At 66.0% G+C, this 57,671-nt stretch carries 31 protein-coding genes, 1 tRNA gene and 1 pseudogene; 14 read left to right on the top strand and 19 right to left on the bottom strand.

All coding sequences use genetic code 11. The features are described 5' to 3' along the window. Positions 1-282: 282 nt before the first annotated feature. Positions 283-1,866: a C69 family dipeptidase gene (locus F7D09_RS04555; protein ID WP_152234228.1), complete on the bottom strand. Its 1,584-nt coding sequence runs from the start codon at positions 1,864-1,866 to the stop codon at positions 283-285. A gap of 475 nt (positions 1,867-2,341) precedes the next feature. Here F7D09_RS04555 and F7D09_RS04550 point away from each other — a divergent pair, with 475 nt between their 5' ends. The 4 genes from F7D09_RS04550 to F7D09_RS04535 all read left to right on the top strand — a co-directional run bounded on the left by F7D09_RS04550 (position 2,342) and on the right by F7D09_RS04535 (position 7,083). Continuing rightward, positions 2,342-2,980: an MptD family putative ECF transporter S component gene (locus F7D09_RS04550; protein ID WP_152234227.1), complete on the top strand. Its 639-nt coding sequence runs from the start codon at positions 2,342-2,344 to the stop codon at positions 2,978-2,980. After that, complete coding sequence (locus F7D09_RS04545; protein ID WP_226835954.1) at positions 2,980-3,981, top strand: energy-coupling factor transporter transmembrane component T; 1,002 nt, start codon at positions 2,980-2,982, stop codon at positions 3,979-3,981. The genes F7D09_RS04550 and F7D09_RS04545 overlap by 1 nt, the downstream gene beginning before the upstream one ends. Beyond that, complete coding sequence (locus F7D09_RS11375; protein WP_226835952.1) at positions 3,978-6,065, top strand: energy-coupling factor ABC transporter ATP-binding protein; 2,088 nt, start codon at positions 3,978-3,980, stop codon at positions 6,063-6,065. The genes F7D09_RS04545 and F7D09_RS11375 overlap by 4 nt, the downstream gene beginning before the upstream one ends. 223 nt (positions 6,066-6,288) lie before the next feature. Further along, complete coding sequence (locus F7D09_RS04535) at positions 6,289-7,083, top strand: hypothetical protein (RefSeq protein ID WP_152234226.1); 795 nt, start codon at positions 6,289-6,291, stop codon at positions 7,081-7,083. Positions 7,084-7,792: 709 nt separating this feature from the next. Here the strand turns inward: F7D09_RS04535 and F7D09_RS04530 are convergent. The 4 genes from F7D09_RS04530 to F7D09_RS04515 all read right to left on the bottom strand — a co-directional run bounded on the left by F7D09_RS04530 (position 7,793) and on the right by F7D09_RS04515 (position 10,435). Continuing rightward, positions 7,793-7,865, bottom strand: a tRNA-Lys gene (locus F7D09_RS04530). Positions 7,866-7,962: 97 nt separating this feature from the next. Beyond that, a complete protein-coding gene (locus tag F7D09_RS04525) occupies positions 7,963-8,808 on the bottom strand; it encodes a peptidylprolyl isomerase (protein WP_152234225.1) in 846 nt (281 codons plus the stop codon). 166 nt (positions 8,809-8,974) lie between these two features. Beyond that, a complete protein-coding gene (locus tag F7D09_RS04520; RefSeq protein ID WP_152234224.1) occupies positions 8,975-9,814 on the bottom strand; it encodes an HAD family hydrolase in 840 nt (279 codons plus the stop codon). A 138-nt stretch (positions 9,815-9,952) separates the two neighbouring features. Continuing rightward, positions 9,953-10,435 (bottom strand): hypothetical protein, encoded by a 483-nt coding sequence (locus F7D09_RS04515; protein WP_152234223.1) that lies wholly within the window; start codon positions 10,433-10,435, stop codon positions 9,953-9,955. A gap of 807 nt (positions 10,436-11,242) precedes the next feature. On the opposite strand from F7D09_RS04515, the gene F7D09_RS04510 reads away from it, so the two are divergent. The 3 genes from F7D09_RS04510 to F7D09_RS04500 are packed head-to-tail and all read left to right on the top strand — an operon-like array spanning position 11,243 to position 16,676. After that, positions 11,243-13,831 (top strand): YhgE/Pip domain-containing protein, encoded by a 2,589-nt coding sequence (locus F7D09_RS04510; protein ID WP_152234222.1) that lies wholly within the window; start codon positions 11,243-11,245, stop codon positions 13,829-13,831. After that, positions 13,828-16,029: a YhgE/Pip domain-containing protein gene (locus F7D09_RS04505; protein WP_152234221.1), complete on the top strand. Its 2,202-nt coding sequence runs from the start codon at positions 13,828-13,830 to the stop codon at positions 16,027-16,029. The genes F7D09_RS04510 and F7D09_RS04505 overlap by 4 nt, the downstream gene beginning before the upstream one ends. 32 nt (positions 16,030-16,061) lie before the next feature. Beyond that, the gene (locus F7D09_RS04500; RefSeq protein ID WP_226835950.1) at positions 16,062-16,676 is read left to right on the top strand and encodes a TetR/AcrR family transcriptional regulator; all 615 of its coding nucleotides are present in this window, start codon (positions 16,062-16,064) and stop codon (positions 16,674-16,676) included. Between the two features lie 813 nt (positions 16,677-17,489). On the opposite strand, the gene F7D09_RS04495 is transcribed toward F7D09_RS04500, so the two are convergent. The 8 genes from F7D09_RS04495 to F7D09_RS04460 all read right to left on the bottom strand — a co-directional run bounded on the left by F7D09_RS04495 (position 17,490) and on the right by F7D09_RS04460 (position 28,070). Beyond that, on the bottom strand, positions 17,490-18,023 hold the full coding sequence (locus F7D09_RS04495) for an FMN-binding protein (protein WP_193312328.1): 534 nt from the start codon (positions 18,021-18,023) through the stop codon (positions 17,490-17,492). Between the two features lie 164 nt (positions 18,024-18,187). Beyond that, positions 18,188-18,985, bottom strand: a complete 798-nt coding sequence (locus tag F7D09_RS04490; protein ID WP_152234219.1) for an ABC transporter ATP-binding protein — start codon at positions 18,983-18,985, stop codon at positions 18,188-18,190. 24 nt (positions 18,986-19,009) lie between these two features. Further along, positions 19,010-20,569 (bottom strand): FtsX-like permease family protein, encoded by a 1,560-nt coding sequence (locus F7D09_RS04485; RefSeq protein WP_226835948.1) that lies wholly within the window; start codon positions 20,567-20,569, stop codon positions 19,010-19,012. Between the two features lie 42 nt (positions 20,570-20,611). After that, complete coding sequence (locus F7D09_RS04480; protein ID WP_152234218.1) at positions 20,612-21,919, bottom strand: ABC transporter permease; 1,308 nt, start codon at positions 21,917-21,919, stop codon at positions 20,612-20,614. Between the two features lie 22 nt (positions 21,920-21,941). Then, complete coding sequence (locus F7D09_RS04475; protein ID WP_152234217.1) at positions 21,942-23,264, bottom strand: DUF2318 domain-containing protein; 1,323 nt, start codon at positions 23,262-23,264, stop codon at positions 21,942-21,944. A 423-nt stretch (positions 23,265-23,687) separates the two neighbouring features. Beyond that, positions 23,688-24,380, bottom strand: coding sequence for an iron transporter (locus F7D09_RS04470; RefSeq protein ID WP_152234216.1), 693 nt, complete (start codon positions 24,378-24,380; stop codon positions 23,688-23,690). Between the two features lie 72 nt (positions 24,381-24,452). Then, positions 24,453-26,234, bottom strand: a complete 1,782-nt coding sequence (locus tag F7D09_RS04465) for an FTR1 family iron permease (RefSeq protein ID WP_376862982.1) — start codon at positions 26,232-26,234, stop codon at positions 24,453-24,455. Between the two features lie 366 nt (positions 26,235-26,600). Then, on the bottom strand, positions 26,601-28,070 hold the full coding sequence (locus F7D09_RS04460; protein WP_376862984.1) for an MFS transporter: 1,470 nt from the start codon (positions 28,068-28,070) through the stop codon (positions 26,601-26,603). A gap of 927 nt (positions 28,071-28,997) precedes the next feature. On the opposite strand from F7D09_RS04460, the gene F7D09_RS11105 reads away from it, so the two are divergent. From F7D09_RS11105 to F7D09_RS11370, 3 genes are all read left to right on the top strand, one after another. Continuing rightward, on the top strand, positions 28,998-30,113 hold the full coding sequence (locus F7D09_RS11105; RefSeq protein WP_193312327.1) for a hypothetical protein: 1,116 nt from the start codon (positions 28,998-29,000) through the stop codon (positions 30,111-30,113). Beyond that, on the top strand, positions 30,110-33,547 hold the full coding sequence (locus tag F7D09_RS04450) for an RCC1 domain-containing protein (RefSeq protein WP_152234214.1): 3,438 nt from the start codon (positions 30,110-30,112) through the stop codon (positions 33,545-33,547). Before F7D09_RS11105 ends, F7D09_RS04450 begins: the two co-directional genes overlap by 4 nt. Before the next feature lie 334 nt (positions 33,548-33,881). Further along, positions 33,882-35,294: an FAD:protein FMN transferase gene (locus F7D09_RS11370; RefSeq protein ID WP_226835946.1), complete on the top strand. Its 1,413-nt coding sequence runs from the start codon at positions 33,882-33,884 to the stop codon at positions 35,292-35,294. 895 nt (positions 35,295-36,189) lie between these two features. Here the strand turns inward: F7D09_RS11370 and F7D09_RS04435 are convergent. After that, the gene (locus F7D09_RS04435) at positions 36,190-40,428 is read right to left on the bottom strand and encodes a bacterial Ig-like domain-containing protein (protein WP_226835944.1); all 4,239 of its coding nucleotides are present in this window, start codon (positions 40,426-40,428) and stop codon (positions 36,190-36,192) included. A gap of 357 nt (positions 40,429-40,785) precedes the next feature. Here F7D09_RS04435 and F7D09_RS04430 point away from each other — a divergent pair, with 357 nt between their 5' ends. Together F7D09_RS04430 and F7D09_RS11365 are read left to right on the top strand one after the other, a co-directional pair. After that, positions 40,786-42,930, top strand: a complete 2,145-nt coding sequence (locus F7D09_RS04430; protein WP_152234212.1) for a hypothetical protein — start codon at positions 40,786-40,788, stop codon at positions 42,928-42,930. 130 nt (positions 42,931-43,060) lie between these two features. Further along, positions 43,061-43,285, top strand: a complete 225-nt coding sequence (locus F7D09_RS11365; protein WP_152234211.1) for a hypothetical protein — start codon at positions 43,061-43,063, stop codon at positions 43,283-43,285. A 339-nt stretch (positions 43,286-43,624) separates the two neighbouring features. Here F7D09_RS11365 and F7D09_RS04415 read toward each other — a convergent pair whose 3' ends face one another. The 3 genes from F7D09_RS04415 to ptsP all read right to left on the bottom strand — a co-directional run bounded on the left by F7D09_RS04415 (position 43,625) and on the right by ptsP (position 52,869). Further along, positions 43,625-48,811, bottom strand: a complete 5,187-nt coding sequence (locus tag F7D09_RS04415; protein ID WP_193312326.1) for an immunoglobulin-like domain-containing protein — start codon at positions 48,809-48,811, stop codon at positions 43,625-43,627. A gap of 396 nt (positions 48,812-49,207) precedes the next feature. Then, positions 49,208-49,609, bottom strand: coding sequence for a hypothetical protein (locus tag F7D09_RS04410; protein ID WP_152234210.1), 402 nt, complete (start codon positions 49,607-49,609; stop codon positions 49,208-49,210). Positions 49,610-51,210: 1,601 nt separating this feature from the next. Further along, positions 51,211-52,869 (bottom strand): phosphoenolpyruvate--protein phosphotransferase, encoded by a 1,659-nt coding sequence (gene ptsP / locus F7D09_RS04405; protein WP_152234209.1) that lies wholly within the window; start codon positions 52,867-52,869, stop codon positions 51,211-51,213. Between the two features lie 274 nt (positions 52,870-53,143). On the opposite strand from ptsP, the gene F7D09_RS04400 reads away from it, so the two are divergent. Beyond that, a complete protein-coding gene (locus tag F7D09_RS04400) occupies positions 53,144-53,404 on the top strand; it encodes an HPr family phosphocarrier protein (RefSeq protein ID WP_152234208.1) in 261 nt (86 codons plus the stop codon). Positions 53,405-53,746: 342 nt separating this feature from the next. After that, positions 53,747-54,949, top strand: a complete 1,203-nt coding sequence (locus F7D09_RS04395) for a LacI family DNA-binding transcriptional regulator (RefSeq protein ID WP_152234207.1) — start codon at positions 53,747-53,749, stop codon at positions 54,947-54,949. Positions 54,950-55,457: 508 nt separating this feature from the next. Here the strand turns inward: F7D09_RS04395 and F7D09_RS04390 are convergent. Both F7D09_RS04390 and tmk read right to left on the bottom strand, forming a co-directional pair. Then, positions 55,458-56,633: a DNA polymerase III subunit delta' gene (locus F7D09_RS04390; protein ID WP_152234206.1), complete on the bottom strand. Its 1,176-nt coding sequence runs from the start codon at positions 56,631-56,633 to the stop codon at positions 55,458-55,460. A 182-nt stretch (positions 56,634-56,815) separates the two neighbouring features. Then, a pseudogene (gene tmk / locus F7D09_RS04385) lies at positions 56,816-57,442 on the bottom strand (dTMP kinase); the annotation flags it as partial. Between the last annotated feature and the right edge of the window lie 229 nt (positions 57,443-57,671).

Raw genomic sequence — 57,671 nt, 5'->3', positions numbered from 1 at the left:
CGCAATATAACGGTGTGATGTTCCGCATTCGGCGACGTGACCACGTCGTGAGACGGATTGTGGAATGAGGATGGAGGCGGGGTGGCGAGAGGACCGGCGGACCGCCGTCTGACCGTCCCCCTGTCACAGCGGGTAGGCACCCGCTGTGACGCAACAGTGAAATCCCAGTAATCGCAACAGTTCCGTGGCTCACGTCACAGCGGGTAGGTACCCGCTGTGACAACAGAAGAAGACAATGCGCACGGAGAGCGCGCTGCCGCGTCAGGAGAGCATGCTGCCGCGTCAGGCGACCCAGCGGTCGGACATCGCGAAGGCGTTGTTCATGTGGTTGCTGCCGTCGTAGACCACGCGGTCGAGCAGCTTCGACGTACGCTCGCGCAGGAAGTCGGCCATCCGCTCGTTCGCCTCGGCGAGCAACGCCGTCGCCGGACGGCCGTCCGTTGCGGCTGCGTCACCGGCGGCTACGTCACCGGCGGCTGCCACCGCGGTGTCCGTCTGCTCGACCAGCCGGTGACCATACGCACGCACCTGCTCGACGTACGCGCCGATCGCGTTCGCCGTCTCATACCAGTGCGCGTCGGCGATGACCGCGATCAGCCGGTTCGTCCAGTACAGGTTGTCGGTCGAGACGGTCGGCGTGGTGTCGCGCAGGTAGGCGGGCGTGTCGTCGACGTTCGCGTAGAACGGCGCGGCCGTGGTGAACACGCCGGAACCGTACGAGATCCACATGACCGCGCGGGCGGCATCGGGAACGTCCGGGCGCAGCTCGATCGCAACCATGTGGCCGGTGCGGTTCACGCCGATCGGGCGGTAGCGGTGGCGCGACTCGGGCGTGCCGAGCGTGCCGTACGGGTCGTACGGCGTGTCCTCGAAGTGCGAGCCGAGCAGGAAATCCACGTCCTCGATGGTCACCTTGTTCTCCGGCACACGGCACCACGGGATGTCGTCGGAGGACGGCGTGTAGCGGGCGGCCGGCGAATCCCAGTCCTCGCTGGGGTTAAGATGGCGCTGCATGTACCAGGCGCGCGGCGTGTTGTAGATGTGGTCGCGCGGCGAAGTGGAGCCGAACACCGTGCGCGGGTTGAAGTGGTCCGGCAGCTGCCAGGGCGCGATCCGGCCCTCGGCGGCAGAGGCCTGGCCCATGCCGCGGTCGAGGTGATGGCCGTCGATGAACTCGCGCAGGTCGGCGCTGCACATGAAGTAGCGTTGCGCGCCGAACGCGTCCGACATGTCGAAGTCGTCGATGCCCAGCTGGTTGGGGATGGTCGCGTAGCAGTCGTCGGGCACGCGGCGGGCGATCCAATGGTGGCCGCCGATCGTCTCGACATACCAGATCTCGTCCACGTCGGAGATGATCACGCCGTTCGACTCGTACGTGCCGTACCGCTCAAGCAGCCCGCCAAGCCGGGCGACGCCTTCACGGGCCGTATGCACGTACGGCAGGACGAGCGTGATGATGTCCTCCTCGCCGATGCCGCCAGGGACCTCGGGCTTGTAGTCGTCATCGCCCGGCTGGCCGTGGGCGGGCACGAGCTCGACGAGCGGGTCGGCGGCGAGCACGCGCTCGTTGACGGCGATGGTCTCGGTGGCGCTCATCGCCACGTTGCGCTCGCTGGCGCCGGCCTCCGCGAGGATGCCGCGGTTGTTGAGGACGTTCGGCACGATGCTGTAGCGGCACGGGTCGTCCGGAAGGTCGATGGCAACGTGGCTGAGCACGCTCACATAGTGGCGCGGCTGGTCTTCGGGGCGGACGGCGACGAACCGCTTCGGGTCGTAGCGGCCGGAGCCGGAATCGTCGTCGCGGGCGATGATGGTCGCGCCGGTGTTGCTGGCTTCTTTTCCGATGAGAATAGTGGTGCAAGACATGGTTTCCACTGTAGGAGCACCACGGAAGAAGACGGGCGGGGATGTTCGGTGGCGAAATTTTTTGCTTAACGAAGTTAATATTCTCATGATTTTTTCAGGTAATTGCCATGTCTTCCCATGAAACGTCCTGTTAAATCGTTCTTACGACCGCAAGGCCGCACATAATTGAACCCCTTCTTCTCTTCTCTCTCAAAGAAAAGCCCGGCCCAACCGCCGGGCTTTTCTCGTATCTGGCAATCCCCGGAAAACCGGGCTTTTACCGGACTGCACACTCTACGCGCGCCTCGGAGCCGCCACACCGGGAACCTAAGAATACGGAGTATCGCCGCAAACTATTGCCTTTTGCCGTCGAGGCCGATACATTGAAACGAGCACCGAGCTGCAAGGCGCGTTCGCACTGTGTCCATACTGCGGCTGCGCTGTGTCTGCCCAGACTACATCCATAACGACCCCCACGAAACGGAGCCGTCCCCCAATGACCAGCAACACCCAGCCAAGCCCCGCCACGTCCACCGCGCGCCCCCGCCACGGCCTGACCATCCCCAACCTCATCACCATCGGCGTGTTCTCTGCGCTGTATTTTGCGCTCGTCGCCGTCGCCACGCTGGTCAGCACACTGACGCTCGCCGGATTCGGCTCGATCCTGCTGCCGGCCGTCGCGGCGCTGATCAGCGGCAGCGTGTTCATGCTCATGGCGGCGCGCGTGGGCAAATTCGGCGGCATCACCATCATGGGCATGGTCGTGGGACTGTTCCTGTTCGTCTCCGGGCATTTCGTGCTGTCGTTCATCGCGAGCATCGTGTTCCCGCTGGCCGCCGACCTCATCGCGCGCGCCGGCCGATACCGCAGCCGCGCGCTGCTGCTCGTCAGCTATGTGGTGTTCTCGTACGGGCTCACCGGCCCGATCCTGCCGCTGTGGTTCATGAAGGACGCCTACGTGGCGAGCCTCAAGGCGCACGGCAAGGATGCGGCGTACATCGACGGCGTGTTCGCGCAGATCAACACCGGCACGTTCTTTCTGTCGATGGCGGCGATCCTGGTGTTCGCGCTCATCGGCGGCTGGTTCGGCCAGCGGCTGTGCGCGAAGCACTTCGCCAAGGCCGGCATCGCCTGATGAGCTCTGACGGCAACACGTTGGCCAAGGGGCGGCGCGAGCCGGCCTCGCCGGGCGCACGCGACGGATTGCCAGGACAGTCCGGCCGGCAGGAGAAGACGCCTGGCATGACGGGCGTGGGAAACGCGGCGCCTGCAGCCAACGCAACGACTGCGGCAGGCGATGTGATGCCGCCGGCAGCCCACACAGCATCGCCTGTCGTCGCATCGTCGTTCCACCCCAACCGCACGCTCGCGCTCGATCCGCGGGCCAAACTGTACCTGCTGCTGGCGGCGAACCTGCTGCTGTTCTTCCACGTGAGCACGCGCGCCGAGGCGCTGCTCGTGGCGCTGTGCCTCGTGCCGCTGGCCGTCGCCGGCCGATGGCGGGCGGCGCTGCGTCTGGGCGCGCTGTACATCGTGCTGCTGGCGCTGGGACTGTGGTCGGGGGCCGCGTCGCTCTCCGGCTCCGGCTCGACGGGCGGCGCGAGCGCAACCGCAACCGCCAACGCCGGCGCCGCCGCGGCGACCACGGCCGACGCCCTGCCCGTCTGGCTGCACGTCGTCGGCCTGTTCTCGGTCGGCCTGCGCATGATGATGCCCTGCCTGATCACCGGCGCATACGCGTTCACGACCACGCGGGTGAGCGAGTTCGTCTGCGCGATGCGACGGATGCGGGTGCCGGAATCGGTGACGATCCCCTGCATGGTGGTGATCCGCTTCTTCCCGACAATCGCGCGCGACTACCGTTCCATCCGCGACGCGATGGCGTTGCGCGGCATCGCATCCGGCCGGCTGGGCGTGCTGCGCCATCCCGTGCAGACCCTGGAATTCGTCATCGTGCCGCTGCTGATGAACGCGACGATCGTCTCGCGCGACCTGTCGGCGGCCGCGCTGACCAAAGGCCTCGGACTGCCCGGCCGGCACACCAGCATGATCGAGATTCGGATGCGATGGTTCGACTGGGCGGCGATGGCGGTGTGCACGCTGCCGCTCGCACTGGGAATCGGAGGTGTGCTGTGAGCGACATCATCGAATTGCGCGACTGCTCGTTCGAATATCAGGCGACGGAAAACTCCGCAGGCACTGCGCACGATACGACCGCAACGGCACTGAATCACGTCACCCTCACCGTGCGCGCGGGCGAAGTGGTCATGCTATGCGGGCAAAGCGGCTGCGGCAAGACGACGGTGACGCGACTGCTCAACGGCCTGATCCCCGAGTTCTACGAAGGTCCGCTCACCGGATTGCGCGAGGTCGGCGGACTGCGCGGCGACCAGGTGACGGTCGACGCGCTCGTGCCGCTCGCCGGCAGCGTGTTCCAGAATCCGAAAACCCAGTATTTCAACGCGGACACGACCTCAGAGATGGCGTTCGCCTGCGAGAACCTCGGCTGGCAACCGCAGCGGATCCGCACGCGGCTTGCCGAGGTCGCGCGGCGGTTCGAGCTCGGGCCGCTGCTGGACCGGCCTGTGTTCACGCTGTCCGGCGGCCAGCAGCAGCGGCTCGCCGTGGCCGCCGCGACGATGCCCGTGCCGCGGATCATGGTCATGGACGAGCCGACAAGCAACCTCGACGCGGAGGCGATGCGCGGCCTGCATGATATGGTCGCCCGGCTCAAGGCGGACGGCGTGACCGTGATGATCGCCGAGCATCGGCTTGCCTGGTGCGCCGACCTGGTGGACCGGTATGTGGTGTTCGAGGCGGGGCGTGTCGCCGCCGAGTACACGGCCGCGCAATTCCACGCACTGAGCGGCGGGCAGCTGGCCGAAATGGGGCTGCGTGCGCTCGATATGGAGCCGTATCGCCGCCGGGTCGCCGAATTGAGCGTCGGCGAGGTGCCGCGGGAGGCTCTTTGCGAAACGAATGCGGGGCAGGACCGTCGCGCCGACGCGCCCTGCGGGCAGCTACGCAGGCAACCACATGGGCAAAATGGCCTGTTTCGGAGCCTATTCCGGAGCAGGCGGGCGTCGGCTGAAGTATCCGCCGATATTCGCGACGATCGAGGCGCTGAAAACGGCGGAATTCCAATAATGCCGCGTCCCGCTGAATCGCCGCTACCGGAGCCCATGCCCGCCTATTCCGGAATAGGCTCCACAGCAAGCCAAAAACCGACCCATGACGCCGAGGATGGTCCCCGTTCGGGCGGCTCGAGGGCTTTCGGCGGCGCAACGGGACGGCCCGCCGCGGAAATTGATGCGGAAGAGGCCCTCTCCAGCGGCTCGGCCGGCAGCGGTCTGCCGATCGGCGACATCGTGATCGCTACGGACGGGCTCATCATCGGGCACGGCCGCCGCAGGCACCGGCCTGGAAGCCGGCGCAATCGCAATGGCAGCAACAACGGTGTCACAGCACAGACTGCCAACTATGACTGTGACGCCGGCAGTGAGAACGGGCCGAACGCCCGCCAGAACGCCACCGACCCTACCGCCGGCGTCGGCAGCGAGAACGGGCACAACGCCGGCCACGGCGGCCGACGAGATGCCGTCCGCAGCCACTCCGGCGCGACATTCACCCGCGCAATCCCCGACCTGCAGCTGGCCGCCGGGCGCATCACCGGCCTGATGGGCCGCAACGGCGCCGGCAAAACCACGTTGCTGCGCACCTTATGCGGTTTGGAACGCCCGCTTGACGGGCGCGTGCTGCTGCATGGCCGGCCGGCACGCGCCGGCGAGCTGACCCGTGCGGGGTTCCTGGTGATGCAGGACGTGAACTACCAGCTGTTCGCCGACAGCGTGCGTGAAGAGGTGCTGCTGGGCGCGAGCGCGGACGCGGGCATAGCGGGCGATGCCGATGCCACACGCCGCCGTTGCGACAAGATCCTGGCAGGCCTTGACCTGCTGAAGCTGGCGGACCGGCATCCGATGAGCCTGTCTGGCGGGCAGAAGCAGCGGCTGGCCATCGCGTCGGCGCTGATGTGCGGCAAGGAGCTCATCATGCTGGACGAGCCGACGAGCGGTCTGGACCGGCGGCACATGATGCAGGTCGGCGCGCTGCTGCGGCAGGTGGCGGACGCCGGCCGCGCGGTGCTGGTGGTCACGCATGACGACGAACTTGCCGCGCTGTGGTGCGATGCGATCGTGCGGCTGGATGATGATGCGGACTGAGATCGTCCGCGCGCCGATCGTCCCGCCCTCGCACGCGCGAACCGCGCACTGCGTCACGCGGACCACACACCACACACTGCATCACGCGGACCGGGCGAGCACAGTGACGACACCGCAAAAACCCAGTATTTCCAAGGGTTTTCCCACCCTTGTCACACGGACTGCCCGGTCCGCGTGACGCAGATCATCACAGACGAAACGACCAGCAGACATGGAGCGACATATGACCACCGACACCACGCGAAACACCACCCCGCCAGTCGACATCGCCCAATGGCTTGGCCCGTGGGTGAGCTTCGAGCGGCTGATCGACGGCGACGAGCCGGCGCTACGGCAGGCGTGGCGCGAATCGACCGCGGCGATGCGCGGCAAGCTGATGTTCCGGCTGCTCATGCGCGGCGACGCGCGGCGGTTCTGGCGTTGGGCGTGCCGCACGACGTGCCGCAAGAACCGGTCGCCGATCGGCGGCTGGCGGATCAGCGCCGCGGAGGATGGCAGACAGCCGACGGAGGAGCCGCTGGCCGAAGGCACCGGCAGCGCATCATGCTCGGAAGAACCGCCGCTTGGAAAACCAACCGGTTCGGCGTATGGTCAGCCGGCATTCCGCCTCGCATGGCTGGGGTCGGACGGCGGCACGCTCGGCGAGTACCGCTACCTGCTGGATCATATGATCGACCGCGGTCTGGAAGGCAAGCCGTGCTACGTGTTTCACGCCGTCGACGCGCCGGAGGGAAGCCCATTCCGTGTGCTCGTCGCGATGGACCCGATGCCGGAGCGTGGCGAACTCGCGCGCGGCGGCCTGCTCAGTCATCTGCATTTCCAGTACGGCATCAGCGAACGGGCTGTGTTGAGGGGCGTGGGAGCCGCCGCACGCCTGCGGCATCGCATGTGGTACCCGACCATGTGCGCCGACGAGGGGACGCTGCTCGACCGATGCAACATCGTGCGTGCGCTGCATCAGCTGCCCGCATGGACCGAACTGCCTGGGGAATCCACATCCTCTCGGCTCCCCTTGTGAGGGGAGCTGGCAGCGAAGCTGACTGAGGGGTAGACAGGCGCTATAGACGACTACAACACTGGATTCGGAAAGCGGGCAACGCTCCCCCAGTCGGCTTCGCCGACAGCCCCCTCCACCGAGGGGGCCAAGATGGCGGGCCGGCGACTGCCACACGAATCGACCAGTCACCGAAAGGACCACACTTTCTCTGCTCCCCACCGAAGAACCACACCCTCTCGGCTCCCCTTGTGAGGGGAGCTGGCAGCGAAGCTGACTGAGGGGTAGACAGGCGCCACTGGCAATCATGCATTGAATCGGGAAGCGGGTGACGCTCCCCCAGTCAGCCTACGGCCGACAGCCCCCTCCACCGAGGGGGCCAAGAAACGGGACAACCGCGCTGCGTTTCTGGCGGCTCGGCCCTCCACCGAGGGGGCCGAGGGGCGGGCCGGTCGACCTACGGCGAGGACGGCAATCGGGGATTCTCATGGTATTCCCAGCAAACACATACGTCTTGTTGAAGAACGTGCGGTTATATAGGAAGCACGGCAAGCAGTAACGAGCCGCACATAACTGAACCCCTTCTTCTCTCTTCTCTCTCAAGCCCGGCCCAACCGCCGGGCTTTCTCTTTCTCAAGACTCCTCGCCACCGCCCAAGCCCAGCCCCCGCAACGAAAAATCCCCCGGAAGCGCCATGCTTCCGGGGGATTTTCGCTTCTTCTGGATTACACGGTGCCCCCCGTGGGATTCGAACCCACAACCCACGACTTAAAAGGACGCTGCTCTAACCGTTGAGCTAGAGGGGCAACGTTTCCAATATACACGCGCGTGCGGGACAAATCAATCCGCCCCGCACGCGCGTCGCAGACGGCGCGTCACCGGCAGACGCGCCCCCGCAATCCGTCACTCGCTCGTCTTCAGCGGCTCGCCGGCGGAGACGACGCACGCGTTGCTGTAGCAGATCATGGCGTCCATCGCCGGGTCGGGCATGGGATCGGCCTTCTCGGACGAGTTCGAGGATCCCAACGCCACCGTGCTGACCACCCACACGCTGACGGTCTTGTCGTTCTCGAACTTCACGTTGGCCAAGCCGGTCATGTTGCCGTAACCATCGTCGCCGCCGATCGCCTTGCCGTTCTCGAGAGCCTGCTCGAAGGCGTCCCAGTCGGCGACGTAATGCGCGTTGCTGTACAGAAAATCACCGTATCCGCTGTTCTGGTACCACGGGTGCAGCGCGAGGACGCTCGCCGCGACGCCGTCGGCCAGCAGGTACTCGTCGAAGCCGTGGAGCGTGAGTTCCACTTTTTCGGCCACATACTGGACCGTCGTGGTGCTGTCTTCCCTATGCGACTTGATGACGGCGTCCTTCTTCTCGCCGGTCCACTTGACCGTGACGGCGAGGTCCTCCTCGCCTTCGACCTTGTTGCCGTTGGCGTCGGCCGCGTGCATGGTGCCGCTCTTCGCGATGTAACAGCGCGCGGTGATCGTGGTGGCCAGCTTGATGCCGTCGAAGTCGGCGCCCTGCTTGAGCTGGTCCATGGTGTAGCAGTCGTCGTTGATGTCAGTGCTGACGACCTTGCTTTCCTGCTTCTTGCTGGTTTCGGACTTGGTGGACGACTTGCCGGACTGCGATGTCTTCTGGCCGCTGCCAGACGCGCCCGACGTGTTCGACGCGTTGCCGCAGGACGCCAGACCGACGACCATCAGCAGGCCCGACAGCGCGGCGACCGCCTTCTTCATCACACTCATGTGCTCTCTCCTCGTGAACGATTGCGATATCGCGGAGAGCGTCGTCGACACAACCGACGTGACTATCAGGCGCCTTCCGGCTTCTCTCCAGCGTCCAGCCTACTCCTGCAGGTCGCGCAAGGCCGCCGCCCGGCATGTCTGCGAGCCGCAAGCCGCAGCCGGACCGTCACACCAGGCCGAGCGCGGCGAACGCGTTCGCAATGCCGTCGTCATGGATGTCGGTGGTGGTCATGTCGCAGAACCGTTCGATGCCGTGCGTCGCGTTGCCCATCGCCACCGACGTGCCGGCCGCCTTGAGCATGGCCGTGTCGTTGTCACTGTCGCCGATCGCGATCGTGTCGGCGATGCTGTAGCCGAGGTCCTTGGCGATTTCGCACACAGCCGTGCCCTTGTCGACGCCGTTGATGAGCAGCTCGCCGTTGTTGGGCGAGATCGCGTCGTACGAGCCGTGCACGAGCGTGAACCAGGGGGCGAGGTCGCGCGCGACGTCCTCGAACGTGACCTCCGGCGCGGGGCCGCTGAAATACGAGCCTTTGCTGGCGCGGATCACATGGCCGAGCGTGCTGCCCTCGGGGATGGGCACGTCGTCGATGAGATGCCAGTACCGCGCGAACTGGCCGTTGCGCCACGCGGACTTCTTCGCCTGCAGATGATGCAGGTAGCCGCGCGAGATGTACATGCCGTCCGCGCCCTGCCACTGGTAGTTCTCGATGTCGTGCGCCTTGAAGTAGGCGGTCGCGCGGTCGATGGCCTCCGGCGAGACGAACCGCTGGAAGATCACGCGGTCGCCGATGTTCGCCTGCGCGCCCGCCACCGACACCACGCCGTCGAAACCGAGGTCGAGGATGCTGCGCTCGATCTTCGGCAGCGAGCGGCCGGTGCAGATGAACAGCAGATGGCCGTTGGCCTGCGCCTGCCGGCATGCGAGTTTCGCGGATTCGGGCACGATGTGGTCGGCGTCGGCCAGCGTCCCGTCGATGTCAAGAAACACCAGTTTTCCGGTCATGCCGGCTCCTTTCGTCTTGCGTCCGCCACGTCGGCGCGGCGGCGGACGAAGTCACGGATATATGACGTTTCAATATACCGCAATCGGGCGCGACATGGTATGCACAGGGGATGGAGCCGGCGGACGGCGACGCGGCCGTCACTTCTGCGGTTTCTTCGCGGCCATGACCGCCTTGATGAGCTGCCAGTCGCGGGTCATGTAGAGGCCGAACGCGATGCCGAACGCGAGCAGGCCGATGGTGTCGGCGGTGATCATCGAGTACACGAGCGTGAAGATCATCCAGCCGATGACCTTGCCGTTGCGCAGGCCCGGCTTGACGAACCTGACCGCCACGACCACGGTGGCCGCGGCGACGGCGGCGGTCACGATGACGTAGAAGATTACCAGCGCGGTGTTGCTGGCGTTGCGCGTGAGCGCCTGCAGGGTCTGCGACGACGCCTGGGCCGCGTCCTCCATGCCGGGGATGAGGCCGCCGTACGCGAGGGCGAAGAACACGGCCATGGCCACCGAGTAGACGGCGCCGATGCACATGATCACCCGTTCCGGCGTGCGCTTCGAGTAGGGCGAGCGTTCGTTGGCTTTCGCCCGTGCGCGCATGTAGTTGTTCATCTTGGATGTCATGGTTCCTCCGACGTCGATGTGTGAGTCCGTCACACCATGGTAGCCGGGTTTTCTGATTTCGCGGTGTCGTGCGGGTCGCCGGGGTGGGGTGGGGGTTGCGGTTGGGTGGGGGTGGACTGGGACTTGGGCTGGGACGACTGGGCTGGGACGACTGGGCGGGGGACGGCTCGGCTGAGCGGGGGACGGCTCGACCGGACCGTGGGCGGTCTGCTGGGACGGCGGGCAGTCTGGTTTGCGGCCGTTTCCTGCCAGTACAGCCGTGGTCATAGTCGGAAACGGACGCCGATCGCGTTGTTTGCGGCCGTTTGCGACGAAGACCGCAGGGGAATTGGTCGAAAACGGACGCTGAGGGCCCGATTTGCGGCCGTTTCCAACTGGAACGGCCCCGGAAGCAGTCGGGAACGGACGCATTGCGCCGATGATACGGCAGGATATGACGTCCAGGATATGACGTCGAGTCAGGGGCGCCACGAGAGGTGGAAGGTGAGATGACGGCCAGCAGTCATAAAACTAGACATAGTGACTAGTGACACACTGTAATCGGCGCGACTTGGCGGCGGAGACCACCATCACGCCTATGCTACGTATTCCGTAGCGCTACGGATTTCGTAGCGGTATGCAGCGGTAAACAACCGCGAAGCGGGTGACGCTCCCCCAGTCACGGCCTCCGGCCGCGACAGCCCCTCCACCGAGGGGGCCGAGAGAAGGGGGCCGGCCCTCGCGCCCAGCCGTGCCGAGCCGCCGACCTGCCAACCCACGCCGCCAACCCGCCGCACACCAACCCGCCGCAACCCCGGAAAGGAACCGATGAAGAACGTATTGCGCATTGTGCGCCGCGACATCCTGCGTCTGCTGCGCGTGCCGACCGCATGGGTCATCATGGTGGGACTGATCATGATCCCGCCCATGTACGCGTGGTTCAACATCATCGGCTTCTGGAACCCGTACGGCAACACCGGCAACATCACCATCGACATCGCCAACGAGGACCGCGGCGCCAGCAACGCGACGCTCGGCGACCTCAAGCTCGGCGACCAGATCGTCGACCAGCTCAAAGCCAACGACCAGCTCGGCTGGCGCTTCGTCACCAGCGCCAAGGCCCTGAGCGACGTGCAGTCCGGCCGCAGCTACGCGGCCATCGTCATCCCCAAGGACTTCAGCGAGTCGCTCGCCGGCGTGGTGACCGACAGCGGCAAACGCCCGCAGCTCAAGTATTACGTGAACGAGAAGATCAACGCGGTCTCGCCCAAGATCACCGATACGGGCGCGTCCACGCTCGACAGCCAGATCAACAGCACGTTCGTCTCGACGGTCAGCGAAGTCCTCTCCGGCATGGTGAACACGATCGGCGACCAGATCAACGCCAAAGCCGACGCCGCCACCGCCAAGGCCATCGCCGAACTCGAGTCGACCGACGCGAAGATCACGAAGATCCGTTCGTCCATCACGGACCTCACGACATCGCTGCAGGCCGTGCCACGCAAGACCGCGCAGACCCGGCGCAGCGTCGCGCAGGCGCAGAGCCTCGCCCGGCAGGCGAGCGCCACGCTCAACGGCATCAGCTCACTCACCGGCGACACGCGCACGGCGCTCACCGGGTTCGCCGGCACCTCGTCGGCCGCCTTCGACCGCGGCTCCAACCTGCTCTCGCAGGTGAGCGCCAAAGCCAACACGAGCATCGCGGCGGTCACCGGTTCGCTGTCGTCCGCGAACGGCACCGTCGCCGGCACGCTCGCCACGCTGAACCAGCTGAACAAGGACACGCAGGAGGTCATCGACCTGCTGAACCGCCTGCCTGTGCCGCCGACGTCGCTCATCGAGAAACTCACCAAGCAGAACAGCGACATCGCCGCGTCCATCGACCGCATGACCACGCTCAACCGGCACACCGGCGACACGATCGACGCGATGTCCAAGACCGCGGACTCGGCGAACACGGCCACCCAGCAGTCGCTCGCCGCCGCCGGCAAGGCGCGCGACACGCTCGCGTCCGCATCCCTACCGCAGCTCGACGCGGGCGTCGACTCGCTCACCGACACCGCCGGCACGGTCAGCAGCGGCCTGTCCAGCCAGTCGACGCTGACCACACAGATCGGCACCATGCTCGACCAGATCGACAGCGCGGTCGCGTCGACCGTGAGCGTGCTGCGGCAGACCGACAAGGGCCTCGCCTCGCTCGAGCCGCGGCTGGAGACGCTGTCGACCGACCTGGCGACGCTGTCCAGCTCGAACGTGCTGTCCGACCTGCTTGGCACGGACGGCAAGCTCGACGTGGCCTCGATCTCGAATTTCATGATGTCGCCCACCGTGCTCGACACGAAGACCCTGTACCCGGTGGGCACATACGGCTCCGGCATGGCGCCGCTGTTCGCCTGCCTGTCGCTGTGGGTGGGCGCGTTCGCGTTCGTGGTGATCGTCAAGCTGGAGGTGGACGACGAGGACCTGCCGTTCACGCCGACCGCCGGCGAACGCTACTGCGGCCGGTTCCTGCTGCTGTCGCTGCTCTCGGTGCTGCAGGGCGTGGTGGTGCCGGCCGGCAACCTGATCATCGGCGTGCAGACGGCGAACCCGTTCATGTACGTGCTCACCGGCGTGGCCTGCGCGTTGACGTTCCTGTGCATCATTTACGCGCTGTCGTCGCTGTTCATGCACGTGGGCAAGGCGTTGTGCGTGCTGCTGATCATCGTGCAGATCCCCGGCGGCTCCGGCGTGTACCCGATCGAGATGATGCCGCGGTTCTTCCGTGTGCTGTACCCGCTGTTCCCGTTCCGGTATGCGATCAACGCGTTCCGTGAGACGATCGGCGGCTTCTATGGGCTCACGTGGCTGAAGGACGTCGGCATCCTGGCCCTGTTCGCGGTCGTGTTCTTCACGGTCGGCCTGGCGGCACGCCCGCTGATGGCGAACCTGAACCGGCTGTTCGCGCGGCAGATCGCGGAGAGCGACATGATCGTCGGCGAGCCGGTGCACCTGCCGGGCGACGGGTTCCGCGTGTCGCAGATGATCCGGGCGCTCGCGGACCGCGACGAGTACCGTGCCGAAATCAACCGTCGCGCGCAGGCGTTCGCGCTGCGGTATCCGCGGCTGCGGCGCGGCGCGCTGGTGACCGGCATCGTGGTTCCGGCGGTGCTGGTGACCGTGTTCGCGCTGACGCCGGGCGTCAAGCTGGTGGCGTTGGCCACGTGGATCGTGTGGATCCTGCTGATTCTGGGGTTCCTGATGGTCATCGAGCTCATGCGCGACAGTTTCGAACGGCAGGCGGCGTTGGGCACGCTGAGCGACGAGTCGATCCGCGCGATGCTGTACGAGCGCAAGGGCCGCGGCGGCAGACGGGAGCGCGGCGACTCAGACACCAAACCGGCCACCGCCGCACGCAAGGAGGGCCACACGGCATGAGCACCATCTGGAAGCTGTTCACCGGCGACATCCGCCGCATCACCAGCAACATCGTCTCCGTCATCATCGTGATCGGACTGGTCGCCATCCCGCCGATCTTCACCTGGTTCAACGTGGCGGCCAGCTGGGACCCGTTCTCGAACACGAAAAACCTCAAGTTCGCGGTCGCAAGCGTCGACGAAGGCTACAGCAGCGACCTGATCCCCGTGAAGGTGACGGTCGGCGACCAGGTCGTCAACGCGCTGCGCGCCAACAGCCAGCTCGACTGGACGTTCACCACACGCGACGACGCCGTCAACGGCACCAAGTCAGGCAAATACTATGCGGCCGTCGTCATCCCCAAGGACTTCAGCAAGACCATGATGACGTTCTTCTCGACGACCAAGGTGAGCCACGCGAAACTTGAATACTATACGAACGAAAAACTCAACGCGCTCGCGCCGAAAGTCACCGGGCAGGGCGCCGACCAGGTGGCGCTGCAGGTCAACCGGACGTTCGCGCAGACCATCACGTCGACCGCGCTGAGCATCACGTCGAGCCTGCTCGACAAGCTCGACGACCCGCGGACGACGACCATGCTCGACACGTTCAGCGACAACGTCCAACGTTTCGCGTCCCAGCTCGACGGCACCGCCGACATGCTCGACTCGTACGCGTCCCTGACGGACACCGCGGACGAGCTCATGTCCAGCGCCGCCTCGCTCGCGCACACGGCCGCCGCGCAGGTCGACAAGGCGGACGACGACCTTTCCGGCGTGAAACGCGGCGTCACCGACATCTCTGGCGCGCTCGGCAGCGCGTCCGACGCGCTGTCCGACGCGCTGAAGACCAGCGCCGGCAGCTACGCCGCCGTGGCCGACAACATCGACGGACTGTACACGAACGCCGACGCGACCGCCGCGGACGTGGCCGCCAGCCTGCGCGCGCAGGCGAGCCGGATCGACGAACAAATCACGCAGTACCGCGCGATCCGCGACGCGATCGCCGCGCTGCCGGACCAGACGCTGTCCGCCGTGAAGCTGGCGCTCAACGCCATCGACTCGGCGATCGCACGGCAGGAGTCCGCACGCGACGCGCTGAACACGGCGGCCGCGAACATCGACGCGAAACGCGACACCGCCGCTGCCGACCGCAAGGCCGTGGCCGAGCTCGCCGGGCAGGCGAAATCCGCGATCGCCGACCTGCGCACCACGTTCACCGACACCGTGCAGCCGCAGGTCGACGGCCTCGCCACGCAGGTGCGCAGCATCACATCCACGCTGAAGACCAACGCGGGCGGGCTCGCGGCCGCCGTGGACGAACTGGACGCCACCGCCGGCAAGGCCGACGCGAAACTCGCCGACGTGAAGACGACGCTCACCGCGTCGGCGACGTCGCTGCGGACCGCCGGCACACGGCTCACCGACTTCGCCGCCAAGCTGTCCGGCACGCTCAAGGCCGGCGACATGGACGCCGTACGCAAGCTGCTCGGCGACGCACAGCCGGAGTCGATCGCCGCGACGCTGTCCGCACCCGTGCAGCTCACGCGCAAGGCCGTGTTCCCGGTCGCGAACTTCGGTTCGGCGCTCAGCCCCCTGTACACGCTGCTCGCGCTGTGGGTCGGTTCGCTGCTCATGATGGTGACGTTGAAGACGTCCGTCTCGCGCCGGGTGCGCGCCGAGCTGGCCGCCTCGCTGCCCGAGGGGCGCGCCGTGCGTCCGCATCAGCTGTATCTCGGCCATTTCGGCGTGTTCGCGGTGATCTCGCTGCTGCAAAGCACGGTCATGTTCGGCGGCAATCTGCTGTTCCTGCACGTGCAGTCCGTGCATCCGCTGCTGTACATGCTCACCGGCTGGACGAGCGGACTCGTGTACGCGTTCCTCATCTACACGTTCGTGGTGAGTTTCGGCAACGTGGGCAAGGCAATCGGCGTGCTGCTGCTGGTCGTGCAGATCAGCGGCTCGGGGGCGGCGTACCCGTTGCAGCTGCTGCCAGGGTTCATCTCGGACATCAGCCCGTTCCTTCCGGTCACGCATTCGGTGAACATGATCCGCGCGGCCATCGCCGGCATGTACATGAACGACTACTGGACGGAGCTGGGATGGCTGCTGGCGTTCCTGGTGCCGACGCTACTGCTCGGCCTGGTGCTGCGCAAGCCGCTGGTCGGGTTCAACCGGTGGTACGTGGCGAAAGTGGAGAGCACGAAGCTGCTGGCGTGAGTGAGATGGTGGACGAAGAAAGGGACGATATCATGGCGACGATAACGGCGGCGGACGCCACGGCAGGCGCGACGCAGGCGAGCGGACACGCCGGACGCAGCGCACGCACGCGCAGCGCCACGGATCGCAAGATCATGCAGGCGACGATCGACATCCTCGCCTCGCAAGGCGTGGGCGCGGTGACGATCGAGGAGGTCGCGCGGCGCAGCGGCGTGGCGAAAACCACCATCTACCGCCGGTACAGCAACGCCGACGACCTGCTGCACCGCATGCAGATCGAGACCGCGGGCGCACCCGACTTCAGCGACCTTGCGCCCACGCGCGACGGTCTGCTGCGCGCGCTGGAGCGGATTGCGGCGAACTTCGACGGTACGATCGGCCTCAAGGCCGTCGGCGTGGTGCTTTCGAGCGAGGACGGCCATCTGCAGCGCATGGCCGGGCAGATCCTGGACCCTGCGCGACGGCGGTTCGACGATTTCGTGCGACGCGGGCAACAGGCCGGAGCGTTCGCGGCCGACGTGGACACGTCGTTCCTGTTCGCCACGATCCTCGGCTCGATGATGGCGTGCACGGCCCTGCACGGCGACGATGCGGGCGCATGGCCATCCCGCATGACCGCCGTCCTCTGGCCGACACTCACGGCATAACTCCGTCACGCTGCACGGGCGTGCACAGTGACGCGGGGTATCATTGCCACCGGGCGTAATCATTCCGGTCACCCGCGCGGGTAGTGTCTGCCATCGGAGAGCGGCCTGCCGTCGGCTCAATACTGGCTCATGCAGTGAGACCACGGATGGTCAGCGTCCGTTCATGACCAGACCGACCTCCGAACTAGTCGGGAAAGACCGCAAATCAGCCCTGAAGCGTCCTTTCCCGACCAGAAGCGGCAGAAAACTCGTCGCAAACGGACGCAAATCGGCCATGCAGCATCCTTTTCCAGCTAGAAGCCGGTAGATTGTGGCCGCATACGGACGCAAAATCACCAGCCCGCATCAGACAGACGTCATGCGGCCCGCACGCGCACTGCTGGCAGATCACATAGACTCAGCCGGACTGTTCGCGACGGAGCGTACCCGTAGGGGACCATCCGGGTGCGGCCCGTTGCAGAATATCGACCGACCGTACCCGGAGCGAGAGGTACGAGTACGGTTGGTCAAGATGGTGCACAAACGGGTGACGCTCCCCCAGTCTTCGCTCCGCTCAGCCAGCCCCCCTCCACCGAGGGGGCCAAGAGGCGGGACAGTCGCCTGCGGCCGACTCAACATGCGGGTGCGCTCGCCCAGACACGGCCCGTAGCCGTGCCAGCCCCCTCCATCGAGGGGGCCAAGGAAGGGAGACAGCGCACGACCGTCACACATACGACCCGGCCCTCCACCGAGGGAGCCGAGGACGGAACGGTCGTCTGCATGTGCAAATCCGCTCTGCTGCGCGGGTGCCATACCGCGTAGAGTCAGTTGCCGCTATTGGATGGAGGCTTCCTGGCGGGCGACTTCGAGCGCCTTGTTGAACGCGTCGGACGTCCAGCTGGCGCCCGCCACCTTGTCGACCTTGAGGCCTTTGAGCGGCTGTCCGTCGACCACGCCGTTGATGGCCTTGGCGAAAGCGTCCTGATGGTTCTTCGAGATCGTGGTGAACGGATGGCCGACGATCTCGACCTTCTCGACCTTCTGGTCGGCGATGGTCAGGTGCACGTCGATCGAGTCCTCGCCGACCGGACCGTACTGGCCGTTGATCGAATACGTGCCGTCCTTATAGTTGCCGGTGTCCTTCTTGTCGGACGTGGTGGTGTTCTTGTCGGACTTGCCCGAGGAGCTGCTCGACCCGTTGCCGGACGATTGGGATTCCTGCTCCTGCGACTTCTCGGTCTCACCCGAGTTGCCCGCGTACTCGTCGTTCATCGGCGTGGCCGTCGGCTCGCCGCAGCCGGCGAGCAGCGCGAGGCCCGCGGCCGTCAACGCGACTGCCTTCGCGGCGTTTCTGCTCATATCGCTCATAGTCATCATCCTAATCATGTTGTACGTCGAGGGAAGAGCGTTGTTGCGGGCGACGCTCCCCCACCCGCTCCGCGGGAGCCCCCTCCACCGAGGGGGCCGAGGAGAAGCAGATCAGTCAGCCTCCGCCGAGGGAGCCAAGAAGCGCAGCTTTCCTAGCATTGCCGCTACGCTTCGCCGCCGGTTTTGGCGGCTTTGGTGGGGTCGTCGAAGCCGATCGCGGTCTCGCCGGTCTGTGCGCCTTCGACCTTGGCGCCGGTCGACGCCGGCCGCCCGCCGGCCGCCTCGTACGCCTCCCGCGCCTTTTCGTCGTTCCACTTCTCGCCGACGAGCACGCCGTGGTTGAGCATGATCTCACGTTCGGCGCAGCTCGCCACCAGAGCATCGTGCGTGACGACGATGATCGTCGTGCCCTGGTCGTGCAGCTGACGGAACAGGTCGAGCACGATCTTCTCGTTCTTCTCGTCCAAGTTGCCGGTCGGCTCGTCGGCCAGAATCAGCTTCGGCCCGTTGATCAGCGCACGCGCCACACACACGCGCTGCTGCTCGCCGCCGGACAGCTGGCTGGGCAGATGGTGGGCGCGGTCCTTGAGGCCGACGCGCTCCAGCGCCTTCATCGCCTGGTCCTCATCGACGACCGAATGGTAGTACTGCGCGACCATCACGTTCTCCACGGCCGTCAGGTGCGGCACGAGATAGAACTTCTGGAACACCAGTCCGATCATGTTCTTGCGCACGTCGGCGAGCTGCGTGGCGTTGAGATCCTCGAGCTTGCGGCCTTCGAGCTTGACGGAGCCGCGCGACGGCGTGTCCATGCAGCCGATCATGTTCATCAGCGTGGTCTTGCCGGAGCCGGACGAGCCGACGACGGCGAGCCACTCGCCTTCGGGCACGGTGAGCGTGAGGTCGTCCACGGCGTGCAGGTCGCCGTAGATCTTCGAAATATGGTCAAGTTCAAGCAGCATGATGGTTCCTTACTTTCCGAAGCCTTACTCTTCACGAAGCACGACGGCCGGGTCGATGCGGGTGGCGCGGTGGACTGGCGGAATCGAGGCGACGACGGCGACGAGCGCGGCCAGCACCACGGACGCGACGCCGAGCCCCCAGTTGAAGCCGACCGCACGCTCGAACACGGCCACGCACAGCCAGCTGGCCAGCGCGAAGCCGAGCGCTGTGCCGAGCAGGCCGCCGATCAGACCGTAGAGCGCCGACTCCACGTAGAATTCGACGCCGATCGCGCGCGAGCTGGCGCCGAGTGCCTTGCGCAGGCCAATCTCGTTGCGCCGCTGCGAGACGATCGAGCTGATGGTCGTGCCGACGCCGACGAGCGTGAGCACGAGCACGACGAGCGAGACGATCCAGAACAGGGTCTGCAGCATGGTGATGATGCGCGTGTCGGACGCGGTGATCTTGGTGACCTGCTGCGCCTTGACGTGCATGGAGGTCATGTCGTTGATGCTCTGCACCAGCGCGGCCAGGTCGCTCGCGCCGGACGAGTATTCGATGACGTCGACGCCGCGCGTGACGCCGGTGAGCTTGGTCACGTCGGCGTTGGTGGCGTAGATGATCGAGTCTTCGCTGCCGCCCGTGTCGACGATGCCGGCGACGCGGAACTCGGTGCCGGACGTGTCCATGATGTCGCTGGAGACGCGGCCGTCCTGCGTCTGGGTGCCGGACTGGTCGGATTGCGTGTCGCCGGACTGGTCGCTGGTGGACGCTCCCCCAGTCTCGGCGTTCGCCGAGCCAGCCCCCTCCGCCGAGGGGGCCGAGGAGGAATCCGTGGACGACTGGCCGTCAGCGGACGCTCCCCCAGTCTCCGCATTCGCGGAGCCAGCCCCCTCCGCCGAGGGGGCCGAGGAGGAAGAGGAGGTCCCGGCGTCCGAACCGGTCGCCGAGGAAGAGGAGGTCCCGCTCGCCGTGGCGGCGTTGTCGGAGGCGCGGTAGCCGATGGTGATGCCGCTGCCGACGGTCAGTCCCATCGCGTCGGCGACGTCACGGCCGACGAGCACGCGGCCGGCGCTCGGCCACTTGCCGTCGACCACCCAATGATGGTTGAGGTTGCGCACGGCGGCGGGGTCCACGCCGGCCATCACGTACGGCGCGGCGTTGACGCGCACGTTTTCGTAACGGTACGTCGCGTGCTTTTCGGAGCCTTTCGCGGCGACCATCTCGCTGGTGTGCTCGACCATCGCCGCGCCGATGCCGGACTTGGACGTGCCGGACGACGACGTGCCCGAAGACGACGCGCCGGAAGAAGAAGACGTGGACGTGCCGGACGACATGTCCATGCCGGACATGTCGCCGTTATCGGACGTCGCACTATCGGACGTCGCGCTGTCCGACGACTCGGCTGCGGGCGTGACGATCAGGTTCGCGCCGTACGCGCGCATCTCCTGGTTCATCTGCTGCGGCACGGCGATGCAGATCATCGCCAGGCAGAACAGCGTGGCCGCGCCGACGAGCGACGCGACGACGGCCATCACCGCGCGCGAACGACGCCGGAAGACGGCGCTGAACAGCATCCGCAGAAACATACCGGTATTGGTCATCGCAACGTCCCCTTTCTCGTGTGCTCACCCATGAATCCGAACTCACCGGCCATGCAGCACCTCCGCGGGCTTGAGGCTGAGGATCGAGCGGATCGACGACGCCGACGCGAGCGCCACGGTGAGCGCGAGCAGCACGAACACGAGCACGAACACCATCGGTCGCATCGTGATGCCCGAGCCGAACACCACGTGGCCGATCAGCTGGGCCACGCCGGAGCCGAGACCTGCGCCGACGAGGGCGCCGAGCAGCGAGATCACGGCGGTCTCGGCCATCATGAGCCGCGAGACGGCCCCGTCGGTGGCGCCCAGCGCCTTGAGCAGCGCGAGCTCCGCGGACCGTTCACCGATCGAGGCGACCATGAGGTTCGCCACGGCCACGGCGGCGGCGATCAGGCTGAGCACGGTCATGAGGATCATCACCGCCTGCGTCTTCTGCAACACGTTGCCCTGCAGCGCGGCGACCTGACGCACCTGCTTGGCGACCGCGCCGGGGATGACCTCCTCGATCTGGTAGGCGATCGAGCTCGGGTAGGCGGTGCAGTACCACGTCTCCCATTCGTCCTGGCTGAGGGCGGCCGGGTTCTTCGCGGCCTTGCGCGCCAGGTCGTTCTCGGGCGTGGTGAGGGCCTTGACCTCGATCTTGTCGACCGAATCGGGCAGGTTCGCGAGCACCTGCGCGGTGGAGGAGGCGATGTAGATGCCGCCGTTGTCGTCGTCGCCGGAATCGTAGACGCCGGTGAGGCGGATCTTCTGCGTGTGCGTCTGCCCGTCGGTCGCCTTCTTGGTGAGGGTGACCGTGTCGCCGGCCTTGACGCCGAGCTGCGTGGCGAGCGTCTTGCCGATGACGCCCTGGTCGGAGTCGTCCTTGGGCCAGCGGCCGTCGAGCTGCCACCATGAGCGCATGCCGTCGACGCCGACCACGGTGGTCTCGCCGCTGGCCAGCTTGAGCTCCTTGTCGAACCAGGTGCCGACCACGGGCGCGGTCGTGCCGTTGACCTGCGCGTGGATGTTGAGCTGGGGGGCGAAGTTGGTGATGTTGAACGCCCAGAAGATGGTCTTGATCTTGGCCGCGTCGGACTCCTTGAGGAACGACGTCGGGTCGGATTCGTCGCCCGCCGCCGCTCCGGCCTCGGTGTTGTACAGATCGGAGACGACCGCGTCGGACTTCGGCTGGACGATGATGTTCGAGCCGTACGTCGACAGTTCGGCGTTGAGCTTGTCGCCCACGTCGAACACGACGCCGAGCATGGAGACGCTGACCGTGGCCGACAGGCACACGGTGAGCGCGATGAGCAGCCGCCGGCGCAGCTGGCGCGTGAACGACCGCCCGATCATACGCAGAAAGAACATGGTGATTGCCTCCTGCCTTGTCTCACTGGAAGTGGGCGCTCAGGGCGTCCAGGTCGGCGGTTTGGATGGTGATCTTGCCTTGGCCGGTCTTGTACGGGAACGGGATCGGGTTGCACCCGCCCTTGAAGCCGATGGTCGCCAGGTTGATCGCGACCTCGCACTTCTTGCAGATGATCTTGCCGTCCTTCTCGTAGTAGCCGGCGTCGCCGCAGTTCTCGCACGCGTCAAGGCCGATGCCGTATGCGCCGCCGTTCTTCTTGATGATGATGAAGCGCATGACCGTGCCGTCCTTCGCCTTGTATTCGAAGCGGTGCAGGTGGCCGTCCTCGACCTGGCTGAACGGGATCGTGGCGACGCCGGCCTTGAGCGAATAGGCCTCGGGCGGCGAAAGGGTGACGGTCTGCTGGGTGGCGGCGACGCCGAACGTGAGCGTCGCGGTGACGCCGAGCATGGCGACGAGGCTCCACGCGGCGGCTGCGAACGCGCGGCGGCGGAACGCCTTATGCCGCCTTGCGGTCGCCTCGTTCGCCGGCTCCGCGGCCGACTTCTTCGCGGACTTGTTGGCTTCGGCGACGATGCGCTGCATCGACACGGGCGTGCGGATGCCGGCGACCACGGAGGCGACGGCCGGCACGAGGAACACGAAGGCCTGCACGAGGATCAGGCTGGAATTGTTGTTGATGAGCCACGCGAGCAGCACGAACAGCACGTGCGGGAAGAACAGCGTGCGCGCCTGCAGAATCTGCAGCAGACCGGTGAGATGCTGCAGGAACTGCACGACCAGCACGCCGACGGCCGCGACGATGAACGCTGGCCGCACCGCCGTGGTGCGCATCGTGCGGAAGATGAGCGCCACCACCGCGGAGGCGACGACGCCAAGCACGAAACCGAGCGCGCGCAGCAGCATGTCGGAGGTGAAGATCGGGTCGCCCGGCTCCACCCAGATGGTCAGCTGGAGGATCACGTCGGGCAGCGCGTAGAACACGGTGAGCGCGATCGAGACCGCGCCGATGAGGTTCGCCGCGTGCATGAGCGGCTTGCGGCGCTGCCAGCCGTGCGTGATGAACGGGCTGGCGACGACGGCCGCGACGGCCAGCACGTCGACGATGACGGCGGCCCACAGCACGGGATAGTTGACGAAAGTACGCTGGTTGATGACCGCGGATGCGCGCAGGCCGGCGAACACGACCGCGGCGACCAGGCCGACGACCGCGCCCCACAGGCGCCATGACGAGCTGACCGGCTTGTCGCGCCCCTCACCCACGTTGAGCGTCACGCCAAGACACATGATCAGCAGCACCGGGCCCAGCGTGCCCGGCATCACCGCAACGAACTGATTGAGCATCCGCGTCCTTTCCGTAAGATGCACATTGTGCACCTTGGAGCAAATATGTAAAGAAAACGTGTGCACTACGGCCAGATTGTGTACCTTAGCATGCACAATCCAGAGCCGTTTCGCGCCAAGATGCACATTGTGTATCTTAGGACCGGGGCGAGGCGGTCGTATATCCGCCGAAAGTCCCATAACCGGATGGCCATGGGACTTTCAGGAGGAGGGAAGCATCACACAGCGTTCAGCCGAGCCTACAAACAGCCCACCGGGCTGTTTGCTTAACGGCTCCCCTCCGGTCCTGCAATAACGGACCGGCCAAAGGCCGGACAGCCTTATCACTTCGCGGCTGCCGCCGCTCAGCCGAGCCTACAAACAGCCCACCGGGCTGTTTGCTTAACGGCTCGGCCACTCCGTCGTGGTAATATCCTGCGGAAATCACCACTGACGCGGCGTGTACTCCCAGTTGTCGAAGGTGACCTCGATCGGCTCGGTCCAGAAGCGGCCCTTGACGCCGGTCTCCGGGTCGACGTGCAGCATCCAGCCCTTCTTGGTCGGGGACTCGATCGACAGCTTCAGCTGGTAGGTGCCGGCCTTGTCGAGCTTGACGTTGGCGCCGTAGTGCGGGCCGTCGGAGGCGTTCATCTGCATGAAAGTGCCGGAGGTGGCCTTGCCGCCCTCGACCTCCTTGCCGGTGGACTTGTCGATGATCGTGTAGTTCACGGTCAGGTCCGGGATGAAGTCGCCCTTGCCGTAGCCCAGCTCGGTGCCCTTCTGGTTGGCGTGGATGTCGGCCTCGAGGTGGAAGGAGGCGTCCGCGGCCTTGATGCCCATGGAGGCGGGCTCCATGTCGATCGGCTGGAAGTAGACGGCGCCGACGGTCAGCGGGCCGGCCTCCTGATCCTGCTCTTCGGCGGTGCCGGACGGGCCGACCGGAACCTCCTCGAAGCCTGCGCCGGTGTCGGTGGAGCTGGAGCCGGAGTCCTTGGAGTCGCTGGACTGCGAGGAGCTGTTCGAGGACTTGTTGCTGCCGGCAGTGTTGGAGGTGTTGCCGCAGGCGGCCAGCGAAACGGCCATGGAGCCGGCGAGCAGGACGCCGAGCAGGGCGGCGATCTTCTTGTTCTTCATCATTTTCTCTTCCTTTGTTGGTTGGTGAATGGAATTCACAGGTTGCAAATCTTGGGGCGCGTTGCCGCGCGATGGTCAGTTCGCGGCGGGCGCGGTCGGCTTGGCGGCGGCCGCGGACTCGAGCCGCGCCTTCGCCTTGCGCTGCTTTGCGAAACCGACGACGAACAGTGCGATCACGGCGACAGCGGCGACCACCTGGGCGACGATCGTCTCGACATACGGATAGAAGCCGAGCCAGTCGTTCGTCGGCAGCGTGGAGATGTACGTGGCCGACACCGCGTCGCCTTCGATCAGCGCGTGCACGCCGCCGCCGGCGAAGACGACCACGAGCACCGACATGAGGATCGACGTGACGAGGAAGAACGGCCCGATCGGGATCTTCACGGACGTGAAGCGAATGATCAGGAAGATGATCACCAGCACCACTGCCGCCGCGATGCCGCCCGTCCACATGCCTTGCGAATCCTGGCTCATCGAGTAGATCGACTGGTAGAAGATGACGGTCTCGGCACCCTCGCGGAACACGGCGAGGAAGCTGAGCATGGCGAGCGAGACGACCGTGCCGAACGCCACCTTCTCGCCGGCGTCGACCTGCGAGGAGACGGACTTGACGGCCGCTTCGGTCTTGTTCCTGATGTAGCGGTTCCACGCCTCGACCGAGCTCTTGTTGAGCATCCAGTTGCTGGTCCACAGCAGCATGCCCATGGCGATCAGGGCGCACACGCCCTCCATGATCTCCTGCTGGGGGCCGGAGCCGCCGAACGCGAGCGTGAAGATCACGGCGACGACGCCCGAACCGGCGAGGCCGGCGAGCACGCCCACGTAGATCCACTTGGCGAACCGCTTGTTGCCGGACTTCACCAGGTAGGCGATGACGGCGGCGACCACGAGCAGCGCCTCAAGGCCCTCGCGGATGAGGATGAGGAACGCCTGGCCGACCGCGCTGGTGATGAACTTGGTGAAGCCGCCCTCCTTGTCGGCCACGCCGCCGTCAAGCTTGGCGGCGTCGGTGACGAGCATGTTCTTGAGGTCGTCGACGAGCTTCTTGGTGCTCTTGAGGCCGGCGCCGGTGTTCATCGACTTGCGGCACATCTTGAACTGGTATTCGACCTGCGAGACGCGGCTGCCGCTGATCGCGTTCATCACGTTCTTCTCGAAGCCGAGCTTCTCGTAGTACTGGTAGTAGGCGTCGTTGACGAGCGTGGCGCCCTTCGCGCCGTCGCCGCCCGCGTACGCCTTGTACGCCTTGTCGAGGATGGGGGTCATCTCGTTGGCCACGTCGGTCCAGGAGCGGTTGCCCTTGCCGGGGTTCTTCTTCTTTTTGGCGTCGAGCGCCTTGCGCTCCTTGGCGATCTGCGCGGCGAGGTTGTCGGCGTAGGTCTTGGGGTCGGCGAGGTTCGTGTTCGCGTCGAGCTGCTTGGCGGTGGCGTCGAGGTCGGCGGCGAGCGCGGCGACCTTCTGGTCGAGCTGCGCGTCGTTGCCGGATACGTAGGAGAGGTTCTGGATGTCCTGGAACGCCTGCTGCTGGCTGGCCTGCTTGTCCGAGCCGAGCGTGTCGGCGACGACGGCGGTGAAGTTGGAGGCCACGTAGATCGTGTTGTAGGCGGACATGAATTCGGAGGTGGAGCCGGCCGTGTTGCCGTCCTTGTATTCCTTGACGCCCTTCTTCAGCTGCTTGCCCATGGCCTCGGAGACCGCGCTCCACGTCTTGTAGCTGACGCCGCCGTCCGCGGCGAGCGCCTGCGGGCCGAACGTCGCGACCATCATGGCCATCAGCGCCGCGATCGCGACGACGACGCGCAGCACGATGGTGCGTGCGCCGCGGCCGTTGGCGGCCATACGCGCCTGACAACGCATGCCGATTTCCTCTCTCCTGCCGATTTTGTGAACCGTGCAAGCAATATAGAGGAAAAAAACACAGAACAACAGTCTTGACTTTTGCATTGTTTTGCGGTATTTACGCGCGTTTTTTATCACAAAAGCGTCTCACATAGCGAAACGGCAGCCGTACGCCCGCCGCCCGCAACCCGACGCCCGACATCCGCCGCGCGCAACCCGCACCTCCACCACGTCACTCTGCTCGCCCTTGCACAGTGACGCAGGGCGGGGATGCCAGTGTTTGCAAGGGCTTTCGGGGATGCGTCACTGTGCAAGGGCGAGCAGAGTGACGCAGGCAGCGGCCGCACACGACAGGGGCACGACGCAAGCGGCAACCGGCAGTCGTCACCGCTCCAGTACGGCGAGCACCTTGCGCTCGTCGTAGAACGCGAACACCACGCCGCCGATGCCGCACAGCACGGCCGCGCACACGGCGGCGATGCGGTAGCCGACGCCGGACGCCATGCCGATCGTCGACACGCCGGTGAACAGCAGCATCGCCACCGACTGCCCCATCTTCATCGCGAACGTGCGCGCCGCATAGAACATGCCCTGCCGGTCCTGACCGGTGACACGCGAGCTCGCGTCCGCGATGTTCGCGACGATCGCCTGCGGCAGGATGCCGAACGCGGCCATCGGCACCGCGCCGGCGACCGACAGCAGCACGCCCTGCATCATCGGCGGCAGGAACGCGACCGCCGCCGAGCCGAGCGCGCCCGCAAAAGCAAAAGCACACGTGAAGATCACGAACGCGACCAGCAGCAGCCGCTTCTTACCCACCCGGTTCGCCAGCAGGTTCACCGGCAGGTAGAACAGCACCGACACGCCGGTCATGAGCACGAAATACACGGTCGTCGTGGTCTCCGGCAGCTTGAGCAGCGAGGTCACGAAGAACGGCAGACCGGTCTGGAACGTGGTGATCGCCACCCAGTAGACCACATCCGAGCACACGAACTTGCGGAACTCGCCGTCCGAGAACGTCTGCCTGAGCGACTCGACTGTCGACTCGGACGTCGGCTTCGAATTCACGTACTCGCGCTCGCGGATGGTCAGCGGCGGCACCAGCATGCACACGAACGCGACCGCTGCCATGATCGTGAACGTGAGCCGGATCGCGTTCACACGGCCGAACGCAGGCACGAAACCGCCCCAGATCACGGGCGCGACGTACGCGATCGCCGTGCCGAACACCCACGTGAACGAGATGGCCGTGGAGATGGCGAGCTGCTGCTTCGAGTCGTGGCCGAGCTCGGCGATGAGCGCGTTGTACGGCGTGCAGTAGAACGTGAGCGCGATGTAGTAGCCGATCACGGTGACGAACAGCACGGCCGCGTTCACCCAGCTGGCGGCGCCGACCGGCGACCAGAAGACGAGCACGGTGACGATGGCGAGCGGCGCGGCGGCGAACTTGAGGAACGGCATGCGGCGGCCGGCGCGCGCGTTGCAGCGGTCGGACAGGCTGGCGACGGCGGGGTCGACGAACGCGTCGAAGAACCTTGCGAACGCGGTGATGCCGCCGACGACCGTGACGACGCCGAGGATGGCGAGGCCTTGGGGGACGAACACGGTCTGGCCTTGCGCGATGGTCTCGGCGTCCGGCTGGTAGAAGTACACGAGCCAGTTCGAGATGATGCCGCTCAGCAGCGCCCAGCCGAACTGGCCGACCGCGAACGCCCAGATCTTGGGCGTGGGGAGGTCCTTGACGGGGGTGGGGGCGGCGGCTCGAGGCGCGGGCCGAGCTGACGGCGCGGACGGAGCGGACCGCTGGCGTTGTGCGGACTGTTGCGATGTGGTGGTGCGTGTGCCGGTCATCATCAACCTCCCTGACCATGCGTATGGACTTGCGCCGGCACCGTCGTTGGCGTCGGCCATCTGATAGTCAAGACTATCACCGGCGGCGGTTCCCGTGTCACTCTGCTCGCCCGAGCACAGTGACGCACCGTCGAAACCCCTTGCAAACACTGGAGTTTCGCACCCGCGTCACCGTGACCGGGCGAGCAGAGTGACGCAAGAGCGCTCAGTGACCCTGCCGCCGGCCTCGCGAACCGCAGCAGGCGCCGGTTTTGGCGAATTGTTCGGGGATTGTCACGGGATTTTCAGCTGGCTGCATCGCGGCTCCAAGCAACGGGCGGTTATATGGATGTCAACGACGCGAACGGCCGCCAGCCACATCAATACAGCGACCCGGACCGTCGGAACCTTATAATTGAACCCCTTCTTCTCTTCTCCTTTCTCTGTTGAAGCCCGGCCCTGCATCGGCCGGGCTTTTCTGTCTTCCCGTCCCACAACCCGAACAAAAAACCGTACAATGGAATGGTGAGATGATGAGACACGCGAAGGAGCAGCATCATGGACGATTCACGCATCACACCACCGGCCGTTCCCATGCCACCCCGGTCGCCGATTCCATCGCCGCATGCACAGCCGACGCCACCATCGGCCCCGCAACCCGCGTTCCCCACAATCCCAGCACCGGGCAATACCCCACCCGTCAACGCGCCGGGCGCCACGGCGTTCTCCGCAACAGAGACAACAGAGTCCGACGCCACCGTACTTTCTGCATCGGTACCCGATGCCACCGTACTCTCCACAACAGTGCCCGACGCCACCATTGCCAACGTCGCCGCGCCTCCCGCAGCACATGGCACCACACCATATGCGCCTCCTGTCCCAGCCACCGCCGCGGCACCACGGATCATCGCAGCGACGACCATGGCACCAGTGCCTCATCCCATCCCACCGGTGCCATCAGCGCCAACGGCACCCCAGTTCACGCCGACAAGCGCGACGGACCCCGACGCCACCATCAGTACCGACGCCACCATCAGTACCGACGCCACCATCGGCACCAACGCGGCCACGTCACATTCAGCCACATCACATCCCATCATCTCGCATCCAGCCGCAACGCCGGCGTCGCAACCCACGCAGCCTACCGCCACCAACGCAGCCCCCAGCACTGCCACCGTCGCAACCGCAGCCCCCACTGCCACCTCCACCGCTGCTACCCCCACCGCCACCGACCAGACGCACAAAACCCGCACCGCACAGGACACCGACGATTCACAACAGCCGCAACCGCACCAGCAGGGCGACACCGCATCCAAAGCAACGGCACACCCTGCACAACGCCGCAACCGCAAACGGCTCATCATCGCCATCGTGATGGTCGTCGTGCTGCTGATAGCCGCCGGCGTGGGCGGCTGGTTCGGCTATCGGGCCATCGCCGCGAAAGGTCCGCTCAGCGCCGCCACACGGGTCCTCACCGCGTACCGGGACGGCGACGAGGAGGCCTTCGCCAAGACGCTGGACTCGAACGGGGCCGCCACCGTGCAGCTCGACGACGACATGACCAAAGCCCTGCGCGCCCACATGCGCTTCACCATCCACGACGATACCCTGGCGTGCACCGGTGACACGTGCACCGTCGACGCGGTCATCACCAACGTGGACATCACCGCGCTTTCCCGACAGGATGTCTGGACCGAATTCACCGCGGCCACGGGCGAAGCCGGAGAGGCCGAACTCGCCGGCAAGGACGCGTCCGAAGCCGAACAGCAGGCGATCGACATATTCACTAAGGCGGTCACCGCCAAATCCGCGCCGAAGAAGGACTACGACGTGACCATCCGACTCGTCAAACAGGACGGCGTCTGGAAGGTGCACATGACATCGGAGCTGTCCAACGCACTGCTCGGCTACCTCGTCTACGGCATCGCCAACACGCTTGATAGTGCAGGCACGAAGACGCTCAACGAGAGCGTCAACGGCAGCAGCGACACGTCGGACGGCGGCGGCGCACCCGGCACCGGCGCGGCCGCGACCACCACCGGCACGACCGCGGAGGTGAACCGATGATACGGCCGCACCGTCAGCATCATCCGTACGGCACCAGAACCACCGACGGCCGCCGCCTCCCGGTCATCCGCGGCACCGCAGCCGTCATCCGCACGCTGCTGACCGTGCTGCTCATCGCTGCGACCGCCGTCGCACAGCCGGCCGCGGCCGCAGCCGACGCGCCGCGCCCGGCCATCGCCACCATGCACGTGGCCAACATGCTCGACTCGGGCGACGACCGGACCAGCATCACCGTGGCCATCAGCAACGGGCAGGTCTACGCGAAACCATCCGACATCGCGGCCATGACCGGCATGGACGTGGACGTCACCGCGCAGTCCATCATCTTCCGGCGCGGATGGTACGCGGTCGCCATCATGCGCAGCCTCGGCTACGCGCAAGTGTTCCTGCAACAGGACGACCAGCACGTCCTGACGGTCATCGACGACGTGTTCTTCATGCCGCCGCTGGAGACCAACGCGCTCGGCGTCGTCGTACCGCTGGAGAAAACCCTCTACCTCGCCAACGCCGGCTGGACGGTGGACTCCGACCATCGGACCCTGACCGTCGACGCACCCAAGGCGACGTTCTGGAACGTCTTCGAACAGTTCACCAGCCTCCGCTCCGACCTGGCGAGCGCCGCGGCATTGCTGGCCGGCGGCTCGTTCACCGACGACCCGAACGACCCCGATTATCTGTTCGACTATAACCTGGGGTTCTTTCTCAAACACTTCGACGCGTCGGTCCTGGTGCCGCTGCCGGGCAACACGTACAGCGACAAGATCGCCGACCTCGCGCTGAAATCGCTGCTCACCGACGAGCTCAAGTCGGTGCCGGACAGCGACGACGAAGACAACTGCTTCAACAACTGCAGCGACGACAACAACAAGAACGACGAAAACAAGAACGCAGCCATCTCGGCGCTGGACTATCTGAACACCCCGCAGAAGTTCTTCAAGAACTTCAACAAGACCTTCAAGGCGGCGTGGGAGCTCTCCGGCAGCGCCCAGAATGCCCTCGAGGCGAAGGACACGCTCAACCTCAACACCTGGCTCACCAAGCAGGAACCGTACAGCGACCTCTACACGCTCATCCGCGGCACGCAGCAATACTACAAACCGGTGAGCGGCATGACCGACTGGCAGACCCTGACCAAGAACATGCCAGACAGCACCGCCGCATGGCTGACCAAAGCCGATGCGGTCGTGCACCGCACCAGCACCGCCAGCGATATCCTGTCCAGCGCGTTCACCTACCTCAACGCCATGAAAACAGCCGGCCAGGTGGGCAACAGCTACATCGACCAGCTCCAGTCGCTGCAGTCGTTCGACTCAAACACCTTCTCGGACGCGATCTCGCAGCGCAACGCCACACGGTACAAGAAGCGGGCGAAGGCGCTGATGCAGCGCGCCAAGGAGCCGATGCTCACCAGCGTGAACGACGTGCTGACCAAGGAAGCCGCCAAGCTGCTCTCGGATACCGTCATCGAGCAGATCCCGTACGGCAAGCAGATCAAGGCCGGGTGGAGCGCCATTTCGGGAGCGATGGCGCTTATCCCCGTGACCGCGGAATTCATGAAGGAAGCCGACGACGGCATGACCGCATACGGGCTCATCTCCATCGCCATGATGTCGTATCTCAACACGCAGTCGTACATGGGCAAGGCGCTCGGCCGGCAAAGCGACACGGACCTGGCGTCCATCCGCTCGATGCGCAACTCGCTGCTGCTCACCATCCGCTCGACGATGCGGTTCTACGATCTGGTGTACGGCCTGCGGCAGTCCGCATACCTCAAGGCACTCAAGAGCGGCCCCAAGAGCGAGCGGACGAACGCCTACACCAAGAAACCGCTGACCGAGGAGGAGATGAAGTGTCAGTTCGGCGCGCTGGCCCTGCCGCAGCAGTGGGCCCGGCGTGCACACGAGCTGCAGACGCTGGCGCTCGCGCTCACCTCCACGCAGTCATGGGCGTCGGCGGGGTACGACGGGGCGATCGACCTGCAGTCGGGCTTCGAAAACCTGTATAACGATTCCTATGCCGCCGGTCCGTTGCGCGAGAAGATCCCGACGGACCTGTCGGCGCCGATGTACAACGTGCGCGACGCCGGTACGGAGGGCACCGGGTCCGACACAGGCAAGAAGGGCACGGATGCGAAGCGCACGGACGACGACGTGACGAACCCGTTCGACCAAGGCGGCGTGATCGACGCTGCCGACTTCGGATACAACGGCGACGGCACCACCTATGCGATGGCCTTACAGAAGGACGGCACCGTCAAGCAGTGGGATGATTCGAGCCACGGCGTAAGCCTGCCGGGACCGGGCAAACGCGTCGACGGACTGCCGAAAATCGCGGCCATCTACGGCGATAGCAACGCCGCGCGATACGCAGTGGACACATCCGGACAGCTGTGGGCATGGGGGTACGCCGGCTCCCTATGCGGCTCAAGCTCGCTCGGCACAGGCGTACGAGAGCAGGTACCCGGCTCGGACGGCAAACCCACCATGGCGTCGCCGGCGAAGGTGATCGGCATGGACGACGTCCGGCAGGTCTCCTCCAACGGCTGCGGCACCTTCTACGCACTGCAGGGCGACGGCACCGTATGGACGTGGGGCCACCGCTACTCCACGTCGATGAGCGACGTGATGATCGAGCCGGTGCGCATCAAGGCGCTGAACCACGTGAAGGCGATTTCGGCGCTGGGCGGCATCACGGTGATCGCGCTCAAAGACGACGGCAGCCTAGTGCAGGCGACATGCCCGACCGGCGACTGCAACCCCGCCGGACTGGCCGAGCAGACCGTGGACGGCGCACCGGACGACGTGGCTACGCTCAACACCTACGAAGGCGGGTACGCGTTCATCGACAAGAAGGGCACGGCGTGGAAGCTCGACTATCCGAAAGGCGAAGGCACCTCCTACGGCGACCGGTACGAAGCCACGCGGTTCAGCCTGCCGGCGTGGGTGAGAATGCGCATGGTCTACACGCAGGACGACATGGTGCAGGACGGCTCCGACACCGCGTACGCGCTCGGCGAGGACGGCTCGCTGTGGGGGTGGGGCGTGAACGGCGGCGCCTGCGCGGCGAACGACGAAACCGGCTCGAGCGACTATTCGGGCGCCATCGGCGACGGCACCTGCAACCGGCACGACAAGCCGGTCAAGATCATGGACGACGTGCGCGACGTGAAGATGAGCTACGGCGGACGCCTCACCTACGTGCTCAAAACCGACGGCTCGGTCTGGACATGGGGCGCGGGCGAAGGCAACGACGCATCGTGGAACATGCCGAAGAAGGTCGGCGGCATCACCAGCGCCACCCGGCTCGCACACCACCACGTGGTGCTCACCGACGGTTCCGTGCAGCGGCTCGACTTCGCCCGAGAGGGATCGCTCTACCCGTACAAGCCCATCAAGGATGTCGGCACGACAATCCAGGACGTGGACCTCAACTGACAGGGGTCGGCGGAAGCGACGGGCCGGAGGGTCACCACTTCGACTCCCGGCCTGACCGCGAAGTGGCCGGCGGAAAGCGACGGAGCCGGAGAGGACCGGTTGCCGAACGGGAAGCCACGACAGCGCGAGTCCGGGACAGCGCCGATCGCGCCATGGGCGGCGGCGTTGCTGGTTGTCGCCGTTCGCTCGATACCGGCACCGTTCGGCTTCGCCGCACGGTCAGCATCGCCGCCCATTCGACGCCGCCACACGGTCGGCTTCGTCGCCGTCGTCCTTCCGTTAAGCCGCCCACGCTACCGCACGGCACACCCGGCGACGCGTTAGGCTGGAACGTATGAACGCACCGCTGAATGAACGACTGCCCTACACCGCCGCATTCCCACACGCGCTGGGAACCGGGCTGATCGTGCAGTCGGCGGCCGGCATCGACTCCAACCGCCGCGCCGCCATCACCGCGTTCATCGAGGAGTATGAGGCCGCGCTGTCGCGGTTCCGCGGCGATTCGCTGGTCGCCGCGATGGCCGGCTCGTCGAACGGCGGCACGTTTGACTTTCCGGATTGGGCCGGGCCGCTGTTCGATCTGTATGATGCGCTGGCCGAGGCGACCGACGGCGCGATCGACCCATGCGTGGGCGAGGATCTGATCCGGCTCGGGTATGATGCGCGGTACTCGTTCCGGCTTTCCGCGGATGCGGTGACGCACGCGGCGGAAGGCCCCACGACCGGCGGCAGCGCCGCCGCCGGCTGGAACCTCGGCGCGGTGCACGGCCGGGCCACATGGCGCGACGATGTGGGCCGCCGCGGCCCGGACGGCACGACACTCGTCACCACGCGACCGGTGTCATTGGACTTCGGCGCGTGCGGCAAAGGGTATCTTGTGGATTTGCTTGCGTGGCGGTTTCTGGCGGACGCGCCGGCATACGTGATCGACGCGGGAGGCGACCTGCTGGTCCACATGTCAGACGGCGATGTGGACGGTTGCGTAATCGACACTGCATCCCAGGCTGGCGGCCTTGCCGTGCCGCTTCCGGATACGGCTCCGTCTCGCGCGCGTGACGGCGCGTCCACATCATTCGACGGCGTGAGAGACGGCGCCGGTCGATGGCATGGCGACCCCGACCCCGATGCTCTTCACGCCGCAGCGAACTCCAGCCCAACCTCAAACCAAGCCCCCTTGACCATCGCGATGGAGGATCCGGACGATACGGCAAACGCAGTGGGCGTGGCGAGCGTCGCCGGCGGCGCGTTCTGCGCGAGCGCCCCCAGCCGCCGTCATTGGGGCGAAGCCGCGGGACTCCGGCTGCATCATCTGCTCAACGCGGTCGACGGACTGCCCGTGCGCGACGTAGCCGCCACCTGGGTGACCGCGCCACACGCGACGGCCACACGCGGAGGAAAACCTGCGAGCGCCGGCGCGTGGAGAGCATCGCATCCGGGATCAGCCAACCATGCGCCGACGGACCATCAGGCCGGTGCGGGGATAGCTGACACCGCGAAGCCGCTTGGGGATTCCGGTTTCGGCAATCATGCGGGATCGGATGCATCCCGCGGCAATCCGGCCGGCTCCGTTCGCTCTGCATCACGCGGGCTCTACCCCACCGCATTGGCCGATGGGCTCGCCACCGCGTGCTTCGTCGCCGCGCCGGACACGCTGGCCAAGCGGTTCGATTTCGAATGCGCGATACTGTACGCCGACCGCAGCGCCGCCGTCAGCGCCGGATTCCCGGGGCGGTTGTTCATGCGGTGATGGAGCGGACTCCCCTGCCCTGAGAGGAGCGTACTGCACGCAGAGGCGAAGAATGCGACAATTCCGCCCATTTCGCACATATCGGCCTTGATTTTCCGGCCCATCGGCACGTTCTTGGCAACGTACGCGGAGATGTGGGTGTTTTGTTTGGCGGAAAACGCGGCAACGACGAGGGGACGATTGGTGAAAACCGCAGAATAGAGCCGTTTTGCAAAACCGGCATCGACGCCGAAGCCGAACCAAAACACCCACATCTCGAAGAAGGCGCATGCTCATGGCCGCAGATTGCCCCGCCGCAGACGCATGGCATCCGGCACGCCCGCAAGACCACCCTCAGTCTCGCTACGCGAGCCAGCTCCCGCCAGCGGGAGCAACCCGCCAGCGGGCGAGCCATGAGACAGACAGCCGTGACGTTAAATCCGCGAAGCGGGTGACGCTCCCCCGGTCACGGCCTCCGGCCGCGACAGCGTCCTGCAATTACGGGCTGCCTACGGCAGGCTCAATGCCGGCTCACTGTCGTTCACTCCTCGCCTACAAACGCCTTTGGCGTTTGCCTAACGGCTCGGCCCTCCACCAAGGGGGCCAAGAACAGCAACGACCCACTCGGCACGCCGGCGACAACCACGGCGGAACAACCACCCCACCAAGAGTCCCGTAACAACAACAGCCGGCTGCACTGCCAGCGGGAGCGTGTGGGGGAAAACGCTCCCGCTGGCGGGAGCTGTCAGCGTAGCTGACTGAGGGTGGCCATCCACGACGGACCTTCACAGGCACCCGACATCACCGCCCGTCAGTCACAGCGGGCGAACGCCCACCGTGACAAACAGGGGGAGGGGTCGCACCGGGCGTCCCGGTGCGACCCCTCCCCTATGTTGGCCATGTCAGGCCATCAGCCTCAGCCGCGGCGCTTGCGGGTGATCAACACCACGCCGGCGGCGGCCACGAGCAGCGCGACCACGCCGATCACGCCGGTCACCGACGCGCCCGTGCGCGACAGGCCCGAGCCTTTGCCGCTCGCGACCGGGCGGGCGCCCGCGCCGGAGCCAGCACCGTTACCGGCACCCGGCTTGCCGGCCCCCGGCTTCGTTCCCGGCTGCGGCTTGGGCTGCGGCTTCCCTCCGGGCTGCTGCTCGGCGGCCTTCTTCACTGTCACCTGGAACGTGGCGGACGCGCCGCGCCAGGCCACGGTGACGGTCTTGACGCCGGCGCTCGCGGAGTCGAATCCGCTCACCGCCAGCTGCGGATCGTCAAGGGCGACGTCCTTGACGGTCTCCTTGCCGTCCTTGGTCCAGACCGCTTCGACCTTCAGTCCCGTGAGATCGAGCTTGTCGCCAATCTCGTACGTGGTCTTCTTCGGCGCGGTGACGCGCAGCGTGAGCTTCGGCAGCTCGCCGTAGTCCACGGTGTACGTGCGGGCGGCGCCGCCGTCGGCGGGCGTCACGGTGATCGTCGCCTTGCCGCCGTTCTTGACGCTCGGCTGCTCGACGTTCACGTTCGCCGCGTTGTCGGCGGCGTACGCGGTGATGGTCGGATAGGTTTCCGCGTCAGCCGCGAGCTTGCCCTGGAACACGCCGTCTTCGGGCAGCTTGTCGGGGTCGAACCCGTCGAGGCGCACGCCGTCGGCGCGCAGCTCGCCGAGCGCGGTGTCGGTGGTGGGCAGCAGCTTGCCGGTCGGCGAGATGAGCTCGATCTCGGACACCGAGATGTACGGGTGCGCGGCGCCGACCGTGTTCACGATGTTGAACCAGTTGCCGGTGATCGGCTTGGCGACCTTGATGACCGCGACCGGCGCCTTGTCGGCCGTGTCGGGCAGGCTCACCGCGTCGCCGAACGGCACGTACGCCTTGCCGTTCCAGTAGTTGACGGACACGCTCGCCGGCCACGTGGCCGAACCGGCGTCCTTGTAGTAGTAGACGCGGATCTCGCTGACGGTCTGATCGGCCGAGTAGCCGAACGTGGCGGTCGGCGTCTCGGCCTTGGCCTGGCCGTCCGCCTTCCACGTGGTCCAGCCCTTGTCGGTCGTGTCGCCGTTGATGGTCTTGGACGTGTCGGTCGTGTCGGCGTCGGTGTACGTCGGCCCGAACGTGTCCGAAGCCACGTTGCGCGTCTGCTCGTCCTCGACGTACACGGTCAGGCGCACGTGGATGGCCGGGTACGCCTTGAGCGTGCCGTCGACCTGCAGCGCGTCGCCGGACTTCGCGGCGGCCAGACGGCTCGCAAGGTCGCTCGGCCACTGCCATTCGACGGGCGCGGCGATCGCTTCGGACGTGCCGACATGCGCGTTGACGGTCGCGGGCGCGGCGGCCTTCACGGACGCCTCGTCGCTGCCGGTCTTGACGGTCACGGACGCAGGGTCGGCGGTCGTCAGGTCGCCCACGTGCACGGTCGCCTTGACGGCGATCTCGTTGCCGTACAAATCGGTGGCCTTGGCGCTCGCCGTGTACGCGCCCTTGGCGGCGGTGTCGACGCCGCTGACGTCCCACTGGCCGTCAATGGCGATCGGCGCGCCGGTGCCCCACGTGTAGTACGGGGTCACCGTGGTGCCGAGGGCGGCGCGTACGGCGTCCGCGGTGGCGCCGACCGGCACCTGCACGCGCACGTCACGCACGCCGGTGGGCGTGTTGGAGCGCACGGACCAGCCTTGGCCGGTCTGGCCCTTGGACAGTTCCAGCGTGAGCGCGCTGCCGGCGTCGCTGCTGTTGGCGGTAAGGGTCTTGGCGGCCGCGGCGTTGACGAAGTTGAAGTGCACGCCGTCTTCGGTGTTGAGGATCCAGATGGTCGACTGGTTCTTCTTCGCCTGCTCGACGTCACCCGAGACGAGCTTCACGCCGACGCTCTTCGCGTCGACCGAGCCGTTCGCATCGGTGTCGGCGGCGGAGAGCAGCCGGCCGTCGGCGGTGGTGATCACGTACCGCTTGAGCGTCGGACGCTCAGGGTCGGCGGCGATCTCGTGGAACGTGAGGTTCTGCTTGGCGGCGGCCGTCTTGTCGGCGGCGACCTCCTGCAGGGTCAGGCCGTCACCGGAATCGGCGACGGACACTGCCTTGCCGGCCCACTGGTTGACGAGCGTGGCCGAACCGCCGTCCTTGATGGACGGCGCGGTGTCGGCGACGCCGCTCACGCCGTGCAGCTGCACGGAGGCGATGGAGCGGGCGGGCACGGTCATCGTGGCGGTCTTGGCCTTGGCGTCGATCGTCACGGAACCGGCGGCCTGCTTGACGTCGCTGGTCTTGTTCATGGTCTCGGGGGTGGCCGCGAACGGTCCCTTGTCGCTGTCCGCCTTGTCGGAGGCGGTGGTCAGGTACAGGTCGCCGGAAGCGTCGGCGGCGATGTCCTTGAAGTTGGACAGGTCGATGACGAACGTCTGCGGCTCGTTCGAGCTGTTGGTGTGCACGACGGTCTGCGTCTTGCCGTCCTTGGACTGGGCGGAGAAGTTGGTGCCGGTCGCGCTGTTGGCGGTGATGGAGTCGCCTTCGCCGATGAACTGCGTGTAGGCGCGCATGCTGTTGTACTTGGAGTTGACGAGCACGGAGCAGGGCTTGAGGCCGTCGGTCTTGCCGCCGTTGTTGTCGACGCGGCGCTTGGAGTACAGGTTGCCCTGCGCGTCGGTCACGTTGCAGTCGAAGTCGATGAAGATGGTGCCCCAGTTGGTGTTCTCGCCGCCGGGGTTGAGCGTGTTGCCGTTCTCGTCCTTGTCGCCTTTCTCCATGTTGTAGAGGTCCTCGACGACCTGCCAGAAGTTGAAGTCCTCGGACTGCAGCTTGTAGACGTAGCCGTTGATCATGGAGGTGAAGCCGAGCGCGTTGTCGAAGCCGAACGGGTTGAAGCCGCCGGACTGCCACGAGCCGTCCACCTCGCTCATGGACAGGCGCTTGCCGTCGCGCTGGGCGACGTCGCGCACGTTGCGCTCGTTGTAGGTGGCGTCGCCGCCGTAGCCGTGCACGTTGTACTGGCCGATCTTGGCGCGTTCGGCGGGCGTGTAGTTGTTGTACGCCTCCATGAACTGGTCGCGGAACTGCGCGTCCGTGGAGGAGATGACGGTGTCCTTGTCGCCGGCGAGCGCCTTGGACAGCGTTTCGATCGTGCGCTGCTGCATGCGGCCGCCGTTGGCGTCGGACGTGGAGACGTGCATGCCTTCCTGCGGCTTCTTGACGGCGTTCGAGTACGGGGTGATGGACAGGTCGGCGCCGTCGTAGTCGCCGGTGGCCATGTACCGGTTGATGAGCTGCGCGTCAGGCCATGAGGGGTCCTTCGTGTAGTCGGTGGCGTTGTACCACGGGGTGATCCACGAGCCGGATTCGGATTCGTTGAACGGTTCGACGGTGTTGAAGTTGACGCCGTACTTGTCTTCTAGGTGACGGGCGACCTTGCCCATGTAGGTGCCGAACTTCTCGGGGTCCTTGAGGTTGTTGTCCGTCGAGGAGTTGCGGCCGCCGGCCACGTAGCCGCTTTCGGTCATGAAGTACGGGGCGGAGTTGGCGAACGCCTCCCAGTGAGTGATGTCGCCGGTCTTGACGCCTTCCTTGATCCACCATTCCTGGGCTTCGACCTTCTTGGCGGCCTCGGAGTCCTTGCTCTTGGAGCCCCACACGTAGGATTCGTCGTTGGTGGGGTCGTAGGCGGCGTCGAGCTTGTCGCGGTCGGCCTGCTTGGTGGTGACGGCGTTGCCGTCGGCGTCCTTGTACAGGCCCTTCGAGCCGTCGGCGTCGGGCGCCCAGTAGCCGGGCACGGCCGCGCCCTGGCGCATGAACGGGTAGCCGTACGCCACGTCGGAGGCGTTGCCGCCGCCGACGTTGTAGCGTGCCTTGTTGAGGTTGAGGCCGTTGGAGCCGAAGATGCTGTCGTAGAAGTCCTGACGCAGCTTCGCGCCGTTCTTGTTGGCCTTGGCGTTGAGGGCCGAGTCGGCGGGCTTGCCGTCCGCCGTGTAGTTCTGCTGGTCGCCGTAGGCGCCGGTCGCGTTGGCGAACCACGCCAGCGACGTGCCCCAGCCTTCGAACGGGCCGTTGGTGACCCACGGGTTGATGGTCACCGTCGAGACGTTGCCGCCGCCTGTGGCCGCATGGGCGGCCGTGCCGACGACACCCCCTGTCAGCAACGTCGCCGCGGCGGCAAACACCGCGACCGATCTGCGCATGATCCTCATTGTTCCTCCTCGCTCGCCCATCGATGGGCGGCCTTGCTGCGTCTGCACTTCCGTTGAGCGTCGCAACCATGCACTGCCACCGTGCATGCGCCGTCGCGCACCGCCGTCGTACAGCCGTTTTCTCCTTGCAGGAGATGCCCCCTTCGCATACGTGAACGTTCGCGCTATGTTTGCGAAAACATCCCCTTAGCATTCACGTTAGCGCCACAATACGGGCGACACACCGCATACCGAACCTGTAAGCGCTTCCGCAATAAAACGATTTTATGATGGCATTCACATCGTGAGCGAGACGCCTTCCGCCGTCTCACAAGCGACCACCACACGAAACCAAGAAGGGGGTTTCACATGGAACACAGTCACATCATCCCATCGCAACGCAGACGCACGTCATCATATGAGACCACGTCATACGAGACCACGTCGCGACGCACACGCCACACACTGCGCGCACGGCTCGTCGGCGCCGTCGCGGCGCTCGCCTGCTGTCTCATGCTGCCCACGGCGGCCGCGAATGCCGCCGACGGCCCGGCCATCCAGGCCGGCGCGGACGGCAGCGTGCCCGCGCAGTCCGCACAGGGTCCGCAGGTCACCAAGGTCCGCGTACTCAAGGAAGGCACGTTCCTCGAGGTCCACTGGAACGAATACGTCGACGAGACGCAGGCCGTCAACGTCAGCAACTTCACGCTCACCAACGGCGGCAAAACCATCACCCTGCGGCCGAAATCCAACGAAGGCGTCACCGACACGTACTATTTCGACCGCGACAACAAGGAGGTCGCAGCCACCGACGCGAAGGTCTTCCAGTACCTCGACCCGACGATGCACATCTCCAGCATCGCCTACAGCGGCACCATCGACCCCAGCAAGCCGATCACGCTGAAGGTCAAGGGATCCGCCATCAAGGACGCGGCCGGCGTCGCCGCGCAGGACACGACGTTCACCAACGTGCCCGTCACCAGCTTCTACACGAAGAAGCTCGTGTCGAAGAACGGCATCATCATCAAATCCGATGACGGCGTAAGCGACGCGGCGCTCGACAAGACACGCGACATGGTCGACACCGAACTCGGCCTGCCCGGCACCGGCATCGCCGCCGAAATGGTCAGGCACGGCAACGCGGTCGCCGTCTACGGCAACCACGAGGTCCCCTACCTGCTGCCCGAGCAACGGTACGCCTTCAACAAGGACATGTACGCGGCCGAAGGCTACGGCGGCTACCCGGGCGACGGGTTCGTCTCATCCATCTCCGAAAAGAACGTGTTGCGCACGACCGGCGACCCCGACCCCGCCAACAACACTGCGTACACCGGCGAAAGCGTGCTCGCCCACGAATTCGCCCACGCCATCAAGCTCGGCGGACTCGACCAGATGCCCGACCAGACGCTCGCGAACACGTTCTACCGCGCCTACGCGCACGCCAAGAAAGCCGGACTGTGGGCGCACACGTACGCCTACCAGAACTCCGACGAGTTCTTCGCGTCGCTGGCAGCCATCTGGTTCAACGTGGCCGACGAGAGCGGCAACGGCGAGTACGACGGCGTGCGCGGCCCCGTCGACACCAACGAGGAGTTCAAGGAGTACGATCCGGTGACCTACGCCGCGTACGAGAAGATCTTCCCCAAGGTCTCGCTACCCGCACCGTGGGATTCCACGCCGAACAACTGGCCGGAAAGCATGGCCAAGACGTTCCCGCCCACCCGTGACGCGGCCGCCGCGAGCAGCCCCGACCTCGCCAAGGACGAGTTCCAGGTCGTCTCCGACCACACCGAGGACCGCGGCGACATCTACTATCTCGAACGCCTCACCTCCGCGGTGGGCGGTGGCGAGCTCGACCTGTCGACCCTGTGGGGCGCGGCCAACGACCTCGACCGGTCACTCGCCTCGTGGAACCTCAGGAAAATCGACGACAGCACGTACGCGTTCGCCAGCGTCGCCTCCGACGCCGAGCCGTCCACGCGCGGCCTGACCGCGAACGCGAACGGCACGGTCAGCGTGGCCGGTCATGCGTACGACCCCGCCGATCAGGCACAGCAGTGGCGCTGGTACCGCAACGACGCGAGCGACGACCCGTACGACGGCTACCTCGTGAACGTCAAGTACGGCAAGGCTCTCACCACGGTCGGCACGCCGTACAACGGCACGACGCTGGTGGTGCGGAGCATCGGCAGCGGCACGTTGGCGTGGAGTCTGCGCGACAACACGCAGTCCGCGGCGAAGAAGAGCAACGACGGGCTGTTCCTCACGCCGACCGCCGCGCTGCCGGACGCGCTGAAGCCCGGGCACGGGACTGGCGCTGGTGCCGGTTCCGGCACTGGTGCCGGAACCGGCTCGCAGCACGGCAACGGCTCTACGGGAGCGGGCGCCGTGGCGGCCGGTTCGCAGAAACTGGCCGCCACCGACGGCGAGGCGAATGCGGTGCTGACCGTGTCCGTGGCGCTGCTCGTGCTCGGCGCGGGACTGGCGGTGACCCGCCGCCGCGTAATCCGCTAGCGCAAGATTGAAGAAGGCCGGGGTGATATACAACAACCCCGGCCTTTTCGTGTGAAAAGCCACGCCCAAGCGGCATCATGCCGCATCAGAATGCCATGATTCATCATCAATCGGCGCAAACACTCGAGATGTGGGTGTTTTGTTTGGCGAAATTCGCGGTGACTGCAAGTGGCCGGTCGGCAGAAACCGCAGAATCAAGCCGTTTTGCAACATCAGCCTCGCCTCCGGCCCCAAAACAAAACACCCACATCTCGAAAACAGTCCCTTGGACGGTTCCCGGAACCCGCAGCGCATGGCACGTAACCCGCACTACACGCGCACGTCCTTCGTCACCCTGCTCGCCCTTGCAGCGTGACGCAAGTCCGAAAACCCAGTATTTGCAAGGAGTTTCAAGGGTGCGTCACCGTGCCCGCCCGAGCAGAGTGACGGTATGACGCTCGACACGCGCAACGCCCATACACACAGCGCAACACCCATACACGTAGAAAAGGGGCTGCACCGTGATTCCACGATGCAGCCCCTCCCCTACAGAGTCCGGGGTCTCACCGGCGTTCGAACGCCAGCCTGCACCCCTCCCTTGTCACAGCGGGTAGCTACCCGCTGTGACAAAGCGGGGAAAACCCTGCAATTCCAACGATGCGGCGCTCATCGTCACAGCGGGTAGCTACCCGCTGTGACGATAGGGGCAACACCCTCAGCCGCGGCGCTTGCGGGTGATCAGCACCACGCCGGCGGCGGCCACGAGCAACGCGACCACACCGATCACACCGGACACGGACGCGCCCGTCTTCGACAGGCCGGAAGCGCCGGGCTTGCCCGCGTTCTGGCCGGAGCTGGACTGGCCGTTCTGGCCGCTACCGGCACCCTGGCCATTACCGGCCTGGCCGGCGTTGCCGCCGTTGCCGGAACCATTACCGTTCTGGCCGCCCTGCCCCGAGCCGTTGCCCTCGCCGCCGTGGCCCGGCTCCGGCTCGGCCTTCGCCTTCACCGTCACCGTGCGCACGACCGTGTAGGACGCGCCCTGCGAGTCCACGACACGGTAGGTCAGCTTGTATTCGCCGGCCTTCGCCGTATCCACGGAACCGGTCACCTCGATCTTCGAGGTCAGGTCGCCGTCCTCCGCGTCGGACGCCTTCACGCCCGCCTTCGGGTCGAACGAATCGCCGACCGTGATCGTCACGTCATCCGCGCCCGTGATCTTCGGCGCGGCGTTCAACGTTCCGGCCGGCACGTCCGGCTCGGTCAGCGTCACCACGGCCTTCGCGCGCAGCACCGACGGCTCGATGCCGTCGAGGTCGCCGCCCAGCTCCACCGTGCCGGCGGCCTTCTCTGCGGCCCAGTCGTGCGCATCCCACGTCACGGCCACATCCTTGACCGAGCCGTCCGAATACGTCACCGAGACCGTCTTCGGCAGGTCGGGCGTCTCGCCGGCCTTCACCGTGACGTCGGTCTCGGCAGCCGAAACCGGAACCACCGGAGCCGGCTTCACCGTCACCGTGAACGTCGCGGAGACGCCGCGGTACGTGACGGTGACCGTCTTCTCGCCGGCGGTCGTCGAGTCGAAACCGGTGATCTTCAGGTCGGCGTCGTCGAGCGCAACGGCCTTGCCGTCCGCGGTCTTGCCGTCGGCCCAGCCGTACACCGGAACCACCGACATGCCGGTGGTGTCGAGCGTCTCGCCGACCTCGTACTCGGTCTTGGCCGGCGCCGTGACCTTGAGCGAGGCCAGCTTGGCCGCGTCGAACGTGACGGTGACGGTCTTGGTGGCCGTGCCGTCCGCCGAGGTGACGGTGATGACGGACTTGCCGCCGAGCGTGCCGGCTTCAGGCCCGTCGACGCTCACCTTGGCGGCCTGGTCGGCGGCGAACGCCTGCACGACCGGGTTGGCCTGCGCGTCGATCGGCAGGTCGACCGTGTACGCGTCCTTGTCGGCCGCGAACCCGTCGATGGTCGTGCCGTCGAGACGCAGGTCGCCGAGCGTCGCGTCGGAAGCGGGCGCCGGCGTGGCGGCCTTGTCGCTCTGGGCGAACACCTGGATTTCGGCCACGTTGATGTACACCTTGGTGTCCTGCAGCGTGTTGGTCAGGCGCACGGCCTTGCCCTTCACCGGCGTGTCGAGCGTGAAGTCGACGGTCGGCGTGTCGGCCGCGGTGATGCCGTCGGAGCCGGAGCCGGCGTCGCCGGCCTGCACCTTCCAGCCGTCCTTGGTGCCGACGGTCTTCCACTCGCCGTTCTCGTCCTGGTATTCGAGCGTCTGGCTCTTCGGCCAGGAGGCGCGGCCGTCGTAGTAGAAGTAGGTCTTCACTTCGGTGATGGTGCGTGCCTTGTCGAACGTGAACGTGGCGACCGGATTGACGGTCGACGCGGTGGACGCCCACGTGGACCAGCCCTTGGCGGTCGTGTTGCCGTCGACGGCCTTCTTCCACGAGTCGCCCTCGGAGAAGTTCACGCCGAAGGTCGTGCCGTCCGCGGCGGCGATGTTGCTCGTCGCGCCGGCGACCGGCACCACGAACGCCTGCAGCTCGGTGGCGACGATGTAGTCGTTGCTCACCGTGTTGACGATGCGCACCTGGGTGGCCTTGACCGGGCCGCCTTCGGGCGTGAACGTGACGGTCTGGCCGGCGGCGGGCTTGACCTCGCTGCCGAACGGCTGCCACGTGGTGCCGTCGGTCGTGTACTCGGCCTTGGCGGAGACGGGGACCTTGTCGCCGTAGGTGATGGTCAGGCTGGTGGCCTCACGCTCGGCGCCGAAGTTCACGGTCGCGGTCGGGCTGACCGAGTAGTCGCCCCTGCTGTTCCACGTGATCCACGCCTCGCCGGACGTGTCGCCGTCGGTCAGCTTCTTCCACTGGTCGCCCTTGTTGTACTCCGTCTGCTGGCCGGTGACGGTCAGGTTGGAGGCGGAGTCGGCCACGTTCTCCGGCTCGGCGGTCACGATGAACAGCGTCGCCTTGACCGGCAGCGTGTCGTCGGCGGCGGCCTTGTCGGCGAGCGCCGCGACGGAGACCACGTCCTTGACGGCGATGCTGCCTTCGACGGCGATCTTGTCGCCGGTCTTGGCGGCGGCGAGCTTGTCGGCGAGTCCGTCGAAGTTCCACTGGACCTTGGATGCGTCGATCTGGAACGCGGGCGACGCCTTGACGTGCGCGTACACCTTGGCTGCCTTGATGGCGGCTTCGGCGGCGGTCTCGTCGGTGCCGGCGATCACGGTCGCGGACACGGGGTCGGTCACGGTGAACGCGCCGACGTACACCTTCGCGGTCACGGCGATTTCGTTGCCGAACAGGTCGGTGGCGGTGCCGGTGGCCTCGTAGGTGCCTTCCTTGGTGATGTCCACCTTGGAGGTGTCCCACTTGGCGACTTCGGCCTTGCCTTCGCCCCATGCGTATTCGACGGTCACTTCGTTCGGGATGGTCGGCGCCTTGCCGACCGCGGTCTGCGCGGCGACGGCCTGGTAGCCGGTCGGCGTGCCTTCACGGAACGTCCACGTCTGGTTGGCGGACGGGGTTTCGCCGGTTGCGGACGTGTACAGGCCGACCTTGGTGCCGGCCTTGGTGCCGGAGCCGTCGACGTCGAGGTTCTGCTTGGCGGCGGCGTTGAGCAGCTGGTAGGTGGCGCCGTCGGACGTGTTGAGGATCCACTTGGCGGCCGGGTCGGACTTGGCCTGCTCGACCGTTTCGTCGGACAGTGCGTTCGTGCCGTCCTTGGAGACGAGGACCTTGCCATCGGCGTTGGTGATGACGTACGCCTTGAGGTCGGGGCGTTCGGTGTCCTTCTGGCTGATCTGGGTGAACGTCCAGGCCTGCTTGCGTGCGTCGGCGAGCGTGGCCGGGGCGTCGGTGATGGACAGTGCGGAGTCGCCGGAGGCGGCGTCGGTCAGCAGCTTGCCGGACTGGGTGCCGACGAGCTGGTACGTCTTGCCGGACTGCACGCCGGCGTCCTTGGCCACGCCGGTGACGCCCTTGAGCTGGATGGAGGCGATGGCGCGGGCGGGCACGGTCACGGTCGCGGTCTTGGCGGTCTTGTCGATGACCACGGAGCCGGCCGCCTGCTTGACGTTGCTGGTCTTGGCGAAGACGTCCGGGGTTGCGGCGTCGACGCCCTTGTCCTTGTCGGCCTGCGCGGTCTCGGTGGTCAGGTACAGGTCGCCGGAGGCGTCGTCGGCGATCTCGCCGTACTTGGAGAGGTCGATGACGAACGTCTGCGGGGCGTTGGACGTGTTGCGGTGGACGATGGTCTGGGTGGCGGAGTCGCCGTCGCCGGCGGTGGCGGTCATCGTGTTGTATTCATCGTTGTTGGCGACGATCTTGTCGCCGGCGTGGATGAACCGGGTGATGGCCTTGACGCCGTTGTACTTGGCGTTGGCGATGACGGTGCACGGGGCGAGGCCGTCGGTCTTGCCGCCGTTGTTGTTGACGCGGCGCTCGGAGTAGAGCTTGCCGTCGGCGCCGGCCACGGTGCAGTCGAAGTCGATGAGCACGGTGCCCCAGTTGGTGTTTTCGCCGGCCGGGTTGACGTTGGAGCCCATCTGCATGTTGTAGAGGTCCTCGACGACCTGCCAGAACGTGAAGTCCTTGGACTGCAGGCGGGGCACGTTGGCGCTGATGTAGCTCATCATGCCGAGCGCGTTGTCGAAGCCGTACGGGTTGTAGGAGCCGCCCTGCCAGGAGCCGTCGACCTCGCTCATGGAGAGCTTCTTGCCGTCGGCCTGGGCGATGTCGCGGGCGAGCATCTGGCGGCCGGTGGAGTACGCGTGCACGTTGTACTGGCCGACGAGGTCACGCACGGCCTGCGGGTACTGGTTGTACGACTTGACGAAATCAGACGAGTTCGTGGCGTCGGTGGCGGCGATGATAGTGTCCTTGTTGCCTTTGAGCGCCTCGGCGAGCGCCTTGAGGGTGGCCTGCTGCTCGGCGTTGTTGACGTGCATGCCCTCCTGCGGCTTCTTCAGCGCGCTGGAGTAGGGGGTGACGTCCTTGTCCTTGTCGGAGAAGTACTTGTCCCAGTAGTTGTTGATGAGCTGGGTGTTCTTGTCGTTGGGATCGGTGTACTTGGACGCCTTGTCGCCGGGCGTTCCCCAGTAGCTGGTCTCGGATTCGTTGAACGGCTCGACCGTGTCGACGTTCGCGCCGAGGCTCTCAAGATGCTCGACGTTCTTGGCCATGTACTGGGCGAACTTCTCGGGGTTGGCGAGGTTGTTGGAGCCGGAGTTGAAGCCGCCGGTCGCGTAGCCGCTGGTGGTGAGGAACCACGGCGCGGAGTTGGCGAACGCCTCGACGTCGGTGATGTCGGGGTTGTCGCCGGTGGCGCCGCGCTTGATCCACCAGTCCTGGGCGGCGGACTTGCTGAAGTCATACTGGCTGTCGTCGGTCGGGTCGAAGGCGGCGGCCAGCTTGTCCTTGTCCGCCTGCTTGGTGGTGACGCCGTTGCCGTAGACGTTCTTGGAGCCGTCGGCGTCGTCCTTCCAGGTGCCGGGGACGTTGGCGCCCTGGCGCATGAACGGGTACGCGTAGGCAACGTCGGAGGCGTTGCCGCCGCCCACGTTGTAGCGGGCCATGTTGAGGTCGAGCCCGTCCGAGCCGAAGATGGACTCGTAGAACTGCTCGCGCAGCTGCTTGCCGTATTCGACGGCCTTGGCCTTGGAAGCCGCGTCGCCGAGGTTGGTGGTGATGGACGATTCCTCGCCGAGGCTGCCGGTCGCGTTCGCGAACCATGCGAGCGACGTGCCCCAGCCGTCGAACGAGTTGGCGTACCAAGGGTTCGGCGTCACCGTGATGGTGGCGTTATCATCAGCGAGGGCCGAATTGGCCGTGATCGCCCCTCCTCCAAGGAGTGTCGCGGCCGCGGCGATTGCGGCGAGCGACTTGCCTAGTACTTTCATAGATCTCCTTACCATTGTTGCCCGAATGCCGTCATGGCGAGGCGTCGCAGACCACATTGCGCGACGCCCGTTCTCCGGCGCTCCGGCACCCCACGCCGGCTCCTTCATCCGGCGTGCGGAATGTTTACGCAAACATTCCAGTGGAGTTCATTGTAGCATGGTCGAAGCGCTTACGCATCACCGCGCACGCATAATGCGATACGTTTCACATGCAGGGGTAGGGGGCGGGGCGCGAGTGGATTCCTACTCACAAAACTGAAATGGAGCGGGTGCGGGAACGCGAGAGCGAGACGCGCGGGGCATGAGCAGGATGCGGCACAGCGGAATGGGCGAGCCTGCCCTTCCACGCGCCGACCGCGGGAGACCGCCAGTCGCCGTGCCATGGACCTCTCTCCATCACACTTCGATCTCCCCGCTCTCCGCCGCGCTCCAACCACGCACCGCCGCATCCACGTCACCGCACGTGCCATCATTCCGATCGAGTGGTGGCGTGCGGTAGAAATCCGGAATGACGCTGCACATCCATTTCACATCCTCGCGCGCGCCGCCACGCCATTGCCGCTTCGTCGCTCCGAAGTCTTCCGGCCGTGTATCACAAGTCGCCAGAAACGGCGATTCGTGCAAGTTGTGATACACGGGTGTGCCACAACTCTGCAATATCGCGCTTTTGGACGAGTTGTGACCACGCAACGGCTTCAAGAACCGCCATTTTCCAACGATCCTCGCAATCCGCTGCCAAGGTCGTGTATCACAACTCTGCAATATCGGCGATTTGTGCAAGTTGTGATACTGCATCATGCCGAAATCGCCTGTCCAGGCCGACGATCCGCCGTCATCCCCGGGCGCCTCCGCGTCACTCTGCTCGCCCGGACACGGTGACGCTTGCGCGAAACTCCAGTATTTGCACGTCACTGTGTCCGGGCGAGCAGAGTGACGCGGAAGACATTACGAAGCAACTCTCGCCTCCCAGTCGTACCGAGCGGCCGCGCGTCCCGAACGCGCAACAACGCATCTCTCGCACAATCGGGACGTCCCGAACGCGCATGATCGGCTTTCTTGCGCTATCGGGACGTCCCGATAATGCACATCAAGCGTTTTCGCACTTTCGTGACGAGCTACCAGTCGCCGACAGTGTGGAACCATACGCCACAATCGTTGGAAAATGGCCATTCCTATGCCGCGCTGAGAATGTAGCGCACATGCGATGAAGGAGCGCACGGTCCCGAACGCGCAACAACGCCATTCTTGCACAATCGGGACGTCTCGAATGCGCACAATCGGCTTTCTTGCACATTCGGGACTGCGAATCCGGAACGACGACGTCAGAATCCGTTATATATACGTATCAACAAGCTCAAGCAGGACACCGCGTAGTGAGTGCGATGCCACGTCAATGCCGCTTGTCCCAACAGTCGATGCACATGAGCCGCCGCACAGCGAACAGGTATAGAACGTAGCACCTTCCGCATCGTCGTACTCGTGCTGCTCCAACGAGTCGAAGTCGATGTCCTCGACATAATCCTCATGTTTGCGCCCCATTGCGTACATGCACATATCCGCACATCAGCCTACGCGTCGCGTCGCGCCGCGTCACCGCGCGCCAACCCCAGCGACGCCGCTGCCCGTCACGCTGCTCGGGCGAGCACAGTGACGCGCCAGCGAAAACCCTTGCAAACACTGGTGTTTCACGGTCGAGTCACTGCGCAAGGGCGAGCAGAGTGACGAGGGGATGGTCTCGCGCGTCCGTAGCGTTTCGCGCACGCAACAGCCTTACACATAGCAACTGCGCTCGCATCATCATGCACCGCACTTGCTCCCAACGCCGCGAACCCACGCACACCGCGTACCCAGTCGTCGCACGCACACACCCGCACGCACGCATCCGCACACACCGCACGTCACTACGCATCGCACGCACACACCCGCACGCACGCACCCGCACGCACCGCGTACCCAGAGCACCCGCGGCGTTTCGCGCACCACTCAACATAGCGAAACGCCCGCGGGCGCGCGTGCATCAGGCACGGCGTTCCACGGGCGTTTCGTCAGGTTAAGGCAGTAGGAGTCAGAACATGGTCGTATAGGCGGCGCTCCTCACGTCGAACATCGGACAGGAAAACAGCAGGTCATCGTCTGCGGCACGGCGGCGGAAAACCCGGCGCCGCGACGATACAACGGCGGAACGATGCTGGCACGGCAGCGACCACAATCACAGCACGCATGCGAACTCACGCACGCACACCGCGCACTCACGCAACGCAATCACAGCGCCAACAGCCGCGACCGCCGCAGCGAGCCCGAGCCGCCGGGCACCGCGCGCACCGTGCGAAACTGCATCAGCGCGGGCGCAGACGGCTCGGACTCGGACTCAGCGTCAGGCAGTCAGAGGAGAAAGAACCTCAGTTCTTCCACTCTTCGGGATCGTAGAAGTCGCCGTTGAGGGCCTTGGCGGCCTTCTCCTGCGCCTCCTCGAGGGTCCAGTTGGCGAGCTCGGCGCGCACGTCGTCGAGGGCCACCGGGGTCATCGACAGCGAGTTGACGCCGATGCCGGTGAGCACGACGGCCAGATCCGGATCGGCCGCGGCCTCACCGCACACGCCCACGGGCATGCCGTACTTGTTGCCGGCGTCGGCGATGAGCTTGATCGCGCGCAGCACGGCCGGGTGCCATGCGGTCTGGTAGTTGGCCACGGAGCCGAGCGTACGGTCGGCGGCCAGCGTGTACTGGGTGAGGTCGTTGGTGCCGATGGACACGAAGTCGGCGACCTGGGCGACCTGATCGGCCATGAGGGCGATGGACGGCACCTCGGCCATCACGCCGACCTTCTTGAGGCCGAAGCTCTTGCCGAGCTTGACGAAGTAGGCGGCTTCCTTCGCGTCGGCGACCATCGGGGCCATGACCCACAGGTCGGCGTCGGTCTGCGCGTCGGCGGCGGCGAGGGCCTTGAGCTGGCCTTCGATGACCTCCTTGTGCACGCGCAGCGTACGCAGACCACGCAGGCCGAGGGCCGGGTTCGGCTCGTCCTCGGGGGTGAGGAACGGCAGCGGCTTATCCGCGCCGGCGTCCAGCATACGGATGACGACCTTCTTGCCGGGGAACTGGGCGAGCAGTTCGGCGTACGCCTTGGTCTGCTCTTCGACGCTCGGCGGCTCGGCGTTGCCGATGAACAGGAACTCGGAGCGGAACAGGCCGACGCCTTCCGCACCGTACTCAAGCGCGGTCTTGCCGTCGGCCGGCTTGCCGACGTTCGCGAGCAGCGGAATGTGGTGGCCGTCCTTGGTGGCACCCGGCTGGCCGCGCAGTTCCTTGGCCTTGGCGGCCTTGGCCTTGGCAGCTTCGGCGGCGGCGATCTGCTCGTCGCTCGGCTCGGTGGTCACGGTGCCTTCGGCGGCGTTGACGATGACGGTCTCGCCGTTGGTCAGGTCGTCGGCTTCCGGCGCGGAGACGACGGCGACGATGCCGCGGGCGCGCGCCAGGATGGCGGTGTGCGAGGTCGGGCCACCCTGCGAGGTGACGATGGCGAGGGTCTTCTCAAGGTCGAGGCCGGCGGTGTCGGCGGGGGACAAATCCTCGGCGACGAGCACGAACGGGGTCTCGGAGACCGGGACGCCGGGCGCGGGGACGCCCATGAGGTCGGCGATGACGCGCTGGCCGACGTCGTGCAGGTCGGCCGCACGCTCGCCCTGATAGCCGCCGATGGCGCGGAACATCTCTTCGACCTGGCCGAAGCCTTCGAGCACGGCGCGCTCGGCGGTCTTGCCCTGCTCGATGAGCGTGTTGATGTTCTGGGCGAGCGACGGGTCGGACGCGAACATGGCGATGGCCTGCAGGATCGGCGCGGCCTGCTTGGCGCCCTCGTCGCCGTTCGCGGCCTCTTCGGCGCGACGGTTCAGGTCGGCGTTCACCAGCGCGAGGGACTTGGTCACACGCTCGATCTCGGACTGCGCGGACACGGAATCCGCGCGGGGCGCGTCGGAGGGCTCGGGAAGCGGAGCCGCCATGCGAATGACCGGACCGACCGCAACGCCGCGTCCGATGCCAACACCCTTGATAACCATATGTTTCTCCTTACATAGTGGTCGTGCCCTGCGATGGGCAGCCGCCCTCCGTAGGTCGCTTATGTGACTTGCCAACTTCATCGCCGGTAAATCATTTTCCGTCACGGATAGTATACACCGTTGAACGCGCGACACGACACAAGTAAACGTTTTCCGTGAAAAAGAAAAACGCCGTGGTATAGTATTAGCTTAGCAGCCCTCAGCAGGCCGCAACAGTAATGAACCAGCAGATGCGCCGGAGCCATCCGACGCAATGACGCAAAGGAGTGTCTCCATGGTCACCCGCACCACCACCATCACCGATCCCGTCGGCATCCACGCTCGCCCGGCCGCCAAGTTCGCGCAGGCCGCGACCGCTTCCGGCTACACCGTCACCATCGCCAAGCAGGGCGGCAATCCGGTTCCGGCCGGCTCGATCCTGTCGATCATGGGCCTGGGCATCAAGCAGGGCGACACCGTCGAGCTGAACGTCGAGGGCGACAACGCCGACGCCGTGGCCGACAACCTGGTCGAGACGCTGACCGCCGCCGAGTGACGCGGCCGTGCGGCGCGGCCGGTACGCCGTCGCCGCTCGCCTATCGACAATCTCGCCTATCGGCAACACAGTGACGTCGATAATGACGGCCGTCACCGCAGCAATGCGGGCGGCCGTCATCCATATCGGCGGCCGCGAGGCGAAGCCGGCACGTCATCGCACGCCGCACCCCATTCCCCTCCCCCTCCCGTCACAGCGGGTACCTGCACGCTGTGACATAGACGAACAATCCTTGGAATTCCAACGTTTTCTCATGCTCGTCACAGCGGGTACCTGCACGCTGTGACGGATGGGCGGCGGAAACGGAGGAACACACGGAACACGGAAACACGCGACACATCCATGACCACGAAGAAACCCACTGCAACGACGCAGCGCAAACCTGCACGACCGGACACGGCGACGGCCATCGTACCGACCGCGAAACGTTCCGGCACCGCACGAACCCAGACCGTCGCTCCGGCCGTTCCCGTTTCCGATTCCGCTTCCCCCGCCGCCCCCGCATCCCAGCCGCAACCGCCGCAACAACAGCCCAGCTCGATCACCAACGTCGCGGCCAAAGCCAACGTGTCCATCGCCACCGTCTCGCGCGTGCTCTCCGGCAAACGCACCAAAGACGACGACATCGCGCGACGAGTGCGCGCGGCCGCCGAAGAACTCAACTATTCCGTCAACTACGCGGCGAGCGCCCTGCGCAGCGACGTGACGAACACGATCGGCCTGGTCATCCCCTCGGCCACCGACTCGCTGAGCGCGCGGCTGATCGACGCGCTCGAGCCGCCTGCCGACCACAAGTCGACTGCCACGCAGAACCGGCAGCTGCTGCTCGGCGTCGGCGGCGAGCAACGCACGCAGGCGCAGCGCCTCGAATCGCTGGTCGCACGCAACGTGGACGGCATCATCATCGTGCCGGCGGACGGCGTGGACCTGACGCAGCCGCTGGAACGGTTCTCCCCGCACACGCCGATCGTGCAGGTGGGCGGACGGCAGCGCTCGTTCCGCACGTCGATGGTCGGCATCGACGAGAACGCGGCGATGGAGATGATCGTCGAGCATCTTGCGCGGCAGGGCGTGCGGTCGGCCGCCTACTTCGCCGGCAAGGAGGTCTCGTTCGAGTCGGCGGAGATGTTCGCGATGTTCCACACGCAGATGCGCGCGCACCGGCTGGTCACCGACACCGCGTGGAACCGGTTCGGCGAGGTGAGCGTGGAACGCGGCTACCGGTGCACGCGGCGGATGTTCGTCGAGGAGCGTGCGGCGGGAATCGAGCCGCCGCAGGCCGTGATCTGCGCCGACGACATGATCGCGCTCGGCGTGATGGTCGCGTTGCAGACGATGGGCGTGCGCGTGCCGCAGGATGTGCGCGTGGTCGGGTTCAATGATTCGCCGCTCGCCACGACGACGATGCCGCAGCTGACCTCGGTGCGGCCGCCGTTCGACCAGATCGCGCAGGAGGCGCTGCGGCTGATCGGGCTGGGTGCGGGGCGTCCGGCGCATGTGACGCTGCTGCCGCAGCTCGTGGTGCGCGGTTCGACCGTGGGGTGAGACGCGTCGGAGGCGGGGCGGCTGGGTTAACGGTTCCCGGTGGCGGCGTCGGCTGACGGCCTGACTCGGGCATCAACTCCCGGATTCCTCCCATCCGCGGGCCCCTGCATGGGAGAAATCCGGGAGTCCGGCCCGGTAACTCCCCGAATCCTCCCATAGCAAGGCATCGAAACGGAGAAGACGGGGAGCGACCACCACAGACTCCCTGTCTTCTCCCATTGCAGAGCCAGCGAATGGGAGAACTACAGGAGTGCATCATCTCAACTCCCGGATTCCTCCCATCCGGGACCCCCGAAACGGGAGAATCCAAGGAGTCCGCAACCCCAACTCCCGGATTCCTCCCATCTGGGACACCTGAAATGGGAGAAAGTAGGGAGTCCGCACCTCCAACTCCCGATTTCTTCCCATCCGGAAACCCTGAAACGGGAGAAATCCGGGAATTGGAGGAGGGCAACCCCGGGTCGACTCGGCCAGCCCCGACTCCGTTCCCCCTATCTCGTGGAATATCTCACGGAATCAGCGAGCAGAACAGCGCCTCGAAGACGAGCATCGGGTTGCCGTTGCCGAACAGACGCCGCCGGGCGAGCGCGATGTGTTCGAGCCGGTCCACCACCGCCTGCCGGCTCATCCGCGCGGACAGTTCCGCGATGGCCGTGCGGTTCTCCAGGTTGATGATGCCCACCGCGTCTTCGGCGTTGTTCTGCAGCACGGCGATGTCGCGGTATACGCTGGCCGCCGAGTTGAGCGCACGGTCGAGCACGTCGCGGCTGCGGCGGGTGGCCTGCCGTTTGAGCTCGTCCTTTTTGGCGATGGCGTTGTAGGCGCCGCGCAGTTTCGGCGGGATGCGGTCGCGTTCGCCGAGCCCGTTGATGCGGCGGAATTCGGCTTCCGCACGCTCCGCCTGCTCGTTCACGTCCGCTTCGGCCTGGCTTTTCGCCGTGTCGATGAGGCCGTCGGCGAGCAGCACCGCGTCGGACGCCTTGCGCAACCCGAGCAGGCCGACGATGAGCTCGTCGCGGTCGCTCATGACCTGGCTTTCGGTGGCGTACAGCTTCGCTATGCCGATGTGCCCTTCGGCGAGCCGCGCGGCGCGGGCGGCCACGTTCCGGCTGAACTGCTTGGCTTCCGGCTGCCGTGGGTTGACGGTGGTCATGAGGAAGTCGGTGACCGCCTGCGTCGAGGGAACGGCGAGGTTGACGATCCGCGTGCGCGAGCGGATGGTGGGCAGCACGTCCTGCGCGCTGGGAGCGCACAGCATCCAGATGGTGTGCGGGCTGGGTTCCTCGATCTCCTTGAGCAGCACGTTCGTCGTGCGTTCCAGCATGCGGTCGACGTCTTCGATGATGATGATCCGCCAAGGCGCGGTGCTGGGCATCTGCTCGGAGGTGAGAATCAGCTCGCGCACGTCGTCGATGCCGATGGTGACCTTGTTGGTCGCCAGCGTGGTCACGTCAGGGTGGGTGCCGGAGAGAATCTGCCGGGTGACGTTCGTCGGCTCGTCGCTCAGCCCGTGGTCGGGGCTTTCGAGGGCCGCCGCAAACGCCCGGGCGACGTTGGACCGGCCGGAGCCGGGGGGACCGCAGATCAGCCACGACTGGGCGATGGCTTTGGGGTCGCCGGTGGTGATGGCCTGCAGCTGCCGTGTCACGGCCTGCTGGCCGACGATGCCGTCCCAGACGCTCACTGGCCACCGCCAGCGGTCGTCGTCTCAGCGGACTGGTCGGCATCGCCTGCGGCCGCGGCGACCTCCTTCGCCTTGCGCGCCTCTTCGGCGGCCTTGCGTGCGGCTTCTTCCGCGGCGGCCTTACGTGCTGCGGCCTCGGCGGCCATCTTGGCGAACCGTTCGTCGGCGACCACGTCGTCCAGCAGTGCGTCGACGTCGGCCTTGATGCGCGCCCACACGGTTTCTTCGGGGTATGCCGCGTCGATCATGCGGAACCGTTTCGGCTCGCGGCCTGCCAGGTGACGGAACGCGTCGCGCGTGCGGCTGCGGAAGTCGTCGCCGGCCGATTCCATGCGGTCGTCCTCGTGGGTGAGCCGACGGTGGGCCTCGTCCGGATCCATGTCGAGCAGATAGGTGCGTGCCGGCATGAGCGAGCCGGTCGCCCACATGCTCAGGTTCCGGATTTCGTCGGCGGTCAGTTCGCGGCCGCCTGCCTGGTAGGCCAGCGACGAGTCGAGATACCGGTCGGTGATGACCACGGCGCCACGTTCGAGCGCCGGACGGACCACCTCGGCAACATGCTGCGCGCGATCGGCGGCGAAGATCAGCGCCTCCGCGCGGGCCGCGATATCGGCGGCGGCGTCAGCAGCGTCAGCGTCGACGCCGTTCAGCAGGAGATCACGCAGACGTCCCCCCAACGCCGTGCCGCCAGGCTCGCGCGTCACCACAACCTCGCACCCCCGCGATTCCAGGTACGCGCGCAGCCGCTCGACCTGAGTGGTCTTGCCAACGCCGTCCACGCCTTCAAACGAAATGAACACACCAGACATCACAACCCCCTGTTCGCCGCCGACGCCACCGCGCCGTTCGAGTCCGTGCATGACCAGTGTACGCGAATCCCCACGCGACGCGCTTGCCGTTGCCATCACCTGGACCGTGTTTGTTGTTTTGATGGGTGGGTTGATATGACGAGAGGCTTCTAGGCAGAATGGGTGGTGCCTTAAACCTATCCGTTCTAGCGAAGGAGCCTCCATGGTCAAGGGTAGCAGTGCCAGTGTT

Source organism: Bifidobacterium leontopitheci (assembly GCF_009193355.1).
Classification (GTDB): Bacteria; Actinomycetota; Actinomycetes; order Actinomycetales; family Bifidobacteriaceae; genus Bifidobacterium; species Bifidobacterium leontopitheci.
This window is presented reverse-complemented; position numbering and strand designations above follow the sequence as displayed.

Bases quoted from the DNA above. Each gene is read 5' to 3' on its own strand.
- F7D09_RS04555 (WP_152234228.1), bottom strand. From the start codon at position 1,866: ATGTCTTGCACCACTATTCTCATCGGAAAAGAAGCCAGCAACACCGGC.
- F7D09_RS04550 (WP_152234227.1), top strand. From the start codon at position 2,342: ATGACCAGCAACACCCAGCCAAGCCCCGCCACGTCCACCGCGCGCCCC.
- F7D09_RS04545 (WP_226835954.1), top strand. From the start codon at position 2,980: ATGAGCTCTGACGGCAACACGTTGGCCAAGGGGCGGCGCGAGCCGGCC.
- F7D09_RS04535 (WP_152234226.1), top strand. From the start codon at position 6,289: ATGACCACCGACACCACGCGAAACACCACCCCGCCAGTCGACATCGCC.
- F7D09_RS04525 (WP_152234225.1), bottom strand. From the start codon at position 8,808: ATGAGTGTGATGAAGAAGGCGGTCGCCGCGCTGTCGGGCCTGCTGATG.
- F7D09_RS04520 (WP_152234224.1), bottom strand. From the start codon at position 9,814: ATGACCGGAAAACTGGTGTTTCTTGACATCGACGGGACGCTGGCCGAC.
- F7D09_RS04515 (WP_152234223.1), bottom strand. From the start codon at position 10,435: ATGACATCCAAGATGAACAACTACATGCGCGCACGGGCGAAAGCCAAC.
- F7D09_RS04510 (WP_152234222.1), top strand. From the start codon at position 11,243: ATGAAGAACGTATTGCGCATTGTGCGCCGCGACATCCTGCGTCTGCTG.
- F7D09_RS04505 (WP_152234221.1), top strand. From the start codon at position 13,828: ATGAGCACCATCTGGAAGCTGTTCACCGGCGACATCCGCCGCATCACC.
- F7D09_RS04500 (WP_226835950.1), top strand. From the start codon at position 16,062: ATGGCGACGATAACGGCGGCGGACGCCACGGCAGGCGCGACGCAGGCG.
- F7D09_RS04495 (WP_193312328.1), bottom strand. From the start codon at position 18,023: ATGAGCGATATGAGCAGAAACGCCGCGAAGGCAGTCGCGTTGACGGCC.
- F7D09_RS04490 (WP_152234219.1), bottom strand. From the start codon at position 18,985: ATGCTGCTTGAACTTGACCATATTTCGAAGATCTACGGCGACCTGCAC.
- F7D09_RS04485 (WP_226835948.1), bottom strand. From the start codon at position 20,569: ATGACCAATACCGGTATGTTTCTGCGGATGCTGTTCAGCGCCGTCTTC.
- F7D09_RS04480 (WP_152234218.1), bottom strand. From the start codon at position 21,919: ATGTTCTTTCTGCGTATGATCGGGCGGTCGTTCACGCGCCAGCTGCGC.
- F7D09_RS04475 (WP_152234217.1), bottom strand. From the start codon at position 23,264: ATGCTCAATCAGTTCGTTGCGGTGATGCCGGGCACGCTGGGCCCGGTG.
- F7D09_RS04470 (WP_152234216.1), bottom strand. From the start codon at position 24,380: ATGATGAAGAACAAGAAGATCGCCGCCCTGCTCGGCGTCCTGCTCGCC.
- F7D09_RS04465 (WP_376862982.1), bottom strand. From the start codon at position 26,234: ATGCGTTGTCAGGCGCGTATGGCCGCCAACGGCCGCGGCGCACGCACC.
- F7D09_RS04460 (WP_376862984.1), bottom strand. From the start codon at position 28,070: ATGATGACCGGCACACGCACCACCACATCGCAACAGTCCGCACAACGC.
- F7D09_RS04450 (WP_152234214.1), top strand. From the start codon at position 30,110: ATGATACGGCCGCACCGTCAGCATCATCCGTACGGCACCAGAACCACC.
- F7D09_RS11370 (WP_226835946.1), top strand. From the start codon at position 33,882: ATGAACGCACCGCTGAATGAACGACTGCCCTACACCGCCGCATTCCCA.
- F7D09_RS04435 (WP_226835944.1), bottom strand. From the start codon at position 40,428: ATGCGCAGATCGGTCGCGGTGTTTGCCGCCGCGGCGACGTTGCTGACA.
- F7D09_RS04430 (WP_152234212.1), top strand. From the start codon at position 40,786: ATGGAACACAGTCACATCATCCCATCGCAACGCAGACGCACGTCATCA.
- F7D09_RS04415 (WP_193312326.1), bottom strand. From the start codon at position 48,811: ATGAAAGTACTAGGCAAGTCGCTCGCCGCAATCGCCGCGGCCGCGACA.
- F7D09_RS04410 (WP_152234210.1), bottom strand. From the start codon at position 49,609: ATGATGCAGTATCACAACTTGCACAAATCGCCGATATTGCAGAGTTGT.
- ptsP (WP_152234209.1), bottom strand. From the start codon at position 52,869: ATGGTTATCAAGGGTGTTGGCATCGGACGCGGCGTTGCGGTCGGTCCG.
- F7D09_RS04400 (WP_152234208.1), top strand. From the start codon at position 53,144: ATGGTCACCCGCACCACCACCATCACCGATCCCGTCGGCATCCACGCT.
- F7D09_RS04395 (WP_152234207.1), top strand. From the start codon at position 53,747: ATGACCACGAAGAAACCCACTGCAACGACGCAGCGCAAACCTGCACGA.